The 57,671-nt window shown below is 67.7% G+C and carries 42 protein-coding genes and 1 pseudogene (1 of these 43 running past the window's edge); 19 read left to right on the plus strand and 24 right to left on the minus strand.

Features of this window, described 5'->3' with window-relative positions:
* Positions 1–184, minus strand: the start of a protein-coding gene (locus tag RTW82_RS08630; protein ID WP_271661290.1) for a glutamine synthetase family protein. 1,058 nt of this gene lie to the left of the window's left edge; only the first 184 of its 1,242 coding nucleotides appear in the window; it begins with the start codon at positions 182–184; its stop codon lies off the left edge, out of view.
* Between the two features lie 331 nt (positions 185–515).
* Entirely contained in the window at positions 516–1,595 is a 1,080-nt protein-coding gene (locus tag RTW82_RS08635; RefSeq protein WP_316924833.1) for a sigma-54 dependent transcriptional regulator, read from the minus strand.
* A 306-nt stretch (positions 1,596–1,901) separates the two neighbouring features.
* Between RTW82_RS08635 and RTW82_RS08640 the strand changes: the two genes are divergently transcribed.
* Positions 1,902–2,975, plus strand: a complete 1,074-nt coding sequence (locus RTW82_RS08640; protein WP_316924834.1) for a PhnD/SsuA/transferrin family substrate-binding protein — start codon at positions 1,902–1,904, stop codon at positions 2,973–2,975.
* Between the two features lie 17 nt (positions 2,976–2,992).
* A complete protein-coding gene (locus RTW82_RS08645; RefSeq protein WP_043245553.1) occupies positions 2,993–4,204 on the plus strand; it encodes an LLM class flavin-dependent oxidoreductase in 1,212 nt (403 codons plus the stop codon).
* A 202-nt stretch (positions 4,205–4,406) separates the two neighbouring features.
* Here RTW82_RS08645 and RTW82_RS08650 read toward each other — a convergent pair whose 3' ends face one another.
* Both RTW82_RS08650 and RTW82_RS08655 read right to left on the minus strand, forming a co-directional pair.
* A complete protein-coding gene (locus RTW82_RS08650; protein WP_316924835.1) occupies positions 4,407–5,594 on the minus strand; it encodes an LLM class flavin-dependent oxidoreductase in 1,188 nt (395 codons plus the stop codon).
* A 65-nt stretch (positions 5,595–5,659) separates the two neighbouring features.
* Positions 5,660–6,721: an ABC transporter substrate-binding protein gene (locus RTW82_RS08655; protein ID WP_316924836.1), complete on the minus strand. Its 1,062-nt coding sequence runs from the start codon at positions 6,719–6,721 to the stop codon at positions 5,660–5,662.
* A gap of 371 nt (positions 6,722–7,092) precedes the next feature.
* Here RTW82_RS08655 and RTW82_RS08660 point away from each other — a divergent pair, with 371 nt between their 5' ends.
* Positions 7,093–8,388 carry an acyl-CoA dehydrogenase family protein gene (locus tag RTW82_RS08660; RefSeq protein WP_316924837.1) on the plus strand — a complete coding sequence of 432 codons (1,296 nt, stop codon included), beginning with the start codon at positions 7,093–7,095 and terminating at the stop codon, positions 8,386–8,388.
* A 1,201-nt stretch (positions 8,389–9,589) separates the two neighbouring features.
* Positions 9,590–9,970 (plus strand): FxLYD domain-containing protein, encoded by a 381-nt coding sequence (locus RTW82_RS08665; protein WP_316924838.1) that lies wholly within the window; start codon positions 9,590–9,592, stop codon positions 9,968–9,970.
* A gap of 20 nt (positions 9,971–9,990) precedes the next feature.
* Here the strand turns inward: RTW82_RS08665 and RTW82_RS08670 are convergent, their stop codons facing one another.
* A complete protein-coding gene (locus RTW82_RS08670; RefSeq protein WP_316924839.1) occupies positions 9,991–10,734 on the minus strand; it encodes a class II aldolase/adducin family protein in 744 nt (247 codons plus the stop codon).
* Between the two features lie 371 nt (positions 10,735–11,105).
* On the opposite strand from RTW82_RS08670, the gene RTW82_RS08675 reads away from it, so the two are divergent.
* From RTW82_RS08675 to RTW82_RS08710, 8 genes are all read left to right on the plus strand, one after another.
* Positions 11,106–12,266 (plus strand): LLM class flavin-dependent oxidoreductase, encoded by a 1,161-nt coding sequence (locus RTW82_RS08675; protein WP_316924840.1) that lies wholly within the window; start codon positions 11,106–11,108, stop codon positions 12,264–12,266.
* Between the two features lie 13 nt (positions 12,267–12,279).
* Positions 12,280–13,326 (plus strand): ABC transporter substrate-binding protein, encoded by a 1,047-nt coding sequence (locus RTW82_RS08680; protein WP_316924841.1) that lies wholly within the window; start codon positions 12,280–12,282, stop codon positions 13,324–13,326.
* A gap of 35 nt (positions 13,327–13,361) precedes the next feature.
* Positions 13,362–14,420 carry an ABC transporter substrate-binding protein gene (locus tag RTW82_RS08685; protein WP_271660641.1) on the plus strand — a complete coding sequence of 353 codons (1,059 nt, stop codon included), beginning with the start codon at positions 13,362–13,364 and terminating at the stop codon, positions 14,418–14,420.
* A 327-nt stretch (positions 14,421–14,747) separates the two neighbouring features.
* Positions 14,748–16,994 (plus strand): TonB-dependent receptor, encoded by a 2,247-nt coding sequence (locus RTW82_RS08690; RefSeq protein WP_316924842.1) that lies wholly within the window; start codon positions 14,748–14,750, stop codon positions 16,992–16,994.
* A 452-nt stretch (positions 16,995–17,446) separates the two neighbouring features.
* The gene (gene msuE / locus RTW82_RS08695) at positions 17,447–18,010 is read left to right on the plus strand and encodes an FMN reductase (RefSeq protein ID WP_263403538.1); all 564 of its coding nucleotides are present in this window, start codon (positions 17,447–17,449) and stop codon (positions 18,008–18,010) included.
* 11 nt (positions 18,011–18,021) lie between these two features.
* Complete coding sequence (gene ssuD / locus RTW82_RS08700) at positions 18,022–19,170, plus strand: FMNH2-dependent alkanesulfonate monooxygenase (protein WP_316924843.1); 1,149 nt, start codon at positions 18,022–18,024, stop codon at positions 19,168–19,170.
* Positions 19,171–19,235: 65 nt separating this feature from the next.
* On the plus strand, positions 19,236–20,420 hold the full coding sequence (locus RTW82_RS08705; protein ID WP_043245789.1) for an acyl-CoA dehydrogenase family protein: 1,185 nt from the start codon (positions 19,236–19,238) through the stop codon (positions 20,418–20,420).
* Positions 20,417–21,541 carry a sigma-54 dependent transcriptional regulator gene (locus RTW82_RS08710; RefSeq protein ID WP_316924844.1) on the plus strand — a complete coding sequence of 375 codons (1,125 nt, stop codon included), beginning with the start codon at positions 20,417–20,419 and terminating at the stop codon, positions 21,539–21,541. Before RTW82_RS08705 ends, RTW82_RS08710 begins: the two co-directional genes overlap by 4 nt.
* A 387-nt stretch (positions 21,542–21,928) precedes the next feature.
* On the opposite strand, the gene RTW82_RS08715 is transcribed toward RTW82_RS08710, so the two are convergent.
* The 3 genes from RTW82_RS08715 to RTW82_RS08725 form a co-directional block, all read right to left on the minus strand.
* Positions 21,929–22,642: an ABC transporter ATP-binding protein gene (locus RTW82_RS08715; RefSeq protein WP_316924845.1), complete on the minus strand. Its 714-nt coding sequence runs from the start codon at positions 22,640–22,642 to the stop codon at positions 21,929–21,931.
* Positions 22,643–22,644: 2 nt separating this feature from the next.
* Positions 22,645–23,481: an ABC transporter permease gene (locus RTW82_RS08720; protein WP_316924846.1), complete on the minus strand. Its 837-nt coding sequence runs from the start codon at positions 23,479–23,481 to the stop codon at positions 22,645–22,647.
* A 79-nt stretch (positions 23,482–23,560) separates the two neighbouring features.
* Positions 23,561–24,571 (minus strand): aliphatic sulfonate ABC transporter substrate-binding protein, encoded by a 1,011-nt coding sequence (locus tag RTW82_RS08725; RefSeq protein ID WP_316924847.1) that lies wholly within the window; start codon positions 24,569–24,571, stop codon positions 23,561–23,563.
* Between the two features lie 436 nt (positions 24,572–25,007).
* Between RTW82_RS08725 and RTW82_RS08730 the strand changes: the two genes are divergently transcribed.
* Positions 25,008–25,661, plus strand: coding sequence for a gamma-glutamylcyclotransferase (locus tag RTW82_RS08730; protein WP_316924848.1), 654 nt, complete (start codon positions 25,008–25,010; stop codon positions 25,659–25,661).
* Positions 25,662–25,872: 211 nt separating this feature from the next.
* Here RTW82_RS08730 and RTW82_RS08735 read toward each other — a convergent pair whose 3' ends face one another.
* Positions 25,873–26,817 (minus strand): transposase, encoded by a 945-nt coding sequence (locus tag RTW82_RS08735; protein ID WP_271658950.1) that lies wholly within the window; start codon positions 26,815–26,817, stop codon positions 25,873–25,875.
* A gap of 481 nt (positions 26,818–27,298) precedes the next feature.
* Here RTW82_RS08735 and RTW82_RS08740 point away from each other — a divergent pair, with 481 nt between their 5' ends.
* Together RTW82_RS08740 and RTW82_RS08745 are read left to right on the plus strand one after the other, a co-directional pair.
* Positions 27,299–29,284, plus strand: coding sequence for a TonB-dependent receptor (locus tag RTW82_RS08740; protein ID WP_316924849.1), 1,986 nt, complete (start codon positions 27,299–27,301; stop codon positions 29,282–29,284).
* 2 nt (positions 29,285–29,286) lie between these two features.
* Complete coding sequence (locus RTW82_RS08745) at positions 29,287–29,829, plus strand: molybdopterin-dependent oxidoreductase (protein ID WP_316924850.1); 543 nt, start codon at positions 29,287–29,289, stop codon at positions 29,827–29,829.
* Positions 29,830–30,181: 352 nt separating this feature from the next.
* On the opposite strand, the gene RTW82_RS08750 is transcribed toward RTW82_RS08745, so the two are convergent.
* Together RTW82_RS08750 and RTW82_RS08755 are read right to left on the minus strand one after the other, a co-directional pair.
* Positions 30,182–30,526: a cupin domain-containing protein gene (locus RTW82_RS08750; RefSeq protein WP_021222797.1), complete on the minus strand. Its 345-nt coding sequence runs from the start codon at positions 30,524–30,526 to the stop codon at positions 30,182–30,184.
* A gap of 205 nt (positions 30,527–30,731) precedes the next feature.
* Positions 30,732–31,490: an SDR family NAD(P)-dependent oxidoreductase gene (locus RTW82_RS08755; protein WP_021222798.1), complete on the minus strand. Its 759-nt coding sequence runs from the start codon at positions 31,488–31,490 to the stop codon at positions 30,732–30,734.
* A gap of 115 nt (positions 31,491–31,605) precedes the next feature.
* Between RTW82_RS08755 and RTW82_RS08760 the strand changes: the two genes are divergently transcribed.
* On the plus strand, positions 31,606–32,505 hold the full coding sequence (locus tag RTW82_RS08760) for a LysR family transcriptional regulator (protein WP_316924851.1): 900 nt from the start codon (positions 31,606–31,608) through the stop codon (positions 32,503–32,505).
* A 163-nt stretch (positions 32,506–32,668) separates the two neighbouring features.
* Positions 32,669–32,830 carry a PSPA7_2676 family Cys-rich small protein gene (locus tag RTW82_RS08765; RefSeq protein ID WP_316924852.1) on the plus strand — a complete coding sequence of 54 codons (162 nt, stop codon included), beginning with the start codon at positions 32,669–32,671 and terminating at the stop codon, positions 32,828–32,830.
* A 129-nt stretch (positions 32,831–32,959) separates the two neighbouring features.
* On the opposite strand, the gene RTW82_RS08770 is transcribed toward RTW82_RS08765, so the two are convergent.
* The 5 genes and pseudogenes from RTW82_RS08770 to RTW82_RS08785 all read right to left on the minus strand — a co-directional run bounded on the left by RTW82_RS08770 (position 32,960) and on the right by RTW82_RS08785 (position 38,509).
* Positions 32,960–33,610, minus strand: a complete 651-nt coding sequence (locus tag RTW82_RS08770) for a methionine ABC transporter permease (RefSeq protein ID WP_021222800.1) — start codon at positions 33,608–33,610, stop codon at positions 32,960–32,962.
* Positions 33,594–34,670, minus strand: coding sequence for a methionine ABC transporter ATP-binding protein (locus RTW82_RS08775; RefSeq protein ID WP_316924853.1), 1,077 nt, complete (start codon positions 34,668–34,670; stop codon positions 33,594–33,596). Before RTW82_RS08775 ends, RTW82_RS08770 begins: the two co-directional genes overlap by 17 nt.
* A gap of 680 nt (positions 34,671–35,350) precedes the next feature.
* Complete coding sequence (locus RTW82_RS31660) at positions 35,351–36,214, minus strand: methyl-accepting chemotaxis protein (RefSeq protein ID WP_374981941.1); 864 nt, start codon at positions 36,212–36,214, stop codon at positions 35,351–35,353.
* Positions 36,206–36,976, minus strand: a pseudogene (locus RTW82_RS31665) (MCP four helix bundle domain-containing protein); the annotation flags it as partial. The pseudogene RTW82_RS31665 and the gene RTW82_RS31660, both read right to left, overlap by 9 nt.
* 153 nt (positions 36,977–37,129) lie before the next feature.
* A complete protein-coding gene (locus RTW82_RS08785; protein ID WP_316924855.1) occupies positions 37,130–38,509 on the minus strand; it encodes a CSLREA domain-containing protein in 1,380 nt (459 codons plus the stop codon).
* 329 nt (positions 38,510–38,838) lie between these two features.
* On the opposite strand from RTW82_RS08785, the gene RTW82_RS08790 reads away from it, so the two are divergent.
* Positions 38,839–39,633 (plus strand): SDR family NAD(P)-dependent oxidoreductase, encoded by a 795-nt coding sequence (locus RTW82_RS08790; protein ID WP_021217190.1) that lies wholly within the window; start codon positions 38,839–38,841, stop codon positions 39,631–39,633.
* Positions 39,634–40,029: 396 nt separating this feature from the next.
* On the opposite strand, the gene recJ is transcribed toward RTW82_RS08790, so the two are convergent.
* Both recJ and RTW82_RS08800 read right to left on the minus strand, forming a co-directional pair.
* The gene (gene recJ / locus RTW82_RS08795; protein WP_021217191.1) at positions 40,030–41,745 is read right to left on the minus strand and encodes a single-stranded-DNA-specific exonuclease RecJ; all 1,716 of its coding nucleotides are present in this window, start codon (positions 41,743–41,745) and stop codon (positions 40,030–40,032) included.
* Between the two features lie 90 nt (positions 41,746–41,835).
* On the minus strand, positions 41,836–42,375 hold the full coding sequence (locus RTW82_RS08800) for a YaeQ family protein (protein ID WP_021217192.1): 540 nt from the start codon (positions 42,373–42,375) through the stop codon (positions 41,836–41,838).
* Positions 42,376–42,564: 189 nt separating this feature from the next.
* Here RTW82_RS08800 and RTW82_RS08805 point away from each other — a divergent pair, with 189 nt between their 5' ends.
* Positions 42,565–44,247, plus strand: a complete 1,683-nt coding sequence (locus RTW82_RS08805; RefSeq protein WP_316924856.1) for a hypothetical protein — start codon at positions 42,565–42,567, stop codon at positions 44,245–44,247.
* Between the two features lie 542 nt (positions 44,248–44,789).
* Here RTW82_RS08805 and RTW82_RS08810 read toward each other — a convergent pair.
* The 6 genes from RTW82_RS08810 to RTW82_RS08835 all read right to left on the minus strand — a co-directional run bounded on the left by RTW82_RS08810 (position 44,790) and on the right by RTW82_RS08835 (position 57,645).
* On the minus strand, positions 44,790–45,965 hold the full coding sequence (locus RTW82_RS08810; protein WP_316924857.1) for a GGDEF domain-containing protein: 1,176 nt from the start codon (positions 45,963–45,965) through the stop codon (positions 44,790–44,792).
* Between the two features lie 180 nt (positions 45,966–46,145).
* Positions 46,146–48,875, minus strand: coding sequence for an AAA domain-containing protein (locus RTW82_RS08815; RefSeq protein ID WP_316924858.1), 2,730 nt, complete (start codon positions 48,873–48,875; stop codon positions 46,146–46,148).
* A 309-nt stretch (positions 48,876–49,184) separates the two neighbouring features.
* Positions 49,185–49,874: a phospholipase D-like domain-containing protein gene (locus RTW82_RS08820; protein ID WP_021217059.1), complete on the minus strand. Its 690-nt coding sequence runs from the start codon at positions 49,872–49,874 to the stop codon at positions 49,185–49,187.
* A gap of 49 nt (positions 49,875–49,923) precedes the next feature.
* Positions 49,924–55,176 carry a DNA repair ATPase gene (locus RTW82_RS08825; protein WP_316924859.1) on the minus strand — a complete coding sequence of 1,751 codons (5,253 nt, stop codon included), beginning with the start codon at positions 55,174–55,176 and terminating at the stop codon, positions 49,924–49,926.
* A gap of 83 nt (positions 55,177–55,259) precedes the next feature.
* Positions 55,260–55,499, minus strand: coding sequence for a hypothetical protein (locus RTW82_RS08830; RefSeq protein ID WP_263400068.1), 240 nt, complete (start codon positions 55,497–55,499; stop codon positions 55,260–55,262).
* Positions 55,500–55,575: 76 nt separating this feature from the next.
* Complete coding sequence (locus RTW82_RS08835) at positions 55,576–57,645, minus strand: hypothetical protein (protein WP_410478774.1); 2,070 nt, start codon at positions 57,643–57,645, stop codon at positions 55,576–55,578.
* Positions 57,646–57,671 lie beyond the last annotated feature (26 nt).

The following is a 57,671-nucleotide window of genomic DNA, read 5'->3' on the forward strand; positions in this document are numbered from 1 at the left end:
CCAGTGCGCGGGGGTTGGAACTCCAGGGCAGGCGGTGCACCTGGCTCGGCTCGGCCACCAGGGCCAGGTCGCCGTCATCGCTGCCGTAATACTTCGCCGCCGGGTAGCCACCCATGATGCATTGCAGCAGCACGCCACGCGCCAGCTGCAAGCGGCGGCCGGAAAGGAAGCCCTCGCCGGTCATCACCTTGCCCCGCATCACCCCGTTCAGGTCGGGGGTGACGCACTCGATCTCGTCGATGCCTGCCAGTCGTTCTGCGAGGGAACCTGGGCCGTCGGTAGTCATGCTTATTATCCTTGTGGGTACTGCGGTCACGCCGAAATGGCGGCGTGCACAAAATACGCACCGACTGTTCGATATTTCAAGCACCGCCACCAAACCGCATTGGATCTCTGCAGGGGTTTCGCTGCGCGCTGCCCACGCCCCCATGAAAAAGGGGCACAACCTTCGTTGCGCCCCTCTCTCGTCCATCCGTCCGTAGCCCGGGCTTCAACCCGGGAATTCCTGCCGCCACTCAGGCGATACGCGCACTCCTCGGGCTCACTTCCAGCTCGCCGATCTTCTCCAGCCGTGCCCGCACGATATTGCGGCTGATGCCCAGCAGCCGCCCGGTCTGCAACTGGTTGCCGTGGCAGAAGCGGTAGGCGGTGCGGAACACCGTCTCCTCGATGTGCTCGTAAAGGTCCGGGCGATTCTGTTCGAACAGCGCCGTCAGCGCCGCCTCCAGGTCCACCGGCGCGGCCGGGCCGGCCAGTGCGCCATGGTGAGCGTCGTGGCGCACGCCGGCGGGGCGCATGTCCACCAGGTGCAGGTCACCCGGCTGCACCTGCTGGTTGCGGCACACCAGCAGCGCATGGTGGATGGCATTCTCCAGCTCGCGGATGTTGCCCGGCCAGCTGTGGGTCAGCAGCTTGCGCTCGGCCTCCACGCTCAGGGAGGCACGGTTGTAGCCCAGGCGCTGGCAATGCTCCTCGAGGAAGAACTCGGCCAGCGGCAGGATATCGCCCGGCCGCTCGCGCAGCGGGGGCAGGCGGATGGTCGCCACGTGCAGGCGGTAGAACAGGTCCTCGCGGAAATGCCCCGCCACCACCGCGTCGGCCAGGTTGACGTTGGTCGCCGCCACCAGGCGCACATTGATCGGGATCGGCGTACGCGATCCCAGACGCACCACTTCGCGCTCCTGCAGCACGCGCAGCAGCTTCACCTGCATGTTCAGCGGCAGGTCGCCGATCTCGTCGAGGAACAGCGTGCCGCCGTTGGCCGCCTCGAACCAGCCGGCCTTGCTATTGGTTGCACCGGTGAAGGCGCCCTTCTCATGGCCGAACAGCTCGCTCTCCACCAGGGATTCGGGGAAGGCGCCGCAGTTCACCGCCACGAAGGGCTCCTTGCCGCGTCGGCTGAGGTGATGGATATGGCGGGCCACCAGCTCCTTGCCGGTACCGGTCTCGCCGATGATCAGGGCATTGGCCTCACTCGGCGCCAGCCGCTCGATACGGTTGAGCAGCTCCTGCGAGCGCGGGTCCTTGAAGACCAGCACCGTGGCACGCACGGACTTGGTCAGCTCGCGAGCATTGGGGTGGGTGAGCAGCGACATGATGCATTCCTGGCAGAGATGGGCGCGCCGCCATAGTGCATCAATCCGAATAGACTAAAAAATTATTAATTAGCATTTATATATTCCATAAACGATATAAGACGGCGGATTGCTGCTGCAGCAGCAGCGCGTCAGCAGCCCCCTGCGTCGACACCAGCAATGCAGCGGCCGCCCCGCCACACCGCCTGCACGGCGAATCCCGCGCCACCACTGGCGCCAACGCCAATCGCCCGTTCCATGGCATGCATCCTGCTCCCGCCGCTCCATCAGCCGGGCTCACCGGCCCGCATTGCAAGGAGTGGAACCATGAACAGAATCTGGCGCAGCAGCCTGGTGGCCCTCGCCGTCCTGGCCTTCAGCCTCGGCGCGTTCGCCAGCGAGGTCCCCGCCTCGGTGAAGATCGCCATCGTCGCCTACACCCAGGGCGGCAAGCCGGTATTCGGCGGCATCCCCGGGCGCGTCATCGAAGACGGCTGGCTCGCCGCCGAGCTCGACAAGCGCGGCATCAAGCTCGATTGGATCGCCCTCCCCCACGCCGGCGCCGGCCCGCAGATCAACGAAGGCTTCTCCAACAACAGCATCGACTTCGCCGTGCGCGGCGACCTGCCCTCGGTCATCGGCGCCGCCGGTGGCGTGCCCGGCAAGCTGATCGTCCCCGGCGGCAACGGCAACAACGTCTACCTGGTGGTACCGGCCAACTCCGAAGCCAAGAGCATCGAAGACCTCAAGGGCAAGCGCATCGCCCTGCACCGTGGCCGCCCCTGGGAGTTCGCCTTCAGCAACTTCCTCGCCAGCAGGAACCTGGCCCTCACCGACTTCAAGATCGCCAACCTCAACCCCCAGGTCGGCGCCGCCGCCGTCTCTGCCGGCAAGGTCGACGCCGCCGTGCTGCTCAGCGAGTCCTACCTGCTGGAAGACAAGGGCGTAGGCCGCATCATCTGGTCCACCAAGCAGGGCTCCAACGACTGGCGCCTGGTTTCCGACCTCTGGGGTACCGACGACTTCATCCAGCGCTACCCCGAGGTCACCCAGCTGCTCGCCACCGCCTGGGTCAAGGCCGCCTGGTGGATCTCCCAGGAGCAGAACCAGGACGCCTACTACCTCATCTCCTCCCGCGCCGGCACCCCGGAAAGCGTCCTGCGCCGCGACGACCAGGGCGACCCCGTGGCCTGGAAGGACCGCTGGGCCCCCAAGAGCGACCAGCAGCTCAAGGCCCACTACCAGGCCCTCACCCGCTACGCCCTGGACAACCGCCTGATCCGCGAGGACGTCGATATCGGCCAGTCCCTCGCCACCCGCTTCACCAACCAGGCCCTGATCGACCTGCACCTCGAAGACTACTGGCCCAGCCTCAAGGGCCAGATCAGCGCCCGCGACTGAATCCAAGGAGGAACCCCATGAGCATCGAATTCTTCACCCGCCTGCCGCTGCACGGCGAAACCCAATACCTGCCGGGCGACCCGCGCAACCGTGGCGACTGGCACCGCGGCGGCCCCAGCACCGGGGCGGTCTCCGGCTTCGCCGTCGGCGACCACTTCACCTACATCGACTACCTCGGCCAGATCGCCCGCGCCGCCGAAATCAACGGCTTCGGCGGCGCGCTGATGGTCAACGCCCCCACCGGCGAAGAGCCCTGGACCGTCTGCTCGCTGCTGGCCCGCGAAACCCGCACGCTGAAGTTCGTCACCGCCTTCCAGCCCTACCACTACACGCCCTGGGTCGCCGTGCAGCAGGCCGCCACCTACCAGCGCGCCACCGGCAACCGCCTGGTGTGGAACATCATCAACGGCGGCTCCGACGCCATCCAGCGCCAGGTCGGCGACTACAGCGGCCACGACGACCGCTACGCCCGCGCCATCGAATTCATGGACGTGGTCAAGGGCTACTGGCACAACGAAAACTTCCACTACGACGGCGTCTACTACAAGGCCGACGGCGGTGGCCTGCGCGGCCCGCTGAAAAAGGCCGAGCTGCCGCTGATCTGCACCGCCGGCTCGTCCATCCCCGCCCGTGAATTCGCCGCCAAGCACGCCGACTACTACCTGATGCGCGCCGAGCACCCGGACGAGGTCCGCGCGCTGATCGCCGACGTGCGCGAACGCGCCCTCAAGTACGGCCGCAGCGACATCCGCTTCGGCCTGTCCATCGACGTCATCACCCGTGAGACCGAGGAACAAGCCCAGGCCGAAGCCAAGCGCTTCTTCGACGAAGGCGTCGCCCGTGGCGCGGTCAAGGCCGTCGCCGCCCACGCCGGCCTGCGCACCGCGCGCAAGCTCAGCTACGAGCACGGCTACGCCGAAAAGGACGCCGCCCCGCAGTACGACGACTTCTTCATCCACCCCAACGTCTGGGCCGGCTTCGGCTACATCGGCATCCCCCCGGGCTGCGCCCTGGTGGGCAGCTACGCCAACGTCGTGGCGCGCATACGCGAATACAACGAACTGGGCATCGGCCTGTTCTTCCTCGCCGGCTACCCGCACCTGGAAGAGGCCTATCGCCTGGGCGAACACGTGCTGCCGCACTTCCGTGGCGAACGCGCGGCCCTGGTGAAGAGCACCGACGCCCCCATCGAACTGCGCGCCGTCAACGGCGGCCCGGCCGGGGCTTGAACATCCGCCTGGCCGCCCTCGGGGGCCGCCAGGCGAGCAGACAGCCACGGCCTTGGCGCGAGGCTTTGCCTTCGTTGCTCACTATGGACGTGGGGTGGACTGCGCCCGCCGGAAGCACCGTGCGGCGCTGCGCACGGTTCCCCACGTTCAAATGAAGTCGCCTCCACAGATGGCCCGGACCTCAGCCCGGGACATCCCCTCCCTAGACCTGCTCCACCTCCGGCGCCCGCGCCGTCACGCCCAGTTGCGGCACCTCGAAGCCGTGGTCCAGCTCCAGCAGCGGGAACAGCAGGTCGGCCACGCGCTGGGCCTCATCGATCAGCGGGAAGCCCGAGAGGATGAAAGCCGAGGTGCCATGGCGTTCGTACTCGCGGATGCGCTCCGCCACCTGCTCGGCGCTGCCCACCAGGTAGGTGCCGGCGGCCGGGCCGAGGATGTTGAAGCCGAACAGGCTGGGGCCGACCCACACATTGGGGTAGATCTCCAGCTCGCGGGCGCTGGGCAGGCGCCCGGCGCGGACGCTCTCCAGGTTGCGCTGGATCTGCGGGTCATCGCTGACGAAGCTGTCCAGGGTCTCGCCGGGCGGCAGCTGGCGCAGGATGGCGTTGCGCGCGGTCTCGATGGAGGTGCGCTGCAGCAGCTTCTCGGCATGGGCCCAGGCCTCCTCCTCGGTCTCGCGGACGATCACCTGCAGGCGCGTGCCGAAGGTCAGCTCGCGGCCGATCTTCGCCACCTCGGCCGCCACCCGGGCGAACTTCTCGCCCAGCTTCGGCGGGGTGTCGGCGAAGCTCAGGTAGACATCCAGCAGCTGCACCGAATGGGCCACGCCCGGGCCGGAAGTACCGGCGCCCCAGAGCGGGATGCCGGGTTTCTGCTTCGGCGGGTGCCAGCCGCCCAGCGGGTGGCTGGCGGCCCCCGGCTGACGCGGTGCGAGCTTGACGTAGCGGCCGTCGTAGCCCCCGGTCTCGCCGGCGTAGATGCTCTGGAAGGCACGCCAGTACTCCAGGCTGAAGTCGTAGCGCTCGTCATGCCCGTAGTGGATGCCGTAGGTGGCCAGGCTGGCGTCGCTGCCATTGACCACGTTGAACAGCAGGCGGCCGCTGGAAAACTGGTCGAAGGTCAGCGCCCACTTCGCCAGCACCGCCGGCGACAGCTCGCCCGGGTGCTGGGCGACGAGGAAGCGCAAACGCTCGGTGGCGTCGATCAGCGCGGCGGAAACCGCCAGGCTCTCGTTGGGGCTGGAGCCCAGCAGGGAGCCGTAGTAACCGAGGCGATCGGCCGCCACGGCAATCTGCTTGAGGTGCTGGAAATCACTCTTCCAGCGGCCTTCGGCCTCCCAGGGATAGGGGCCATCGGGGGTGGTGAGGTACCAGAGAATCTTCACAGCCATGTTCGTGTCCTTGATTGCATTGAAGGGGGTGCACGCAGCGGCACGGGTCATGGCCCGGCGCGGTATCAGGCGCGGCGCCGGGCCAGCAGTTGCTGGGCGGCCTGCAGCGGACGGGCATCCACCCAATCGGCGATATCGAAATCGCGCTCGAGGAAGCCGTGCAGGTTGAGGAAGTTCTTCTGGATGCCGAGGAATTCCAGGCGCTGGGCGGAGAGGTCCGGTGCCAGGGTGGTGTGGAAATCACCGCGGTAGGCCTCGGCCACGCCTTCGCGGCCGGCGCGGGTCTCCACCTCGAGAATGGCGTGCAGGTCGTCGCGGTTGGCGGCGGCCCACTCGGCGGCTCGCAGGGTCTGGGCGAGGAAGCGCACCACCAGGTCGAAATGGTCGTCGAGCAGCTCCTGGTGCACGGTGATCGGCCGGGGCGTGCCGTTGTTGATGCGCTGGCGCGGGTCCACCAAGTCGAGGTCGACACCCACCACCAGGCCCAGGCGGCGGGCCGCATCGGCAGCGGCGGCGCCTTTGACGTAGACGGCGTCAAGCTCGCCACGGGCCAGGGGTTCGAGGCCCGACCAGAGGCGCTGCAGGCCCTCCTCCGGGGTGCGCGCGGCGGCCTGGTCCAGCAACGGCACCTCCACCAGCTGCACATCGTCGAAGCCCAGCCCGGCCAGGGCCAGGGCGCCCTTGTAGCCGTGCAGGCTCATGGCCCGGGCGATGCTGCCGGGGCGGCTGTCGCCCCAGGCTGGCAGCGCCAGGCGCTTGCCCTTGAGGTCGGCGGGGCTGCGGATGCCCGAGTCGGAGCGGACCAGGATGGTCTGCCATTCCTCGATCCAGGTCAGGCCGATCAGCCGGCTCGGCGCCCCGGCGGCGCGGGCGGCCAGGGCCGGCACGTTGCCCCCCTCGCGGAAAAGCCCGGGCAGCTCGTGGTCGTAGTGGTGGTGGCCGAGCTGGCGGGCCTCCTGCAGGGTGGCCACCGGCAGGCCGTCGGCGGCGAACTCCTCGGTCAGCCAGCCGAGTTTGTAGGCGATACCGGAGGCGGTGGGCACCGGGCAGCGGGTGAACCAGATCTGCTCCAGCGGCGCCTTCTCGGCGAAGGTCGGCTGCGCGGGTGCGGTGGCGGCTAGGGTCATGGTGGCTCCAGATAAGAGGGGCATGGCGGCCTTTCACGGCCATTCACCCCGCCATCGCAATGCCCGTGCCAGTGCCCACAAGCCCCATGTTCCGTGGCCTGCAGCGGATCGCCTGAAAACCCCGGCGGCCACCCTGCTGTCCAGCCAGCAGGGTTGCGCGGCCATTGCTGCCTGCCGAGCAACCGCCCCCGCACCGCTGCTGCCCCAGCAACAACGACCCACCGGGGCATGGCCCCCGTCATTCCGTGCAAGCCGCGCCGCGCAAGGCTTCGGCGGCCGTCGGAAAACCGCTGGCATAGAACCTGCTCAAGCCCCCCACAGCGCCCGGCACAGGCCTGGTATCGCGACGTTTGAATCCACAGAGGTGAACCATGAGTACGGCCGAACGCAATTTCGCCACGGAGCAGCCGCACGCGGCGGTGAACATCCTGCGCAGCGAGGCGGATGCCATCGCGGTGGCGAAGGAAGTGGCCAGGGAGATCGCCGAGATCGCTGCCGACAGCTCGCAGAACCGCGAGCTGCCCAGGCGCCAGGCGCAACTGCTGTCCAACAGCGGGCTCACCGCCATCGGCGTGCCCAAGGCCTTCGGCGGCCTGGGCGCCTCGGTGGAAACCATCGTCGAGACGGTGCGCCTCATCTCCGTCGCCGACGGTGGCGTCGGCCAGCTGCTGCAGATCCACAACGTGATGCTGCGCGGCATCTTCACCGGCTACCCGGACGCAGTGCGCGACCGCCTGGTGGCCGACGTGCTGGCCGGCAAGCGCTTCGGCAACGCCCTGGCCGAAGTCGGCGGCAAGAACAAGTTCGCCCTCAAGACCCGCGTCGAGCGCCGCGCCGACGGCAAGCTGATCCTCAACGGCAGCAAGTTCTACTCTACCGGCGCCTACCTGGCCGAGTGGATCTCCCTCACCGCCGGCTCCGACGACGGCGGCGTGGGCGTGCTGCTCAACCGCGACACCCCCGGCCTGACCCTGGTGGACGACTGGGACGCCTTCGGCCAGAACAACTCGGTCAGCGGCACGGTGATCTTCGACGGCATCGAACTGGACGAGCGCTTCGTCTCCCGCCGCCAGGGCCCGATGAAACGCACCGGCCTGACCTTCCCGCAGATCCTCCACGCCGCCATCGACACCGGCATCGCCGCCGGCGCCCTGCAGGCCGGCGTGCACTACCTCAACCACCACTCCCGGCCCTGGGTGGAAAGCGGCGTCGAGCGCGCCAACGAGGAGCCGCACATCATCCGCCAGATCGGTGAATACGCCGTGGCCCTGCGTGCCGCCGAATCCCTGCTGCGCGATGCCGCGCGGGTGTTCGACCGCCACGAGCAGGCCCCGGACGACAAGGAACTGCAGGACGAGCTGATCCTCTCGGTGGCCACCGCCCGTGCCCACTCCGACGGTGCCTCGCTGAAGATCTCCAGCGACATCTTCTCGCTGCTCGGCGCCAGCGCCTCGCTGACCAAGTGGAACCTCGACCGTTTCTGGCGCAACGCGCGGGTGCACACCACCCACGACCCGATCCGCTGGCGCCTGCACCACGTCGGCAACTACTACCTCAACGGCATCGACCCGGGCGAATACACCGCCATCCTCAACGCCAAGCAGAGCGAGGGCGCCACCACGGGGCAACACCTCTCCTCTTCGGCCCCTGCTGCACCACGCCCATAGCGAGCGCGAAGCCCAAGCGGGCTGTAGGGCGGGTGCAACCCACGAGTGGGCCTGGCTCATTGACGTCGGGTTTCACCCGACCAACAAGGCGTGCCATGCGCCCCCATCTCCCGGACCTGGCGGTGGCACGCTTGTAGGGTGGATGACGCTCTTCTCATCCACCAGCGGAGTGGCCGGCAAACACGAAAGGTGGACCGATAAAGCAGGGTCCCCCCCTACGCGGCAGGCACCTCGGTGAAGGCCTCACGAGCGGATTCGCCGGCCCCCAGAAGCGGGCGAATGAATTGGCTCTGTCTGCGTTAGCTGTTGTGGTTTTAATGCAGACGCTCAAGCACGGCCATTTTCGGGCGCCAAAGGGTTCGTACCACCTCCGCCGCATGGGTTTCGCTTCGCTCTACACCATCCTACGAAAGCCGCCAGCCGCGGCGTACACCCGCAGGTGATGCGCACATCAATGTGGGGATTCGAGCGAAGAACGTTGGAGCAGCCGCCAAACGCCCCTTTCAGGAGGCCGAGCGAATCGTCGTGGAAGGGGTTGAGCGACATGGATGTCGCGAGAGCCGCGATGGGCCAGGGATGGCCCTTCGCGGCGTGCCCCTGGAACGATGATGGAGCGAGGGAAGTCTGGCGAAGCCAGACCCGTATGCAGGGGCAAGCCCTTTTGGTTCCTTTTAAGGCGATTGTTAAAAGGGACTCGCCCGGGGGGGCGAAATCAGAAGCACCAACAAAACTCGGCAATCAGCTGAGCTCAAATCCTCTAGCAACACTTACCGCAGACAGAGCCAATGAATTCGCCCCTACGTAGCGACAGGACTCGCCAGCAGCAACGCGCGGAGGTGCGCACGGCACACCCAACGACACGCGTTCATCCTGCAGGGCTCTCAATTCAAATCGTCACAGGCAGAGCCGATGACTCATGACCACGCCCTAAGGACGTGGTTTCCCAAATGAATTTGCTCCCACAGCCCCCTCTCCAAGACCTCGCGGTGGCACGCCCGTAGGGTGGATGACGCTCTTTTCATCCACCAGCGGAGCAGCCGGCAAGCACGAAAGGTGGACCGGTAAAGCGGGGTCCACCCCACGCCGCAGGCACATCCGTGGGTCGCAGCCGTAAGCCTCGGATTACGTGGCGCCGAGCGGTAGTCGACAAGGATTTTGCGCCGATGTATCAACGGCAGGTTAAGGCCTCGAGTCGTTCGCCATGTTGCGTAAATCCTGCCTCGCCCTGCTGGCCCTCGTTCCGCTGTGCGCCCTCGCCGATGACGTCAAGGTGCGCAACCTCGCCCTTACCCGTTCCGGGCACGACAGCTACATCAACGGCACCGCCGCCAATACCTCGGAGAAGTCCTTCTCCACCGTCACGGTGGTGTTCGACATCTACCAGGGCGACAAGCTGGTGGACACCGAGACCTTCCGCGCCAAGGGCATCGAGGGTGGCCAGGCGTGGCGCTTCTCGGTGCCGGTGAAGGCGCGCAAATTCGACAGCTACAAGGTGCGCACGGTGCTCATCGACACCGAGTTCAGCGAGTCCATCGGTGCCGCCACCGTCGCGCCCGCGACGCCCACGGTGCCCGTGCAGTAACGGGCACCGCGCCGCCCGCGTCAGGCCACCTCGCCCAGCAGCTTCTGCCCCTCGGCCCAGAGGCCGGTCATCTTCCATTGCTGCTCCAGCACGCCGGGGCCGAACTCCTTGGAGCCGCCGAGGTTTTCCGCCAGCGCCTGGAAGTAGGCGCCCTCTTCCACCAGCAGGACCAACTTGGCCACCTGGAGGATGCCGGTGCCCCAGAAGGTCGCCCCGCCGTTGGCCTCCAGCAGCCCCGGCGTGTGCGGGTTGGCCTTGATGGCGTCGACGATGAAGGCCGGCTCCGGCTGGCGGCGGTCGATGTACACCGGCAGCTCGCGGGCCAGGGTCACCCGTTGCGAGGCGGCGTAGCGCAGCGGCAGCACGCGATGGGTGCCAGCCCAGCCACCCAGGTAGGGCGTGTGCACGTGGATCACCACATTCACCTCGGCGCGCTCGCGCAGCACCTGGGCGTAGCGCTTGCCGCTGCCGGCCTCGCGGCTTTCGCTCAGGGTCTGGGCGCGGCCCAGGGTCTCGTCGAGGTGGACCACGCCGTCATAGCTGACCACCGAGGCGCGGATGCCCGGCTCGTCGTCCCAGGGCGAGGGGGCGCGCAGGGCGATCACCAGGTCGGTGCCGGGGACCCGCAGGTAGGCCTGCAGGGTGTTGGTGGCGGTCAGGGTGCGGGTCTCCTGGAGCACGCGGAAGGCCTTGGCGAAATCGCGCTTGGCCTGCTCCACCTGTTCGAGGATGGCGTTGCCGAGGGTGGTGCTGGTCTGGGTCATGGGGTTGTCCGTCCTTCAAGGGGTCTTGCAACGAAGCTCCGTTGCCGCCGCGGTGTGCGGTTGCAGCGATGCAGAGCAGGACTTGTGCCGACTCCTTCAACCCCTTGAAACACAAGGCCTGGCGGCAGCGGCCAGGCCATCCGCCGGTCCACTGCGGGCGATTCTGTTGCGCCCCCAGCAGCCGGCTGCTGGCGGGGTGTTGCTGGAGACGCACCCCGGCGCCCCACGCCCTCGCCCGCCGCCCACGCAGCCCTTGCCACGCCTGGCGTACAGGCCCGCCGGCAGGCCGTGGCATGGCGGTTGCACTCGCTCCTTCCCAGCGTGGCTCGCCGGCCCCGGCGGGAACCACGGCCACCTCATCAGGAGCGAATATGAGCACTGAATTCTTCTGGCGCCTGCCGCTGGGCACCGACGGACCGCAGCTGTCCACCGACAAGCACAACCGTGGCAGCCACGCGCACCGCCCGGGCAACATCGCCCCCGGCCGCCTGCCCAACGGCGAGCCCGACGGTTTCGGCTACATCGACTACATCGCCCAGGTGGCCAAGGCCGCCGAGCTGGCCGGTTTCGAAGGCGCCCTGCTGCCCACCGGCCCCGAGCCGTGGGTGGTGGCCTCGGCCCTGGCGCGGGAGACCCGCCGCATCAAGTTCCTCATCGCCTTCCAGGCCACCTGGACCCTGCCCGCCTATGCCGCGCAGCAGGCGGCCATCCTGCAGAACCTCAGCCGCGGCCGCCTGGAGTGGAACATCATCACCGGCGGCAACCCGGCCAGCCAGCGCGCCAATGGCGACTTCCTCGAACACGACCTGCGCTACAAGCGCACCGGCGAGTTCCTCGACATCATCCAGGGCCTCTGGGAGAACGAACGCTTCTCCTACGACGGCGACATCTACCAGCTGGAGAACGGCGCGCTGCCGCCCGGCCTGCATGACGAGCGCAAGCCCGGCGTGTACTTCTCCGGCTTCTCCGACGCCGCCCTGGACGTGGCCGCGCGCCACGCCGACGTCTACCTCAACTGGGCCGAGCCGGTGGACAAGCTCAAGCCGCACATCGAGCGCGTGCGCGAGCTGGCCGACAAGCAGGGCCGCACGGTGCGCTTCGGCCTGCGCGTCGACCTCTTCGCCCGCGAGACCGAGGAAGCCGCCTGGCGCGACCTGCGTGCCCAGTTCGACCGCCTCGAAGGCAAGCCCAGCTCCCTGGTGAAGACCTTCACCAGCGGCTCCGACTCGGTGGGCGGCGCACGCCAGACCGCCTACCACCAGAACATCGACCGCTTCGACGACCTGATCCTCGGCCCCAACCTCTGGGCCGGTTTCGCCAAGGCCAAGCCCGGCCCGACCGTGGGCCTGGTGGGCAGCCACGAGAACATCGCCGAACGCCTGGTGGAATACCGCGACGCCGGCTTCTCCACCTTCATCCTCGCCGGCAACCCGCACCTGGAAGAAGCCCTGCGCATCGGCCAGGAAGTGCTGCCGCTGGTGCACCAGCGCAGCGCCGCCAGCCCCGCCGCCACCCTCAAGCAACGTGCCTGACCGGAGCCCCACCATGAGCCAACTGGACACCCTCTGGTACACCCGCTGCCCGGTCCCCACCGGGCTCGGCATCGCCGTGCAGAAAGGCTGGCTGGAGCAGACCCTGGCCAGCCAGGGCACGCGCATCCAGTCCCTGCGCGAATCCACCGAGCAGGCGGTGCGCGAGTCGCACTTCGACCACAGCCTGCAGAACTCGGTACGCCACGGCGGCAACATCCCGGCCATCTGGGCGCGCTCCCAGGGCCGCGACACCCGCGTCATCGGTCTGTCCTGGGCGGACGAGGTGCAGCTGATCCTCACCCGCCCGGACAGCGGCATCAAACGCGTCAAGGACCTCAAGGGCCGCCGCTTCGGCCTGCCCGACTGGCACGGCGCGCAGATCGACTTCACCCGCGCCCAGGCCCTGCGCGGCCTGGAAAACGCCCTGCGCCTGGAAGGCCTGGAAGTGGCCGACGTGGAGCGCGTCGACTACCGCTACGGCGGCACCTTCAGCGACGAGCCGGTACAGGCGGTGGCCGGCACCCCGGTGAGTTCGCGCCGCGCCGAAGGGCGCAACGCCGAACTGGTCGGCCTGCTGCGTGGCGAGGTGGATGCCATCTTCCTCAAGGGCGCCAGCGCCGCCCAGCTGGCCCATGACTTCGGCCTGCGCACGGTGATCGACACCGGCTCGCACCCCGAGCCGCTGGTGCGCTCGAACAACGGCACGCCGCGCACCCTCACGGTCGACGCCCACCTGCTGGAACAGCACCCGCAAGCCGCCGCCGGCATCCTCGACGCGGTACTGCGCGCCGAGGAATGGGCCCACGCCCACCCCGACGACACCCGCCGCTACCTCGCCCGCGAAACCAACAGCAGCGAGTACTGGGTGACCGTGGCCTATGGCGAGGATGCCCACCGCCGCCTGCGCACCGAGCTGGACGAACAGGCCATCGCCGCGCTGCAGGACTTCACCGCCTTCCTGCACCGCTGGGGCTTCATCCCGCAGCTGTTCGACGTGCGTGACTGGATCGATACCCGACCGCTGGATTCCCTGCGCGCAGCCACTGCGCTGGCAGGCTGATCGGCCGGGCTCTACTGACCTCAACCGAGCCACTTATGAGCAAGCCACTCGACACCCTCTGGTACACCCACAGCCCGGTTCCCACCGGGCTCGGCATCGCGGTGCAGTCCGGCCGCCTGGCCGAGGCCTTCCGCCCCTTCGGCACCAGCATCCAGTCGCTGCGCGAATCCAGCGAGCGCGAGGTGCGCGAAGCCCATTACGACCACCACCTGCCCAACTCGGTACGCCACGGCGGCAACATCCCGGCCATCTGGGCCTACGCCAGCGGCGTGCAGACCCGCGTCGTCGGGCTGTCCTGGAGCGACGAGGTGCAGCTGATCCTGACCACGCCGGAATCCGGGGTGAACAGCATCCGCGACCTGAAGAACCGCCGCTTCGGCCTGCCCAAGTGGGCCAACGTGCAGATCGACTTCACCCGCGCCCAGGCCCTGCGCGGCCTGGAGAACGCCCTGCGTCTGGAAGGCCTCTCCGTGCAGGACGTCGAGCTGGTGGACTATCCCTACGGCGGCACCTACAGCGACGAGCAGAAGCACCACCTGCATGGCGCCGAAGTCAGCCTCGGGGTGGACCGCGTCAAACGCCGCAACAACGAGCTGATCGGCCTGCTGCGCGGCGACATCGACGCCATCTTCCTCAAGGGCGCCCACGCCGCCCACCTGGCCAACGAGTTCGGCCTGCAGGTGGTGGTGGACACCGGCTCGCACCCCGACCCGCTGATCCGCTCCAACAACGGCACGCCGCGTACCCTGACCGTCGACACCCACCTGCTGCACGAGCACTTCGATGCCTCGGTGCGCATCGTCGACACCGTGCTGCGCACCGAGCAATGGGCCTGGGCCAACCCGGACGAGACCCGGCGCTTCCTCGCCCGCGAACTCAACACCAGCGAGTACTGGGTCGCCGCCGCCTACGGCGAGGATGCCCACCGGCGCCTGCGCACCACCCTCGACGAACGCTCGATCGCCGCGCTGCAGGACTTCACCGATTTCCTCCACCGCTGGGACTTCATCCCGCGCCGTTTCGACGTGCGCGACTGGATCGATTTCAGCGTGCTGGAACAGGTCATCGGCTCCACCTCGCGGGTCGCCGTATAAGGCTGCTGCCCGGGCAGCAAGGCCCGGGCGACTGCTTCTCCAGCAGCAACTTCCCAGCAACTTCCTGCTGCCGACAACGCACACTTTCCAGCCCCTCTCCCGGCCCTCGATTCGGCCAACTCCCATACGCCCTTAGTTGTTACAAATCCGCGCCATAACAAACATTAAAATCCTTTAAAAACAGCCAGTTGCGAATTTAACGAAATAACCGTTACGCCCAACAAAAGACTGGCACGACTCCTGCTCTCACCCTCTTGGCTTATTCATGGAACGCCTTGCGACCGCCCATTTGGCGACCCGTGCCTTATATATAAAAGGGGAGAGAACATGCACACACCCAATCCGATTACCCGAGGCATCTGGCTGGCCGTGTTGCTGGCCGCCAGCGGCTCGTTGGTCGCCGCCGAACAGAACGATGCGAAAAAGGCAAAGGCCCAGCCGACCACCGCGCTGAAGACGGTCACCGTCACCGCCCAGCACCGTGAGGAAACCCTGCAGGAGACGCCCACCACCGTCTCCGCCATCAATGGCACCCATATCACCACCGACGGCGTGCGCGCCATCGGCGACCTCACCACCTTCGTGCCCAACGCCGCGGCCAAGAACCCCGACGGCGACGGCCGCCCGCGCTGGTACATCCGTGGTCTGGGCACCGGCGACACTGGCGCCGCCACCGTGTACCCGGTGGGCATCTACGCCGACGACGTCTACCTCAACGCCCCCATCGCCGGCGGCGGCCCGCTCTACGACCTGGAGCGCATCGAAATCCTCCGTGGCCCCCAGGGCACCCTGTACGGCAAGAACACCACCGCCGGTGCGGTGAACATCATTTCCAAAAAGCCCGATTTCGACACCGACGGCTACGGCACCCTCGGCTTCGGCAGCAAGAACGAACGCATCCTCAACGGCGCCATCGGCGGCGCCCTGGTGGACGAACGCCTGGCCGCGCGGGTGGCGGTCTACTCCGAGGAGCGCGACGGCTTCACCAAGAGCCTCAGCAACGACCACACCTACGGTGACGTCAACAAGAAGGCCGTGCGCCTGCAGTTCCTCGCCCAGCTGACCCCGAACCTGGAAGCCCTGTGGAAGCTCCACAGCCGCGAGCACAAGGGCGACGGCAGCAACGGCTCGCTGCCGGTGGGCCGCTACTACAACGTCGGCTACGTACGCCCCCACGGCAGCAAGATCCAGCTCAACGTCGACGAGGACTACAAGCTCGACCACGACGGCACCTCCCTGACCCTCAACTGGGACCTGAGCGGCTACAAATTCACCTCCATCAGCGCCTACGACAGCATCCGCAACCAGGCCCTGACCGACGCCGACTACACGCCCTACGAGGTCAACGGCGTCAGCGACGTCGACAACGACTACGACCAGTACAGCCAGGAATTCCGCCTCGCCTCCCCCCAGAAAAATGCCCTGCGCTGGCTGGCCGGCACCCACTACTTCCACGAGAAGCTCGACAGCGACGCCCTGCGCTACGTGCGCCCCGGTACCACGCCCAACGGCACCGGCAGCAACCAGACCGGCACCGTCTACCGGGACCTCGCCTACACCCACAAGACCGACAGCATCGCCCTGTTCGGCAACCTCACCTATGACTTTACCGAAAAATTCAGCGTGACCGGCGGCCTGCGCTGGACCCAGGAGAAGAAGGACATCGACCTGGTCCTGACCCAGCTCGGCCCGACCGGCGCGCCCATCGCCGGCGCCGACAACAACGGCACCAGCGAGAAGGACAAGACCTGGGACGCCTGGACCTACGACCTGACCCCGGAATACCGCATCAACGACAACCTGCGGGTGTTCTTCCGCTACGCCCACGGCTTCCGCTCCGGCGGCTTCAACACCGGCCTTTCCGGCGGCCTCTCCGGCCTCACCACCGTGGACCCGGAAGAACTGGACGCCTACGAACTGGGGCTGAAGTCGGAGTGGCTGGACGGCCGCCTCACCGCCAACGCCAACGTTTTCTACTACGACTACTCCGACATCCAGGTGAACCTGCTCACCGTCAACAACGGCGTGCTCACCACCGCCCTCACCAACGGCGCCGCCGGCGAGGTCAAGGGCGCGGAACTGGAGATCGAGGCCCAGGCCACCGAGTTCCTCCACCTGCGTGCCGCCCTCTCCCACCTGGACACCGAATACACCGACTTCAAGAACATCAACCCCAACACCGGCGCGGTCACCGCCGACTACAGCGGCAACCGCTTCGTGCGCTCGCCCGAGCAGGTCATCTCCCTGGGCGCCGACTACACCATCCCGCTGGAGGTCGGCGGCAAGCTGGTGGCCGGCGGCGACGTCAGCTACCGCGGCAAGGAATACTTCCTCTCCGACCGCCAGAGCAGCGCCGAAAGCACCCTCAGCCAGCCCCACTACACCCTGGCCAACGCCCGCCTGACCTGGTTCAACCACGACGAGAAGATCAGCGTCACCGGCTTCGTCAACAACCTCACCGACCGCCGCTACCAGGTCCACGGCCGCCCCAACGGCGCCGTCGGCAGCGGCCAGTACGTCATCACCTATGGCGACCCGCGCACCGTCGGCGTCAGCCTCACCACCCGCTTCTGATCCCCACCGCCACCCCCACGCGGGAGCCCGAGCGATCGGCCTCCCGCGTTTTCACTCCTGCCCTCCGTCCTTCGTAGGATGGGTAGAGCACCGCGAAACCCATGCGGCCGATGTCGCCCCGAACTCCGCACGGTGGAGGTAAAAAGCGACCTCCACCCAGCAGCCCCCAACCCCGCAGCCCCCATGCTCCATCCCTGTAGGAGCGAGTTCATTCGCGATGGACACGTGCAAGGGCGTCGGTTTTCACCCGACCTACGCCGCCATTCATTCGCGATGCCCGCAACCCTGCAAAGTGTTTCCCCAGCAACACCCGATCAGCAGAAGTGTTGCCCACCTGGCAGGTTTTCCTGCGGCCAACCCGCCCAACTGCCCTGTTTCCGCACACTTCGGCTCTTGGTACGGCCCTTGCTCTGTCCCTCTGTACATAGCGCAACATCACAAGGGACAACCCCATGAGCAACGCCATCAACGTGGTCGCCGTCTCCGGCGGCACCTTCCGCCCCTCGCGCACCCTGGTGCTGACCCAGGCCCTGGTGGCCGAGTTGGGCAAGCACCTGCCGGTCAACGTGCGCATCATCGAACTCGGCGATATCGCTCGCCCCGTCGGCGGCGCGCTGTCGCGCAAGGAGCTGCCGGAAACCGTCGAGCACGAGCTGCGCGCCATCGAGACCGCCGACCTGCTGGTGGTGGCGGCGCCTGTCTACCGCGGCTCCTATCCGGGCCAGTTCAAGCACCTGTTCGACCTGATCGACATGAACGCCCTGATCGACACCCCGGTGCTGCTCGCCGCCACCGGTGGCAGCGAGCGCCACGCGCTGGTCATCGACCACCAGCTGCGCCCGCTGTTCAGCTTCTTCCAGGCCCTCACCCTGCCCATCGGCGTCTACGCCTCCGAGGCCGACTTCGTCGATTATCAGGTCACCAGCGAACCGCTGAAGGCCCGTATCACCCTGGCCGCCGACCGTGCCGCCAGCCTCTTCGGCAGCCGCGCCGACGCCCTCAAGAAGATCGCCTGAAGGACAGCCCCATGAACGTGTTCTGGTTCCTCCCCACCCACGGCGACGGCCACTTCCTCGGCACCAGCCAGGGCGCACGCCCGGTGTCGCTGCCCTACCTCAAGCAGGTGGCCCAGGCCGCCGACAGCCTCGGCTACTACGGCGTGCTGATCCCTACCGGCCGTTCCTGCGAGGACTCCTGGGTGGTCGCCTCGGCCCTGGCGCCGCTGACAGAGCGCCTGCGCTACCTGGTGGCGATCCGCCCCGGGATCATCTCGCCCACCGTCTCCGCGCGCATGGCCGCCACCCTCGACCGCCTCTCCGGCGGCCGCCTGCTGATCAACGTGGTGACCGGCGGCGACCCGGACGAAAACCGTGGCGACGGCATCCACCTCAGCCACGCCGAGCGCTATGAGGTGACCGACGAGTTCCTGCGCATCTGGCGTCGCGTGCTGCAGGGCGAGTCGGTGGACTTCGAGGGCAAGCACCTGCAGGTGCAGAACGCCAAGGCGCTCTACCCGCCGATCCAGAAGCCCTACCCGCCGCTGTACTTCGGCGGCTCCTCCGACGCCGCCCACGACCTCGCCGGCGAGCAGGTGGACGTCTACCTGACCTGGGGCGAACCGCCGGCCGCCGTGGCCGAGAAGATCGCCGACGTGCGCGAGCGCGCCGCCCGCCATGGCCGCAGCGTGAAGTTCGGCATCCGCCTGCACGTGATCGTCCGCGAGACCGCCGACGAAGCCTGGCAGGCCGCGAGCAAGCTGATCGAACACATCAGCGACGAAACCATCGAGGCGGCGCAGAAATCCTTCTCGCGCTTCGACTCCGAAGGCCAGCGGCGCATGGCCGCGCTGCACAACGGCCGCCGCGACAACCTGGAGATCGCCCCCAACCTCTGGGCCGGCGTCGGCCTGGTGCGCGGCGGTGCCGGCACCGCGCTGGTGGGCGACCCGCAGCAGGTGGCCGAGCGCATCAAGGAGTACGCGGACCTCGGCATCGAGAGCTTCATCTTCTCCGGCTACCCGCACCTGGAAGAGGCCTACCGCTTCGCCGAGCTGGTGTTCCCGCTGCTGCCCGAGCCCTACGCCAGCCTCGCCGGCCGCGGCGTCACCAACCTCACCGGGCCCTTCGGCGAAATGATCGCCAACGACGTGCTGCCGACCCAGGTCGCCGCCCACTGACCCGCCCGCCCCTCCCCGTGCGGAGGGGCGCACCCGACAAGCCCCCATCAGAAGAGGACCCGAGCGTGAATGCCCCTCAGCATCTCGCCACCCCCACGCCGCTGCAGATCGCCCGCGAGCTGGCCGCCGGCTTCGCCGTCAGCGCCGCCGAACGCGACGCCCAGGGCGGCACCCCCAAGGCCGAGCGCGACGCCATCCGCCAGAGCGGCCTGCTGTCGCTGGTGATCCCCGGTGAATACGGCGGCCTCGGCGCCGACTGGCAGACCACCCTCGCCGTGGTCCGCGAGTTCGCCCGCGTCGACAGCTCCATCGCCCACGTCTTCGCCTTCCAGCACCTGATGCTGGCCACCGTGCGCCTGTTCTCCCGCCCCGAGCAGTGGCAGCCCTGGTTCGAACTCACCGCGCGCAACCGCTGGTTCTGGGGCAACGCCCTCAACCCGCTGGACACCCGCACCACGGTGCGCCGCTTCAACGGCTACCGCGAGTTCTCCGGCAAGAAGAGCTTCTGCTCCGGCGCCCTGGATTCGCAGATGCTGATCGCCTCCGGCCTCGACGAAGAAAGCGGCAAGCTGCTGATCGCCGCCATCCCCACCGCCCGCAGCGGCATCAGCCTGGCTGAGGACTGGGACAACATGGGCCAGCGCCAGACCGACAGCGGCAGCGCCACCTTCGAACGGGTGCGGGTGGAGGAGAACGAACTGCTGCTGGAGCCCGGCCCGCTGAGCACGCCCTTCGCCTGCCTGCGCCCGCTGATCGCCCAGCTGATCTTCAGCAACATCTTCCTCGGCATCGCCGAGGGCGCCTTCGAGGAAGCCCGCGCCTACACCCTGCGCGAAGCCCGCCCCTGGTTCCGCTCCGGTGTCGAGAACGCCAGCGAAGACCCCTACGTGCTGGCCCGCTACGGCGACTTCTGGGTGGGCCTGGAAAGCGCCCGCGCGCTGATCCAGCGCGCCAACCAGTTGCTGGACGCCGCCTGGAACCAGGGCACCGCACTGGGCGAGGCGCAGCGCGGCGAACTGGCCCTGGCCATCGCCACCGCCAAGGTCGCCACCACCCGCAACGGCCTGGAACTGTGCAACCGCATGTTCGAGGTCACCGGCGCCCGCTCCACCCACGCCGCCCTGCGCCTGGACCGCTACTGGCGCAACCTGCGCACCCAGACCCTGCACGACCCGGTGGACTACAAGGTCCGCGAGCTGGGCGACTGGGCGCTGAACCAGAACCTGCCACAGCCGACCTTCTACTCATGAAAGCACCCCGTCCCAGCGGCTCCGGCCTACTCACCCTGCCCCCTTCCCCGGCCCTGGCCACCTCGGTGCGCGCCACCGCCCAGGTGTTCGAGGACCCGAAATCCCAGGCCCTGCTCGAACACCTGCAGCAGGTGGCGCCGAGCGAAGCCAGCGTGCTGGTGATCGGCGAGACCGGCACCGGCAAGGAACTGGTGGCCCGCCACATCCACAACCTCAGCGCGCGCCGCGACGGCCCCTTCGTGGCGGTCAACTGCGGGGCCTTTTCCGAGTCGCTGGTGGAGGCCGAGCTGTTCGGCCACGAGAAAGGCGCCTTCACCGGCGCCCTGGCGGCCAAGGCCGGCTGGTTCGAAGCGGCCAACGGCGGAACATTGTTCCTCGACGAGATCGGCGACCTGCCCATGCCCATCCAAGTGAAACTGCTGCGGGTGCTGCAGGAGCGCGAAGTGGTGCGCCTGGGCTCGCGCAGCAGCATCCCCATCGATGTGCGCGTGCTCGCCGCCACCAACGTGCAACTGGAAAAGGCGATCAATGCCGGGCACTTCCGCGAGGACCTCTACTACCGCCTCAACGTCGTCAGCCTGGAGCTCTCGCCGCTGCGCGAGCGCCCCGGCGACATCCTGCCGCTGACCCGGCACTTCATCGGAGAATACAGCCGCCGCCTGGGCTACGGCCAGAGCGAGCTCAGCTCCGAGGCCGCACAGAAGCTGCGCACCTACTCCTGGCCCGGCAACATCCGCGAGCTGGAGAACGTCATCCACCACACCCTGCTGATCTGCCGCGACGGCGTGATCCAGGCCGACGACCTGCACCTCTCCAACCTGCGCATCGAACGCCCGGAAGAACCCCGCGGCCACGACGGCTCGGCCGAGGCGCAGATGCTCCACGCCTTCCAGCGCCTGTTCGAGGAACAGGGCGGCGACCTGCACCAGAAGGTCGAGGATGCCCTGCTGCGCGCCGCCTACCGTCATTGCCACTGCAACCAGGTGCACACCGCCAACCTCCTCGGCCTCAGCCGCAACGTCACCCGCAGCCGCCTGATCGCCATCGGCGAACTGGTGGTCAACCGCCGCGCCGTCGACGCCCGCATCGATGGCGAGCGGGTGGTGCAGTTGACGGTTTGACGGCAAGTGGGCATGACCGCTGTGGGTGGATGACGCTTCACCCATCCACCATTACGGAGCCCGTTTCCACACAGTGATCGCCCGCCTGCTCTCGACCTAAGGCCGGTGAAACCCGCGATGGAAATCCCATGCCCGCCGGTGAGCCCGTCTGATGGATGGAAAGAGCGTCATCCACCCGCCCTCAGATCACATGTGCCAGCGTATGGACGTGACCGCTGCGTAGGGTGGATGACGCTTCACCCATCCACCATTACGGAGCCCGTTTCCACACAGTGGTCGCCCGCCTGCTCTCGACCTAAGGCCGGTGAAACCCGCGATGGAAATCCCATGCCCGCCGGTGAGCCCGTTTGGTGGATGAAAAGAGCGTCATCCACCCTACATCTGCCCTCAGATCACATGCGCCAGGTGCAATTCGGTCAACGCCTCGGCCTTGAGCTGCGCCAACTGCGGGTCGCGTCGGTCGCGCGGGCGTGGCAGGTGCACATCCAGCTCCAGCCGCACAGTGCCCGGGCGGGCGCCCATCACCAGCACACGGTCGCCCAGGTACAGGGCTTCGTCGATGTCATGGGTGACCAGCAGCAGCGCGATGGCATGGTGTTCGGCCAGTTGCAGCAGCAGGTCCTGCAGCTTCATGCGGGTGAAGGCGTCCACCGCGCTGAAGGGCTCGTCCAGCAGCAGCACGCGGGGCCGCGAATAGAGGCCACGGGCGATGGCCACGCGTTGCGCCATGCCGCCGGAAAGCTGCTTGGGCAAGGCGTCGGCGAAGCCCTCCAGGCCGACTTCGCGGATCAGCCGCGCCACGCGCTCGTGGTCATAGCCGTTGTCGTCGGCGAAGCCGATGTTCTGCGCCACGGTGAGCCAGGGCATCAGCCTCGGCTCCTGGAAGACGAAGGCCACCTCGCCCTCGCCGCGCCGGGTGCGGCCGACGTAGTCGCGCTCCAGCCCGGCGACGATGCGCAACAGGGTGCTCTTGCCGCAGCCACTGGGGCCGAGCAGGCTCACCACCTCGCGCTCGCGCAGCGTCAGGTGCACGTTCTGCAGCACGGTATGGCCGGCGAACTGCTTGCGCTCGACCTGGATGTCCAGCAATGCGTCATTCATGTTCACCCCTCCCCGCCCTGGCCGGCGAAGGCGTCGCGCCAGGCCAGCAGCCGTGTTTCCAGCGCCGCCAGCAGGCCGTCGCTGAGCTTGCCCAGCAGCGCCAGGACGATGATCGAGGCCAGCACCAGGTCGGGCCGCGAGGTTTCGCGGCCGTCGGTGAGCAGGTAGCCCAGGCCCTTGGTGGCGGCGATCAGTTCGGCGGCGACGAGGAACATCCAGGCCAGGCTGAGACCGCTGCGCAGGCCGGTGAACAGCCCCGGCAGCGCCGCCGGCAGGAGGATGCGTCGCGCCAGGCGCGCCGGGCCGAAGCCGTACATCTGCCCCACCTCCACCAGCTTGCGATCGATGTTGCGGATGGCCGCCACGCCGTTGAGGTAGACCGGGAAGAAGGCGCCGATGGCGATCAGCACCACCTTGGAGCTCTCGTCGATGCCCAGCCAGAGCAGCAGCAAGGGCACCCAGGCCAGGCTGGGAATGGCGCGCAGGGCCGCGAAGGTGGGTTCGAGGTAGGCCTCGGCCTCGCGGCTCAGGCCGACCCAGGCGGCGACGCCCAGGGCCAACGCGGCGCCGATGGCGAAGCCCGCCGCCACCCGCGCCAGGCTGACGCCGATATGGGTCCAGAGGGCGCCGCCGGCGAGGTCGCGCAGGGTGAGGAAGATCTCGCTGGGCGCGGGCATCTGGTAGGACGGCACCCAGCCGATACGCACCAGCACTTCCAGCAGGGCGAGGGCCAGCAGCGGGATCGCCAGGCCCTTGAGGCGGCGCCGCAGCGCAACGCCGGAGAAGGTCGGTTTCCAGGTGCCGACGGGGTTCGCCGGCAGGGTCTTGCTCTTGCTCATGTTTCTGCTCCCGGCGCCGGGGTGGTCCCGCAGGCGCCCATGCCGGGGCCGCGCGAACGCGCCCCGGCGGACGTGCGGATCACTGCCTGGCGATGGCCTGTGCGCTGAAGGCCGGGTCGATCAGCTGGTCCACCACCTGCTCGACCTGCACGCCACGGCGCACCAGCTCCTCGGTCACCAGGATCGGCGCGGCGGCCTTGAGCGCGGCGATGTGCTCCGGGCCCGGCTGGGCATTGGAGAAATCGGTGCGCGACAGCTGCAGGCGCGCCACCTCCAGCGGCAGGCCGGATTCCCTGGCCAGCAGCTGGGCCAGTTCCTCGGGGTTCTCCCGGGCCCATTTGCGCGCCTTCTCGTAGGCACCGAGTACGGTGGCGATGGCCTGCGGGTGCTCCTTGGCGAAGCGCTCGGTGACGTTGAGCACGCCGTAGCTGTTGAACGCGACGTTGCGGTAGAGGATGCGCGAGCCGGCCTGGACCTGGCTGGCGGCCAGGTGCGGGTCGAGGCCTGCCCAGGCGTCGACGTCGCCCTTCTCCAGGGCCACGCGGCCGTCCGGGTGCTGCAGGTGCACCAGCTCGACGTCGTTCTTGCTCAGCCCGGCCTGTTCCAGGCTGCGCAGGGTGAACAGGTAGGGGTCGGTGCCTTTGGTGGCGGCGATCTTCTTGCCCTTGAGGTCGGCGACGCTCTGGATGGGCGAGTCCTTGCGCACGGCGAGCGCGGTCCATTCCGGGCGGCTGGCGATGTACACCGTCTTGATCGGGCTGCCGTTGGCGCGGCTCAGCACGGCGGCGAGGCCAGCGGTGGAGGCGAAGTCGATGCTGCCGCCGTTGAGGTATTCCAGCGAGCGGTTGCTGCCCTGGCTGAGCACCCAGCTGACCTGGGTGCCAGCGCCCACTTCCTGCTCCAGCCAGCCGAAGTGCTTGAGCACCAGGCTGGTGGGCGAGTAGTAGGCGTAGTCGAGGCGCAGCTCCTTGGGCAGGGCTTCGGCCTGGGCGGCAGAGGGGCCGAAGGCGAGGGCCGCCGAGGCGCCGAGCAGGCCGAACAAGCGGGCCAGTTTGCCGGGCTTGCGGGCCCGCAGGGTGAAGGTGTGCATGGTGTCGCTCCTTGCCGCTGGATGGGTGGGCTCGGCGCGCCGTGCTTATTCTTTCGAGTAAGGTCCGGCTGCGCTTTCGCTTTCTGCAAGGAATATTGCAGCACTCGTGCCAGCAGGCCCGGTGCCCGTCCCACGGGGCTTAGCGACGTGCCCTGGAGCGCCCCACTGTCGCTGCAGCGACAGCCTGCTGATCAAGTGTTCGTCCAGCAACAGTTGCCCATTTCGCTTATGCACCCTGGTTATCAGGGCATCGCTATTCATTCCTTTGTAGCGGGGATAAGCGCGTGTTTAGCTGACCCGGCAGCAACAGCGGCCCTTGCCGACGAAAAAATCACGCCCAGGCGACGATTGCCCGTTCCTCCGCAGGCCCCGCAACTGGTACAACGAAGGCGCGGCCCCAGCAGCGTCGCGCACCACCGAGAGATACGCGTCATCCATGTCAGTCCAGCACGATGTTCACCCGCCCTACCCGCCCCAGCTGGATCAGCCGGTGCGGTTGACCCCCGGTGAATTGCTGGCCTCCCTCGAAGCGACGATGAAGGCCCACCGTGGCGGGCCGGTCTGGCTGTTCGCCTACGGCTCGCTGATCTGGCGCCCCGAGTGCCCCACGGTGGAAACCCGCCGCGCGCGCATCCACGGTTACCACCGCGGGCTTTACCTCTGGTCGCAGATCCACCGCGGCACCCCGGAATCCCCCGGCCTGGTGCTGGGCCTCGATCGCGGCGGCTCCTGCGCCGGCTTCGCCTACCGCCTGCCCGACGAGCAGTTGCACGAACACCTCTTCGCCCTCTGGCAACGGGAAATGCCCGATGCCGGCTACGAGCCGCGCTGGCTCAACTGCCACCTGGCGGACGGCCAGCGCGTGCAGGCCCTGGGCTTCGTCCTGCGGCGCAACCTCCCCTGCTACGCCGGCGCCCTGCCGGACCACGTGCTCACCCAGGTCTTCGCCGGGGCCTGCGGGCACTACGGCACCACCCGGGATTACGTGGAAAAGACCGTCAACAGCCTGCGCGCCCATGCGATGCCGGATCGCAAGCTGGAGGCGGCGTTGATGAGGTGCTGCAAGCAGGGGAATTTGAGTCTGGGGTGATCACCGTAGGATGGGTCGGGCAGCGTTCCGCGAGCTCCGCGAAACCCATCAATGCGAGGCCCCGGCATAAACCTGTGCCGATCCCGACTCCGCCTGGTGGATGAAAAAAGCGCCATCCACCCTACACAACGGTCATCTCCGTGCCGGGCCTTCGCAGGGGCGAGCTCAGTCGCCAAGCGGCGCGCAGCGCCGCCCTGTGGGAGATTCTATGTCAACCAGCCGTAGCGTCCCGGTGTCGGTACGGCTGTTGGCTGGTCATCAGGGCAAAGGCGATTCTGGCCAGTTTCCGGGCGAGGATCGTTAGGGCCTCGGTCTTCTTCAAACCCCGCTGCAAATAAGCTTGATAGCGTTCCTTCCAGGCGGCTGTGCGACTGGCGGCCATGGCGGCGTTATGCAGTAGCCGTCGTATCTCCGGATCCCCCTGCTTGGTCAGCTTGCGCCGGCCGATGTAGCGCCCCGACTCCCTGACCCGGACATCCAGCCCGAGGAAGGCGATGAATGCATCGCTACTGCGGAAGGTACCCCGCAGGAAGGCCAGGTTCAGCGCAGCAGCGGTGATCGGGCCAACCCCTTCGATCTCCTGGCAACGTTGTGCCTGCGCGCTCAAACCGGCCTCTTTCAGCGTGGATTGCAGCGCCCTGTTGAGTGTCCGCTCCAGGTCTTTCATCTGCTGCAGGACGGGCTTCAATGCCTCCGCCAGTTGGCGATCCTGGGCGAAGCTCAGGCGCAGAGCCGTCGTTACTCGCACCAGGGTGGCGCGACGGTGCAACAGGGCCTGCAGCTTGCGGTACAGGCGGCTCGGCGGCGCCCAGGGGTGCAACTGCTTCTGCTCATGGGCCAGGTAGCGGGCCAGCAGGCGGGCATCGCTCAGGTCGTTCTTGACCCGGCCACCGATGCCTTTGCGGTAGTTGCTCAGGCGGTAACCATCGATCACGTAGACCCTGTGGCCACGTTTGTGCGCCAGCGTGGCGACGGCAACGTGGTAGGTGTTGGTGGCTTCGATGGCCAGGCTGCAACCTGCAGGCAGGCTCTTGAGCCAGGTGGCGATAGCGTGCGGCTCATTGATGAGCTCTCTGGCCTGCTCCAGATCTGCTCGATACAGACTCAGACTGTCTTTGGCGACATCGATACCGATTACGGTGCTCTGCATTGTCATGACGAACTCCCAGGGCCAAGATGGAATGACCTGTCGGGGGCTCACGATGGCGCAGGCTTGCAGATATGGTCGGTCTCGGGGGCGGACCTGAGCCGATGGATTCCTTATCGGCGCTTGCAGTGAGGTGAGGGGCGGGAGAAATCTCCCACGGTCTGGCTTGCAGAAGCGATTTCGCTCCCTCCGCCCCCCGACAGGTTCCACCCTAGGACATACAAGCGAATTCATTCGCGATCGGACGCCCAGGCGAGCCCCCAGAAGGCCCGGTTTTCGCGGGCCGTTCTCCCCCAAAACCGCTATACATAAAAATATATAGCGCTACGCAAACGGCTCGATTACTCTGTGGCTCGCCGGGCCTTCCCTCCCGGCGCAAGGCCGGTCAGCCAACGCCGGTCGCATTCCCCGAGCTCAAGCGTTTGCCGGTCGTACCGACCCTGTAGAAGTCACGGCAATCGCTATATACAAAAATACATAGCGAGCATCCATGAACGACAAGATCCTCTCCCGCTGCCTGGCACTGGGACTGCTCACACCGAGCGTCTTCGCCCCACCGCTGCTGGCCGCCGGCCAGACCGAAAGCCAGGTATTCAGCCTCGGCGAGCTGCTGATCCGCGCGCCGTCCAACCGCAGCGACGGCTTCGGCGACCAGGTCTCCTCCTCGGTCAGCGCCCGCGACATGCAGCGCTTCGAGCGCCACAACGTCACCGAGGCGCTGGGCCTGCTCAGCGGCGTCAGCACCTCCACCAACGCACGCAACGAGGGGACCATCAGCCTGCGCGGCTTCGACTCGCGCCAGGCGCCGATCTTCATCGACGGCATCCCCGTGTACGTGCCCTATGACGGCTACGTCGACCTCGACCGCTTCACCACCGGCGACCTCGCGGCGATCCAGGTGGCCAAGGGCATGAGCTCCACCATGTACGGCCCCAACACCCTGGGCGGCGCCATCAACCTGGTGACGCGCAAGCCGGTGAGCGAGTTCGAGGGCGATGTCAGCCTCGGCGCCGGCAGCGGCGGCCTGCTGCGCCGTGGCGTCAACCTGGGCAGCAACCAGGGCAGCTGGTACGTGCAGGCCTCCGCCTCCCAGGACGAAGCCGACTACTACCGCCTCTCCGACGACTTCGAGCCGACCGTCCGCGAGAACGGCAACAAGCGCGAGAACTCCGACTTCAAGGACCGCAAGCAGTCGCTGAAGATCGGCCTCACCCCCAACGAGACCGACGAGTACGCCTTCGGCTACGTGCGCCAGGACGGCCAGAAGGGCCAGCCGCCGAGCACCGACCCGGCCGCCACCCAGCGCTACTGGCGCTGGCCGTACTGGGACAAGGAGAGCTACTACTTCATCGGCAACCACGCCCTGACCGACTACGAAACCCTGCGCGTGCGCGCCTTCGCCGACCACTACGCCAACGGCCTGGACGGTTACACCAACGCCACCTACACGCGCCTGGCCACCAGCGGCAACAACCCGCAGTCGCTGTCCAGCACCGGCAGCAGCAACTACGACGACCACAGCCGCGGCGGCTCCATCCAGCTGCAGAGCGACCGCCTCGACGGCCACCAGATCAAGGTGCAGTACTACCTCAAGCAGGACCGCCACGAGGAAGACGACGGCGTGCGCACCACCAAGCGCCTGGAAGACCGCCTCACCTCCATCGCCCTGGAGGACACCATCCGCCTCGCCGACCGCTGGCACCTGTCCCTCGGCGCCAGCCGCGACAGCCTCAAGCCGCTGGACGCCGACGTCTACGCCAAGCCCGACGAGCAGCACGCCAACAACTGGCAGGGCGCGCTCTACTTCGACCCGGCGCCGGACCACCGCCTCTACGCCAGCATCGCCCGCAAGAGCCGCCTGCCCACGCTCAAGGACCGCTACTCCCTGCGCTTCGGCACCTTCATCGAAAACCCCGGCCTCGCCCCCGAGCACGCCACCCACTACGAGCTGGGCTACCAGGGCCAGCCCTGGGCCGGCGGCCAGCTGGAAGCGGCGCTGTTCCGCAGCGAGATCGAGGACCTGATCCAGCGCGTGCGCAACGTGCAGCCCGGCCGCGACCAGATGCAGAACATCAACAAGGCGCGCCATGAAGGCGTCGAGTTGAGCCTGCGCCAGGCGCTGGGCGAACGGCTGGAAACCGGCTTCGCCTACACCTACCTGGAGCGGCGCAACCTCAGCTCGTCCACCCGCCTCACCGACACCCCGCGCAACAAGCTCAACCTCTGGGCCGACTTCGCGCCCATCGAGCGCCTGCACCTGATCGCCATGCTCGAGCACGCCGACCAGCGCTGGTCCTCGGACACCGCCAAGGTCTCCAGCTTCACCCGCGTCGACCTCAAGGCCAGCCTGTCGCTGACCCGCGAGCTGAGCGTCGAGGCCGGGGTCAGCAACCTGGGCGACGAGGACTACGAGCTGTCCGACGGCTACGCCGAAGCCGGCCGCCAGTACTTCACCAACCTGCGCTACGAGTTCTGACCATGGACCTGAGACTTAACCTGCGCATCGCCCTGCTGGCCCTGCTGAGCCCGGCGCTGCACGCCGCCGAGTTCGTCCCCGACGACCCCAGCACCTACGTGACCGAAACCCTGGAAATGACCGGCGAGGTGCAGAACCCGCTGCGCTTCACGGTCGACGACCTCAAGCGCCTGCCCTCCTACGACTACAAGGCCGTGGCCGCCGCCTGCGGTGGCGACGTGGCCAACGCCGAGTACAAGGACTACCGCGGCGTGCTGCTGCGCGAACTGGTGCAGAAGGCCGCGCTGGCCGGCGGCGACCCCAAGGGCTGGAAGCGCGCCTACGTCATCGCCCATGCCAGCGACGCCTATATCGCGCTGTTCAGCTGGAACGAACTGCTCAACACCCAGATCGGCGACGGCGTGTTGGTGGTCTACGCCCAGCACGGCGAGGCGCTGCCACCGGAATCCGGACGCATCGCCCTGGTCTCCGGCTGCGACCGCCACGCCGGCCCGCGCCACGTGAAATGGCTGAAAAGCATCGAATTGAAAACCGTACCGCAGTAATTCAACCCCAGGGCTCGGTGGAGGCCCGACCCCGCAGCAAGGCCTCCATCCCTTTCAGACCGTCGACTTCGACGGTCTTTTTTTGCACGCAGGAAAGCGGCGGGAAGCTGGAAGCTGGAAGCTGGAAGCTGGAAGCTGGAAGCTGGAAAGGATGGTGCCATGGATCGGCGTAGGTTGGCGCCGAGCGCAGCGAGGCCCAACGCAACGATGCAGGCCCGTGCGCGCCAATCACCGCAATGATGGGTTTCGCGGAGCTCGCGGAACGCCGCCCGTCCCATCCTACGAATGATGAGAAGAGCGCCCCCACACACCGGGAAGCTGGGTGCCATGCATGGCACCCATCGTTTCGCGATCAGGCGAAGACGAAGTACTTGCGCACCGTCTCCACCACTTCCCAGGTGCCTTTCATGCCGGGTTCGATGACGAAGACGTCGCCGCCGCGCAGGTGCACCGGCGCTTCGCCTTCCGGGGTGATGATGCAGTAGCCCTCGAGGAAGTGGCAGAACTCCCACTTCTCGTAGTTCACCTCGAATTTGCCGGGGGTGCAGATCCAGGTGCCCATGATCTTGCTGCCGTCGGCCGAGAGGTAGGCGTTGAGGTTGACCGTGTGCGGGTCGCCGCCGATGCGTTTCCACTTGGTGGCGTCGACCACGGGGACGGGGCAGGTTTCGCGCAGGACGGTAATGAAATCGGACATGTGAGCTCCATGCTTGGCGGAATCGAGCGGCCACCATAGGCAGGATGCCCGGCGCGGACTTGCCTGTGACCGCCGCCCGGGTGTCCAGAAACGCAGCCGCTGGTCTTCGATCGCGAATGAATTCGCTCCCACCGGGCCTGTAGGTCGGGTGCAACCCGACGCCGCCGTGCATCGGCTACGCGGGTTTCACCCGCCCTGCGGGCGATCAGAGGAACATGCCGCCCGAGGCTTCGATGCGCTGGCCGGTGACCCAGCGGCCGCCGTCGGAGAGGAGCATGGCGATGGCGCCGCCGATGTCGTCCGGCAGGCCGACGCGGCCCAGGGCGGTGTTGCCGGCGATGAAGTCGTTGACCTGGCTGTTGTCGCGCACCACGCCGCCGCCGAAGTCGGTCTCGATGGCGCCGGGGGCCAGCACGTTGACGGTGATGCCGCGCGGGCCCAGCTCCTTGGCCAGGTAGCGGGTCCACACCTCGATGCCGCCCTTCATCGCCGCGTAGGCGCCATAGCCCGGCAGGGAGAAGCGCGCCAGCCCGGTGGAGATGTTGATGATGCGGCCGCCGTCGGCCAGCACCGGCAGCAGTTTCTGGGTGAGGAAGAACGGCCCCTTGAGCTGGATGTTCACCAGGGTGTCGAACTGCTCCTCGGTGGTTTCGGCGCAGCTGGCGTGGATGCCGATGCCGGCGTTGTTCACCAGGAAGTCGAAGGTCTCGCGGCCGAACGCCTGCTGCAGGGTCTCGCCCACTTGGGCGGCGAAGGTGCCGAAGCCCGTGCTGTCGCTCACGTCCAGGCGCAGCATCCGGGCGCGGCCACCGAGGCGCTCCACTTCGCGGGCCACGGCCTGGGCTTCGTCGGCCTTGCTGTGGTAGGTGCCGATGATGTCGACGCCCTGGGCCGCCAGGTGCAGGGCAGCGTTCTTGCCGAGGCCACGGCTGGCGCCGGTGATGAGTGCGATCTTGCGGGTCATGGTGGAGCTCCTCAGGGGGTTGGAAGTGGAGCCAGCTTATTGTCCGGCCGAATACTGATAAACGCCGCAAAATCGGAAATACTGATCGCCTCAACCGAACAAACGGGAACGGGCCATGAACAAGCTCGAGCTGTTGCGTACCTTCGCCCGGGTCACCGAGCTTTCCAGCTTCACCCAGGCCGGGGAAAGCCTCGGCCTGCCCCGCTCCAGCGTCTCCGAGCAGGTGCAGGCGCTGGAGCAGTTGCTGGGCGCACGCCTGCTGCAACGCACCACGCGCAAGGTGCAGGCGACCCAGGATGGCCTGGCGCTGTATGAACGCTGCAAGGCGCTGCTGGCGCAGATGGACGAGCTGGAAGGCATGTTCCGCCAGGACGGTGAAGTGCTCGCCGGGCGCCTGCGGGTGGACATGCCCAGCCGCATCGCCCGGCAACTGGTGATGCCGCACCTGGGGGAATTCCTCGACGCCCACCCGGGCCTGGAGCTGGAGCTGAGCGGCACCGACCGCCGCGTCGACCTGGTGCGCGAGGGCTTCGACTGCGTGCTGCGCGCCGGCAACCTGGTGGACGAGACCCTGGTGGCGCGCTCCCTCGGCGCCATGCCCATGGTCAACTGCGCGAGCCCCGAGTACCTGGCACGCCACGGCACGCCGCACAGCCTAGACGACCTCGCCCGGCACCGCCTGGTGCACTACCTGCCGGTGCTCGGCGCGCGGCCCGACGGTTTCGAGTACCTGATGGGCGGCAAGGTCCACCAGGTGCCCATGGCTGGCAACCTCACGGTGAACAACGCCGATGCCTACGAGGGCGCCTGCCTGGGCGGCCTGGGGCTGATCCAGGCACCGCGCATGGGCCTGCGCGAGCACCTGGCCAGCGGCGCCCTGGTGGAGCTGCTGCCCGGCTACCCGGCGCCGCCCCTGGCGCTCAACCTGCTCTACGCCCACCGCCACCTGCCCCGCCGCGTGCGGGCCTTCATCGACTGGCTGGAAGGCCTGCTGGACCGCGAGAGGAAGCGCTGATGCGCAACACCCTGAAATGGCGGGTCGCCCGCCGCCGGCAATTTAGGTTGTCCGTTCTAGACCGCTGCGCGGATGCTCCCCTGGCCGACACGCACAACAACAAGGCGCATGCACTGCACCCCAACCCCTGCCTGGTTGAACGGGGCGAGCCCCGGGAGGTTACATGCGACTCCATTGCTTTCTGTTCGGATGCAGCTGGACCGAAGGACACGAAACCGACGTGGGCGCCGAGCCCATGCTCTGTCAACGCTGCACACGCTGCGGCGCCCATCGCTACGTGAAGCGCGACGTGCCCGACACGCCCGAGGAGCCTTCGCCCACTTAACAAGGCATTGAAAAACGTAGACGAGGCAGCCGATGCAAGGCGAAAACGGCCGAAAAAGCGCAGTTTACGCAGGTAAATGAGCATTTTGAGGCCGTTTTCAACGCCGCAGCGGCAACGCAGTTAGTTTTTCTAGCGCTTGTTGAGCAGCCGCGCCAGGCGATCACCGCCAAACTGGATCAGGGTCACCAGCACCACCAGCAGGATGATCACCGTGAGCATGATCTGCGTGTCGAAGCGCTGGTAGCCGTAGCGATACGCCAGGTCGCCCAGCCCGCCCGCGCCAATGGCGCCGGCCATGGCCGAGGAGTTGATCATGGTCACCAGGGTGATGGTGAAGCCACCGACGATGCCCGGGCGCGCCTCGGGCAGCAGCACGTTCCAGATGATGTGGCGGCGCTGGCAGCCCATCGCCTGGGCCGCTTCCACCAGGCCGAAATCCACCTCGCGCAGGCTCACCTCGGCGATGCGCGCGAAGAAGGGCGTGGCGGCGATGGTCAGCGGCACCACCGCGGCCCAGACGCCGTAGCTGGTGCCGACGATCAGCCGGGTGAAGGGGATCAGCGCCACCATCAGGATCAGGAAGGGGATCGAGCGCAGCACGTTGACCACGCTGCCCAGCGAACGGTTGAGCGCACGCGCCTCGAAGATCCCGCCCGGGCCCGTGGTGACCAGCACCAGCGCCAGGGGGATGCCCACCAGGAACACGATCAGCGACGAGGCGCCGATCATCAGCAGCGTGTCGAGAATGCCCTGCAGCAGGCGATCAAGCATGGGCGACATAGCCGAGCACCTCCGCCTTGTCCGCCAGGCCGTGGGCCTGCTCCAGCACCCAGGCACCGCCCTGCCCCACATCGCTGATGCGCACCAGCAGGTGCCCCTGGGCGCGGCCCTGGATGCGGTCGATGCCGCCATGCAACAGGCTCACCCGCGTGCCCAGGGCCTGGGTGATGGCCAGCAGGTCCGGCTCGCGGCCGCTGGCGCCGGTGAAGTGCAGGTCCAGCAGCAGGTCGCCGCCGGGCACCGGCTCGCTGGCCAGGCGGCCTTGCAGGTCGTCCGGCAGCTCGTGGCGCAGGGTGCCCAGCAGGGTGCGGGTGACCTCATGTTGCGGGTCACCGAACACCCGCCACACCTCGCCCTGCTCCACCACCCGGCCACGTTCCAGCACCACCACGCGGTCGCAGATTTCGCGGATCACGCCCATCTCGTGGGTGATCAGCACGATGGTCAGGCCCAGGCGTTTGTTGATGTCGCGCAGCAGCGCCAGGATCGACTGGGTGCTCTCCGGGTCCAGCGCCGAGGTGGCCTCGTCGCATAGCAGGATCTCCGGCTGGTGCACCAGCGCCCGGGCGATGCCGACACGCTGCTTCTGCCCGCCGGACAGCTGTGCCGGGTAGGCGTCGCGCTTCTCCGCCAGGCCCACCAGGGCCAGCAGTTCGCCGACCTTGCGCTCGATATCGGCCTTGGCCACGCCCGCCACCTTCAGCGGCAGCGCGACGTTCTGCCAGACGGTCTTGGCCGACATCAGGTTGAAGTGCTGGAAGATCATGCCGACGCGCCGGCGCAGCAGCACCAGCTGCTTCTCGTCGAAGACGCCGATGTCCTCCTCGTCTATCACCACCTGGCCCACCGAGGGCTTCTCCAGGCGGTTGAGGGTGCGGATCAGCGACGACTTGCCGGCGCCGCTGCGGCCGATGATGCCGAACACCTCGCCCCGGCGGATCTCCAGGTCGATGCCCTGCAACGCCTGCACCGGCCCCTGGTTGCCCTGGTAGGCCTTGCCCAGCCCCTGCAGGCGGATGTGCGGCAGGTCCAGGCTGATAGTGCGGTTGAAACTGACCATAAGGGCCTCTCGAAAATATGTTTAAAGCCCGAAAACAGGAGCCCGCTGTAGGGGCGAATTCATTCGCCAGGCAGGCCGAAGGGCTGCTCCTCGGACCCGCCGGGGCAGCGTTGCTGCCCTTGGGCGAATGAATTGGCTCTGTCTGCGTTAAGTGTTGCTAAAGGATTTGAGCTCAGCTGATTGTCGAGTTCTGGTGATGTTTCTGGTTTCGCCCACCCGGGCGAGTCCCTTTTAACAATCGCCTTAAAAGGAACCAAAAGGGCTTGCCCCATCATCCGGCCCCGGCTTCGCCGTGGTTCCCTCACTCCATCGTCGCTATCGGGGGCCGGCGCGATGGGCCATCCATGGCCTGGCGCGCCTCTCGCGGCATCCATGCCGCTCGTCCCCCGGCGCAACGACTGCGTTCGGCCTCCTGGAGGGGCGTTGGCGGCTGCTCCAACTTTCTTCGCTCAAATCCACATATTGATGTGTAACGGCGGCTTTCGTAGGATGGCGTAGAGCGAAGCGAAACCCATGCTGTGGCGGTGGCAGAAATCCTTTGGTGCCCGGAAAGCACCGTGCTTGAGCACTTGCATTAAAACCACAACAGCTAACGCCGACAGAGCCAATGAATTCGTTCCCACCGGGAGAGGCGGCGCGGGGCGAATGAATTCGCCCCTACGGTCGCCCCGGAGGTCGCCTTACACGCTGAAGCGTGCCACCAGCCCTTTCAGGTCCACCGCCAGGCGCGCCACTTCGCTGCTGGCGACCGTGGTCTGGTGGGCGCCGGCGGCGCTCTGGATCGACAGGTCGCGGATGCTCATCAGGTTGCGGTCCACTTCGCGGGCGACGTGGGCCTGCTGCTCCGAGGCGGTGGCGATCTGCAGGTTGCGCTCGTCGATGGTGCCCACCGCTTCGGTGATTTCCTGCAAGGCGCGCCCGGCTTCATCGGCGGACAGGCGCGTGGCCTGGGCCTGGCTGTTGCTCGCCTGCATGGCCTGCACCGCCGAGCCGGTGCCGTTCTGGATGGAGGCGATCATCTTCTCGATCTCCAGGGTCGAGGTCTGGGTGCGATGCGCCAGGGCACGCACCTCGTCGGCCACCACGGCGAAACCACGGCCCTGCTCGCCGGCCCGCGCCGCCTCGATGGCGGCGTTGAGCGCCAGCAGGTTGGTCTGCTCGGCGATGGCGCGGATGACGTTGAGCACCTGGCTGATGTCCACCGCCTGCTGGGCCAGGCCCTGCACCTGGGCTTCGGTTTCCTGCACCTGCACCGAGAGGCTGCGGATTGCCTCCAGGGTTTCGGCCACGCGCTGGTTGCCCAGGTTCGCCGCTTCGCTGGACTGGCGCGCCGAGGTGGAGGCCGAGGCAGCGTTGCGGGCCACCTCCTCCACGGCGGCGGTCATCTGGTTGACCGCTGCGGCGGCCTGCTCGATCTCGGAGTTCTGCTGCTGCAGGGTGAGGCTGCCCTGCTCGGTGACGGTGGTCATCTCCTCCGCCGCCGAGGCGAGCTGGATGGAGGAATCGGAAATCTGCCGGATGGTCTGCCGCAGGTTCTCCTGCATGCGCTGCAGGGCTTCGCTGAGGCGCGTGGCCTCGTCCTGGCCGCTGACTTCGACGGTGCGGGTCAGGTCACCCTTGGCGATGGATTCGGCGAAGCGCAGCGAGTCGCCCAGGGGCCGCACGATGCTGCGGGTGAGGGTCATGGCCAGGGCCACGGTCATCGCCAGGGCCAGCAGCACCGAACCGATGACGATGTTGATGCTGGTGTCGTAGGCGTTGCCGGCGGCGATGCCGGAGCGCTTGACCCCGGCTGAGTTAAGGTCGCGCAGGTCGGTGAGGCGCTGCTGGTAGGCGGTCGCCAGGTCACGCTGGCCGCTGTTGGCCCAGGCCAGCGCCTGGGCCGGGTCGCTGCCGTGCAGGTCGATCATCTTCTGCAGGCCGCCCATGTAGGCCTGCAGGGCCTGGGCCGAGGCGTCGAATACGCGCTGCTCCTCGGGGCTGGTGATCAGGTTGCGGCTGTAGAAGTCGCTCTTCTCGGTCAACGTCCGCCGTGCGGTCTGCAGCTGGTCGAGGGCGCTCTGCTGTTCGCTCGGCGAGGTGCTGGCCAATACCCGCAGGCTTTCCAGGCGCACCCGCAGCAGGGTGGCCTGGATGTCGTCGGCGGTCTGGATGGCGGGTAGCCAATTGTTCTCGATGTCCTGCTCGGTGCCGCGCAGCACATGCATCTGCTGCCAGGAGAAGGCGCCCAGGCCGATCACCAGCAGGGTGATCAGGGCGAAACACAGGGAAGCGCGTGAGGCGATGGTGATGGACCGTATGGACATGGCAGTACCTGCAAGATGGGTGCTCGCCAGCGTCCCTGCCGATTCGGATGACAGCTCCAGTGTTATCAGCCGAACCGGGCCAATGCTGAAATTGCTTTTACTAATCGAACGACCGCCGCTGACACATTTTGAAAAAGAGAGCGGCGGCCGGGCTCAGGGTTTGGGGCGCTCGTAGGCGCCCAGGTCGCACAGCGCCATGCCGTCGCCGTCGCCATCCCGGGGGCGCATGGAGCCACGCTGGTCGTGCCGGGTGCAGGAGCCGATGCCGGCGTCCACCGCCGGGCTGCGCGGGCGCAGGGCGTGGGTTGGCAGGCTGGAACCGTTGGCCGCCAGGGGGTAGAGCACGCGGGTGAAGGCGTCGGCGTCGTTGACATGGACGTCGGCCGTGCAGTTGCCGGTGTCGGTGCCCAGCAGCAGGCCGCTGGCCTGGTAACTGGCCGTATCGCCGCCGTTGAGGCAGTTGGCGGCGCCGATGGATTCGTTGCCGTTGCCGACGATCAGGCTGTTGCGCACCGACAGACGGCCATGGTTCAGCAGGCCGAGGGTGAGGTTGTCGGCGATGGTGACGTTGACCAGCTGCAGGCTCGGCGTACCGGCGAACATCGGGTAGTCGGAGCCGTTGGCGACCACCGCGTCGTAGTCACCTTCGCCGTTGGCGTTCTTGCCGGAGACGGTGACGTTGGTCAGTTTGAGCACGCCATTGCCGTCGTTGCGGATGGCGATGCCGGGGCCGTCGGCACGGTGGTGGAGGAAGGCGCTGCGGGCCACGTCGGCGGTGCCGGTGTTGAACAACGCGCCGCCCAGGGCGACCACGTCGTCGCCATTGGTGACGTTCTCGCTGAACAGGCTGTCGCGCACGGTGAGCAGGCCGCCGTTGAAGATGGCCCCGCCCAGGGCGCGGCCGGAATCGCCGAAGTCGGCGCGGTTGCGCTCGAACACCGAGCTATGGACCTCCAGGGTGCCGCGGTTGGAGATCGCCCCGCCGTCACCGTCGTAGTAGCCGTAGCTGGCGCGGTTGTCCTGGAAGGCCACGCGGCGCACCACCAGGTAGCCGAAGTTCTCGATGGCACCGCCGTTGCTGGTGGTGTGGCCGTTGCGCAGGGTCAGGTCCTGCAGCAGCACGGTGACGCCGAGGTCGATCTCCAGCAGGCGGTCCAGGCCCGAACCGTCGATGACGCTGGCACCCACACCGGCGCCGACCAGGGTCAGGTTGCCGGCCCGCACATCGAGGTCGCCGTTGAGATTCTGGTCCTCGTCGAGGATCTCGCCCTCCTCCCCCATGGCCGGCGGCAGGGTCAGGGCGTAGACGCCGGCGGGCAGGACGATGCGGTTCTTGCCACCCAGGCGGTTGGCGGCTTCCACCGCGTCGCGCAGCGTGCAGTCGGCATCGCAGAGGCCATCGAAGCCGTCATCGGTGCGGGTGACCTGGAAGTCCCGCGCCATGGCCAGGGTCGGCAGCGCGAGCAGGGAGGCGAGCATCAGCGAGGTGGCCAGGCGCGGCCGGGTGCGGGAGTGGGTGCGGGACTGGGTCATGGCGAGTTCCTTTCGGCGAGTGCCGGTCATTGGCTACGCAGCGGCGGCCACTCGGCTGCCGCGTCGACGTGGCCCGCATCCGCGTCCTGCCATCCTGGCGACCACGGGGCAATTGACCGGCCACTGCGGCTGCGGTTCACGGCCGTTCATCAGCCCGGAGCCCGCCGGCCGTGCCACCCGTCAGCTTGCGGCCAGCGGCCTGGAATCCTTTCGTCGCTCCGCTTGAATGACTCTGATCCTGTGCTTGACAGTTAAAATTATAGTCATAATATAAATCGTGAATTACGCACATCATATAAACATCCCCCCCTCTTCCCGGAGACACCGCAATGAGCTCGCACAACCTCAAGGGCACCGCACTGATCACTGGCGCATCCTCCGGGATCGGCGCCACCTACGCCGAACGCCTGGCCCGCCGTGGCCTCGACCTGCTGCTGGTGGCCCGCGACCAGAAACGCCTCGACGAACTGGCCAAACGCCTCGGCGGCGAATACGGCGTGAAGGTGGAAACCCTCAAGGCCGACCTGACCCAGCGCGCCGACCTGCGTGCGGTGGAACAGCGCCTGGCCAGCGATGCCGCCATCAAGGTGCTGGTGAACAACGCCGGGGTGGCGCAGAACGGCCAGTTGGCCGATGCCGACCTGGACCAGATCGACTCCATGATCGAGCTCAACGTCACCGCCCTCACCCACCTCTCGGTGGTCGCCGCCAAGCGCTTCGGCGAGGCCGGCGAAGGCGCGATCATCAACCTCGCCTCGGTGGTCGCGCTGATCCCCGAGATGTTCAACGCCACCTACAGCGCCACCAAGGCCTATGTACTGAGCCTGACCCAGACGCTGAACCACGAGATCGCGCCCAAGGGCGTGCAGGTACAGGCCGTGCTGCCGGGCATCACCCGCACCGAGATCTGGGAGCGCTCCGGCATCGACGCCGCGCACCTGGACCCGAACATGATCATGGAAGCCGGCGAGATGGTGGACGCCGCGCTGGCCGGCTTCGACCAGGGCGAACTGGTCACCATCCCCTCGCTGCCCGACGCCGGCGACTGGGCCGCCGTGGTCAGCGCCCGCACCAAGCTCGGCCCGAACATGTCCCGCAGCAGCGCGGCGGCGCGGTACAAGTGAACACTGCTGGCAAGGCCCGGAAACGGCGGCGCTGCGCGCCGCTTGGCGACTGAAGTCGCCCCTACAGCACTGCCGGGCTGACGCGCGGAGATGACCGCTGCGTAGGGTGGAGGTCGCTTTTTACCTCCACCGTGCGGCGTCGAACGTGGCACGCGGCTGTGCCTGGGACACGGGAGTTCAGCAGGACTTCGAAATGGCTGGGGGTCGGAGAAACGGTGGGCTGAAGCGCCACCCTACGCCCCCTTGCCCATCCTGTACCCGCCGGCGCGATCAGCGTCGAACGTGGCACGGGGAACATCGCCCACTCCATGCGCAACCAGCCGGTCGAAACCCCGCACGGTGGGTGGATGAAGCGTCATCCACCCTTAGCCGTCATCACCGTGCCAGGGGTGACGATCAGCGTGGTGCGATGTGCGCCACCATCAGCTGCACGCTTTCCTGCCCGCGGTATTCGTTGACGTCCAGCTTGTAGGCCACTTCCGCCCAGCGCACGGTGGGGTTGGGCCATTGGTCGCGGTCGATGTTGAAGGCGATGCCGTCCAGCTGCACCGAGCCGCATTCGGTCTTCAGCACCAGCTTGAGGTGGCGCTCGCCCACCAGGCGCTGCTGCACCACCTGGAAGATGCCGTGGAATACCGGCTCGGGGAAATGCTGGCCCCAGGGGCCGGCCTGGCGCAGGGCGCGGGCCAGTTCCAGGTGGAACTCCTGGATGCTCAGCTGGCCGTCGGAAAGCAGGCGGCCGGTGAGGTCCTCCTCATCCAGCTGGCGGCGCACCTCGGCGTCGAAGGCCGCAGCGAAGGCGCCGAAGTTTTCCACAGGCAGGGACAGCCCGGCGGCCATGGCGTGGCCGCCGAACTTGCTGATCAGTCCCGGGTGGCGCGCGGCCACGGCGTCCAGGGCGTCACGGATATGGAACCCCTGCACCGAGCGCGCCGAGCCCTTGAGCAGGCCCTCGCCGGCGTCGGCGAAGGCGATGGTCGGGCGGTGGTAACGCTCCTTCATGCGTGAGGCGAGGATGCCGATCACGCCCTGGTGCCAGTCCGCCTCGAACAGGCAGAGGCCGAAGGGCAGGTCTTCCAGGGGCAGGTCCTTGAGCTGCGCCAGGGCTTCGCGCTGCATGCCCTGCTCGATGGCCTTGCGGTCCTGGTTGAGCTGGTCGAGCTGCACCGCCATGTCGCGGGCCAGGGCCTCGTCCTCGCAGAGCAGGCATTCGATGCCCAGGCTCATGTCATCCAGGCGGCCGGCGGCGTTGAGGCGCGGGCCGAGGATGAAGCCGAGGTCGGTGGAGGTGATCCGCGCCGCCGGGCGGCCGGCGACTTCCAGCACCGCCTTGAGGCCGGCGCGGGCACGGCCGGCGCGGATGCGTGCCAGGCCCTGGTGCACCAGGATGCGGTTGTTGGCATCCAGCGGCACCACGTCGGCGACGCTGCCCAGGGCCACCAGGTCGAGCAGCTCGGCGAGGTTGGCGTCCGGGCGGCCGGTGCGGGTGAACCAGTCCAGCTGGCGCAGGCGCGCGCGCAGGGCCAGCAGCACGTAGAAGATCACGCCGACGCCGGCCATGGCCTTGCTGGGGAACTCGCAGCCCGGCTGGTTGGGGTTGACGATGGCGTCCGCCGCCGGCAGTTCCGGGCCCGGCAGGTGGTGGTCGGTGACCAGCACCTTGAGCCCGGCCGCCTTGGCCGCGGCCACGCCATCGACGCTGGAGATGCCGTTGTCCACGGTCACCAGCAGGTCGGGGCGACGCTCCAGGGCCACGGCGACGATCTCCGGGGTCAGGCCGTAGCCGTATTCGAAGCGGTTGGGCACCAGGTAGTCGACATGGGCCGCGCCGAGCATGCGCAGACCGAGCACGCCGACGGTGCTGGCGGTGGCGCCGTCGGCGTCGAAGTCGCCGACATAGAGGATGCGCTGGCGCTGTTCCAGGGCCTGCACCAGCAGTTCCACCGCCGCGTCGATGCCCTTGAGCTGCTGGTAGGGGATCAACCGCGCCAGGCCCTTGTCCAGCTCGGCGGCGGACTGCACGCCACGGGCGGCGTAGAGGCGGGTCAGCAGGGGCGGCAGGTCGCCGAGGTCAGGCAGGGTGGCGGGCAACGGGCGGGGATCGATACGCATGCGGCTCAGTCTTCAGGCTTGCAGGGCGGGAGGCCCGCCGTGGAACAGGGGGGGCCGCGCGACGGAGCCGGCGGCCGCGTGGGACAGCGGTCAGCGTTCGCCGGCCAGCCACTCCAGGGGGATCTCGTGCTGGCCACGCTCGTCGGTGATGAACAGCTCGCCGTCACTGATCATCACGCTCCAGTTGATGGCGCGCGGCATGTCCTTGGCGAGGTTCTCCAGGGCTTCCTGGTCGACCCCCACCACATTGATGTTCTTCAGGCTGCGCACACCGTCGAGCACCTTGGTCTGCCATACGCGCAGGTTGCCGTAGGCCACCAGGCTGAAGCGTTCGGTGCGACGCGAGCACCAGGTGATGCGTTCGGCATCCGGCTGGCCGACTTCGATCCAGTGCAGGACGCGGTCGTCGAGGCTCTTCTCCCACAGCGCCGGCTCGTCGACGTCCGACAGGCCGCGGCCGAACGCCAGCTGCTCGTGGTACCAGAGCGCGTAGGCGATCAGGCGCACGGCCAGGCGTTCCTCGGTTTCCGAGGGGTGCTTGGCGACGGTGAAACGCAGGTTCTCGTAGACGCTGCGATCGAGGTCGGTGAGATTGAGGTCGACTTTGTAGGGCGTCGCTTGCAGGGCCATGTGCGGGCTTCTTGGTTAGGCGAAAAGGCGGCAAGTCTAACCCGAAACCCGGCACCGCGCCCGGGCGCCGTCCGGCCGTTCGGCACCCGGAAATGCGCTCGGGTTCCCAGCCCGCGCGACTCGGGGTTGCCAGCCCGGGCCGGGCCCCTTTATAAGCCGCCCCGGTCCGCACTTCAGGAAAGGAAGCCAATGGAAGCGTTCATCATCGTGGCTGGCATCGTGGCACTCCTGGCCATCGCCCTGTGGCGCTCGGCCCGACGCACCCACGCCCCCCGCGTCAGCGCCGAGGGCGCCGCACAGATCAACCGGGTAGCCTTGCTCACCCTGCTCGAACCGCACCTGGGCCACCAGTTGGCGCAGCGCCTGGACGGCGAGGCACGCCAGTTGGCCATGCACCAGGTGGCCCCGGCGCTATTGCTCGCCGGCGACCGCGACCTGGCGCTGGGCGCCCTGGCCGAACTCACGGCCGGCTATCGCCAGTCGGCCCTGGAAGCGATGCTGGAGAACCAGCTGGAACAGACGGGTGCCCTCGCCGCCCTCGACCTGCTGGAAGCCAGCGCCAGTCCCCTGCCCGAAGCCCCCCTGCTGAGCATCCCGCTGATGGCCGCCGCCGGCCGCCGGGACCAGGCGCAGCAGTTGCTCGACAGCGTCACCGCCGGCCAGGAAGGCCAGGTGGGCCAGGCCCTGTCCGTCCGCCAGAACCTGCTGCTGGCCGGCCTGCAGCGCCAGCTGGAGCGCCCCGAAGCCGCCGACCGCAGCCTGGAGCGCGCCCGCGCCATGCTCAGCGTGCCGGTGCAGGACGCGCCCGCCGATTTCCAGGCCCTGCTGCGGGAATGCCTGGCCCAGGAGCGCCTCGACCTGTTCACCGAGCTGGCCGTCGCCCCCGACGCGCTGCTGGCCAACGACGCCATCACCCTGCTGCTGGCAAGCAACCGCGAAGCCCAGGCCCTGGAACTGCTGGCGCGCCCGGACATGCCGCTGCACGCCCTCGACTGGCACGAACTGCTGCGCCTGGCCCTGGACAGCGAACGCCCGCAACTGGCCGAGCGCCTGCTAGCCCAGGCCCCCGGAGAGATGCACCTGGAGCTGCTGGCCGACCTCATGGCCTGGCACGCCGGCCACGCCGATACCGTGCGCGCCGATGCACTGCTGCGCGCCAGCGGCCTCGACGGCAGCGACGCCACCTGGCTGCGCCTGGAGCTGGCCGGCCGCTGCACCGAGGTGCAGCCGGCCTGGAGCGCAGCACTGCTGCACCAGGGGCTGGAGGCCATGGAGGCGGTGGATAACGAGACCGATTGGATACGCCTGCGCCTGCTGGCACTGCGCAGCCGGCTGCAGGGCGAGGAAGCCCGCGACCCGGCACGGATGACCGCCGACCTGGAGGAGTTCGACGCCCTGCGCCAGCAACTGGACTGGGATGAACAGCTGGACCAGGCCTGCCACCTGGCCCGCCTGCAGCACCGGCTGGGGTTGCAAGATGCCGCCCTGGAGACCCTGGAAAAGGCCGTGGCGCTCTGGGAAGCGCAGGAAATCGACGACCCGGACGAACGCACCTGGTACCTGGAAACCCTGGCCGAAGCCGCCATCGCCCTCGACCAGATCGAGCGCGCCACCACCCTGCGCGATCGCCTGCTGGAACTGGACGGTGACAGCCGTGGCCTCGACGCCACGCTGCTGCGCCAGCACATCGACCAGGGGCGCTACCCGCAAGCCATCGCCCTGCTCGACCTGCGCAACCTCATGGCCCCCGAGAACCCCCTCGCCCGCCTGCGCCAGGCCATCGAACGCCTGCGCCCGGAGGCCCCGCAACGGGCCGACGAGCTGCAAAGGGAATTGCTCGATGCCCTCGCCAACGGCGCCCTGGGCACTTGAAAAAACTAGCTGCGTTGCCATCGCAGCGTTGAAGCCAGGCCAAAAAATGCTCATTTACAGCACGTAAACTGCGCTTTTCTGGCCTGTCTTCGCCTTGCGCTGACTGCCTCGCTGACGTTTTTACCCCCTATGCCAGGCGCTGCGCGCCGCTTGGCGACTGAAGTCGCCCCTACACAAAGCGCTCGTGCCACCGCAGGGACGTGACCGCTGTGTAGGGTGGAGGTCGCTCTTTACCTCCACCAGGCGGAGTCGAGCCCGGCACTGCGGCAATGCCTGGACCCCGCATTGATGGGTTTCGCGGAGCTCTACCCATCCTACGAGTCTGAAGTCGCCCAGGGACRTGACCGCCGTGTAGGGTGGAGGTCGCTTTTTACCTCCACCAGGCGGAGTCGAACTTGGCACGCGGTAATGCCTGGGACTGCGCATTGATGGGTTTCGCTCCGCTCTACCCATCCTACGAATTGGCCCTGTAGGTCGGGTGCAACCCGACGCACGCATCTTGAGCCTGTCTTCAACACCGCGATGGCCAGGCAGCCGGTTTTTCAACTGCCCCGGGCGGGGCGGGTGGGAATGGCGGCGTGATAGTGCTCCACGCGATTGCGTCCCTGGTTCTTCGCCTCGTAGAGCGCCTTGTCCGCCAGGGACAGCAGCCGATACAGCTCGTGCCCGGCCTGGGACGAGGTGGCGATGCCGATGCTCACGCTGAGCCGGCCAGGGCCGAGGAGGTCGCTTTCGGCGAATTCGCGACGGATGCGCTCGGCCACCAGCGTGGCGGTGGCCGCATCGGCGTCGCTCAGCAGGCAGGCGAACTCCTCGCCGCCGATGCGCCCGAACACATCGTGCTTGCGCATGCGTGCCGAGGTCACCGCGCAGAAGGCCATCAGCACCTCGTCGCCGGCCGAATGGCCGAAGGTGTCGTTGAGGCGCTTGAAGTTATCCAGGTCGCAGAGCAGCAGCGCCACCGACTCCTTGCGCGCCGCGCAGGCCTTGAGCAGCGCCTCGCCGGAGGTCATGAAGGCACGCCGATTGCCGATGCCGGTGAGCGGGTCGCTGAAGGCGGCGTGCTTGTACTGCAGCTCGGTGCGCTCCTTGACCATCGCCAGGGTGACGAAGGCCATGCCGATGGCGTAGAGCAGCGTCTCGAACACCATCACCGCGAAGAAACCGGTGCTCTGCCCGTCCACCGCGGCCTGGAACGGCACGCCCCGGTCCACCACCAGGCGCACGCCATAGGTGACGAAGTGGATCAGGTGCAGCGCCAGCGCCGGCTTGATGGACACCTGCAGCTCGTGCCGCGCGCGCCACAGCTCCAGGCCGGCGAGCAGGGTGTAGCCCAGGGTCAGCGCCGTGCTGACGAAGACCCGCGCCGGCAGCGATTCATAGAAGGCCGGCACGGTGCAGAGCACGGCCCAGAGCAGCGGCCCGGCGAGGATGCCCGGCAGGTGCGCGCGGCGCCCGGCGAACACGCGCATGGCCGTCCAGTTCATGGCGCAGCTGAACTGCAGCACGATATTGCCGAGGAGGATGGGCACCAGGTCGATGTTCATCCCGCGCAGGCTGCCGAGCACCGTGGCCAGCGCGCCGAGCAGCAGCATCAGGCTCAGGTAGCCGAGGGTGGGCTCGGGGCTGCCCCGGCGCCACGCGCGGCCCGCCAGCAGGCCGAGGAGCATGAGGATGTAGACGTCGACCAGCACCAGCGTGGGGATGTTCAGCGCCATGACGCCACTCCATGGCGAACGATCGCCGCCCCGGAAAGGGCCGGCGGGCTGGAGTGACGAGCGAGGGCGTGCATGGTGGTACCGGAAAAGGCAGCGAATGAAAATGTGACTTGCGTCGCACTTTACGCGTAACCGTGTGCGCCCGCCACGGCCTGCCGTCGGCCAATGGCCACCGGCCATTCACAGCCGCAGCAGCAACGCCTCCAGGGCCACCTGGGGCTGCAGCTTCCATACCGCGTAGCTGAGCGGGATCATTTCCAGCCCTGCGCGGGCCAGCACCTGGTAGCGCTCCAGGTCGAAGACGTCTTCGCTGGCGCCGGGGTAGCCGATCAGGTCGATGGCCAGCACCCGCTCGCCGCGCTGGCAGAACAGGTCCAGGCAATGCCCGGCCACCGGGTAGCCGGACCAGACGCGCACGCCCTGCCCTTGCAGCGCCTCCGCCACCTGCTGCTGGAAGGCATCCACCGCCTGGCCGCCGTGGTCATGGCCCTGGCCCTGTTCCAGGCGTTCCAGGTAGCGCCGCAGCAGGTGACCGGGGGCGAGCTGCCGTTCATCGCCGCTGAACAGCAACATCTGGTGCTCGCGGGCGCGGGTGATGGCGACGTTGAACATGTCTTCGCGGTTGAGGTAGTGGGCGGCCTGGGCGCCGGCAGCGTCGATGGCGAAGCTGAGGATCATCAGGTCGCGCTCCTCGCCCTGAAAACCGTAGGGCGTGGCCACGCGCACGCGGAACTGCGCCAGCAACTCGCCCGGCAGGCGCTCGGCGAGCAGGCGGCGCAGGTGTTCCACCTGGTCGCGGAAGGGCGAGAGCAGGCCGACACTGGGCTTGATCTGGCTGTCGCGGTATCGGCCGACATGCTCTTCGAGCAGCGCCAAGGCGCGCTCCGCCTCCACCGGGTTGTGCCCGGCCGGCACGCGCTGGCCTTCCAGGCGGTGCAGGCTGAGGCTTTCGGCGGCGACCTGCTCGGGGCGCTCCTTCATCACCCGGATGCGGCCGTTGTAGAAGACCTCGTTGCTGAAGCGGATCAGCGCCGGGCGGCCACGGAAGTGTTCGTCGAGGAAGGTCAGCGCACGCTGGCTGGCCAGGCGCTCGCCCACCAGGTCGAGCAGGCTGTTGTCGCGGTAGCTCCAGGCCTGCTGGTCGCTCTCCGGCAGCTCGGCGCGCTGCAGCAGCTGGCGCTCCTGGGCGCGGGAGAGGAAGGACACATGGCGCAACTGGCGGCTGTCGCCGGCCACCACCGCGCGCTTGCAACGCTGCAGGGCCGGCAGTGCGCTGGCGATGTCGCACTGGGTGGCCTCGTCTATCACCAGCACGTCGAACAGCCCCTCGCGCAGCGGCAGCACCTTGTGCAGGTCGTCCAGGCTCACCACCCAGATGGGGAAGGCGGCGAGCAGGCGCGCCGGGTCGAGTTCGTCGAACAGCGATTGCTGGCGCTGCGAGCTGCGCGCGCGGATGGCCTGGTTGTAGCGCACGAAGGTCTGCCGGTCGCTGTCCAGCAGGCGTTGCAGGCGCTCCACCCGCAGGCTGTCGATGTACTGGCGGCTGTGGGCCTCGCGGCGGCGCTGGCAATCGCGCAGGTCGTCGAGTATCTGCCAGTGACGCACGCTGCCACGCACCCGCCGCTCGACCCAGGGCACCTGCAACCAGCGCTGCCAGAAGGCCAGGGTGCCACGCTCGGCGCGCACCAGCAGGCTGCTCCAGCGCAAGGCCTGGCGGCTGCGTTTGTCGAAGGCCCGGGACAGCGCGGCCTCCTCGTCCAGCAGGTCTTTCAGTGCCCGCTGCTGGCGGGCCACGGCGCCCTCCTCCAGCGGCGGCAGTTCGCCCTGCAGCAGTTGGTCGAGGCGCGCACGCAGGGTGCGCAGCAGGGATTGCTCCTCCACCTGCAACACGCCGTCGCGCAGGCCGAGGTCATCACGCAGCTTGTCGGCGATCACCGTGACCGCCTGCTGGCTGCGGCTGACCAGCAGTACGCTCTCGCCCTGCAGGTGGCGGTCGAGGGCCAGGGCAGCCAGGGTGTAGCTCTTGCCGGTGCCGGGCGGCCCGGCGACGAAGCTCAGGGGGTAGCGGGTGGCGTTGGCCAGGGCCTGGCGCTGGGCCAGGCTGAGGGAGGCCGGCAGGGCTTCCGGGCGGCTGGGGGTGCCGAGCGGCACGTTCTCTTCACCGCCCGCCTCAGCCCCCGCGTCTTCACCCAGCAACTGCCGCAGGGCCGGCGAATGACGCTCCGCCCCCTGTAGCAGTTGCAGTTCATGGAGGATGCCGCGGCTGCCGGCACCGCGCTCGGCCAGGGCCACCAGTGCCGCCGAACGCAGCGACAGGCGCTGGGCGGCCATGGCCTTCTTCAGGGGCGCGGCGTCTTCCAGGGCGGGGAAGGCGGTGGCCGGGAGCACCTCGCCGACCACGGTGAAGCGCTGCAGCCAGGTCATCAGGTCTGCCAGGTAGTGATCGTCCAGCGCGCCGCTGGGCAGCGGCAGGCTTTCCAGCCCCTGCTCGGCATCGGCCTTGAGCAGCTGGCGCAGCAGGCGGCGGTTGAGTTGGGGCTGGGCCAGGTCGATGGCCAGGCTCGGTGGCGCGCCCTCGCCGAGGCTTTCCAGGCGCGCTTCGAAATACACCAGCGGCGCGCAGTGGCGCACCGCCTTGCCCTCGGCATCGCTGCGCCGCCCGCACACCGGCAGCACGCCGTAGATCAGCTGCAGCTCGCGCTGGTAGAGGTTCTGCTGCTGCAACAGGTGCTCGCCCAGCTCGGCGGAGAGCGCGGCGAAGGGCATGGCACCGCTGGCCAGTTCCTCGCGCCCGTCCAGCCAGCCCCAGCGCTCGGCCTTGAAGGTGCTGACATCGTCCAGTTGCAGTTCGCGGCTATCGGCCTGGTAGCAGGCGCGGTAGAAGGACAGGCGTTTCGCGATCGACGGCATGGGGCGTCCCGAGGCGGTTTCCAGCGGCGCATTGTGCCGGAATCAGGGGGTTGGGCTGAATCGGTTGGTGCGTGTTTTGGCGATGGGGTCGAGATTGGGGCATTCGGGAGCGTCGAGGGGGGCATCGAGGGGGCTGGGGGGAAGCGGTGGGCTGAAGCGGAGCGCCGCCCGGCCCACCCTACGCGCTGCCCCCTAGGTCGCCCCGGCACAAGCAGGCGGTTTCGAGCCTGGTACATCCGCGATGCCTGGGAATCCGTATTGATGGGTTTCGTACCTCTACCCATCCTACGAGAGCGGTGCCGCGCCCAATCAGCGCGGGGCGTAGCGTTTCCACAGTTGTTCGAATTCGGCCTGGTAGCTGCCTACCAGGTGCGCGTTGTCGATCACCAGCAGGTTTTCCTCGTTGCTGGTGCTGGCGCTGCGGGTCCAGTTGAAGCTGCCGTTGAGCAACAGGCGGCCATCGAACAGGGCGAACTTGTGGTGCATGTGGAAGGGGCTGTCGTCGATGCGCAGGGGCACGCCGGCGGCCTGCAGCTGGCGGATGTCGCTGCCTTCGTCGAAGAGTTTCTCGTTGTCGCTGATCACCCGCACGGCGATGCCGCGCTGGTGGCAGGCGAGGATTTCGCTGCTGAGCTGGTCGTCGGAGATGGTGTAGACGCAGATGTCCACACCCTGCCGTGCCTGGCGCAGCAGCTCGCGGATCTTGCGCCGGCATTCCTCGCCTGGGCTGAAGTGGGCGCTGGCGATATTGCGCACCGGCGCGGCGCTGACGTCCAGGGTCTTGATCACCTGCTCCAGCCACTTCAGCGCCGGCAGGGTGTTGGCGGCGTCGGCCAGGGCCAGCTCGCGCACCAGGTCGAAGGCGCGGTTGCGCAGGTAGCGCACCTGGTCCGGGCCCAGCTCAGTGCCCAGTTGGCGCAGTTCGTCGCGCTCCTCGTTGCTCAGCTTCAGGTCCAGCAGGCTGTCACGCAGCTGCTGGTCGAGTCCGTCGAAATCCATGGAGCCTCCCTCTCTTCGGGTTGTTCGCCGGGCTGGCCAGCCCAGCGGGTCAGGACGATTCGCCACCCGGTGCCTTGCCGGCGCCCATCATCTCGCCCAACTGGTTGAGGCGGTTGGAGATGTCGTTGATGCGGTGGTGGGTGCGCAGGTCGATGTCGATCTTCTTGTCCATCACCTTGATCAGCGGCAGGAAGCTGTTCTCCAGGCTCTCGGCCAGGCTGACCAGCACCTCGCGCACGCCCTGCTGGGCCGGGGCGACCACCTCGACTTCTAGATTGGCCGGTTTCTGCACCAGCTTCTCCAGCCCGGCAAGCAGTTCCTGCCAGGGCACCTGGGCATCCGCCGGGGCCTCTTCCACGTCGGGCTGGCGGGCCAGGCCGCGCACGCTTTCCACCAGGTCGTTGAGCTGGGCCACCACGCGGCCGCCAACGTCGGTGTCGCTGCCGCCCATGGCTTTGTTGCGCTGGAAGTCGCGCTTGATCTGCGCCCAGCGCTCGACTTGCTCCGGGCTCTGGTTGCCGCGCAGTTCGGCGAGCTTGAGCAGGTTTTCCTCGGCGCCGGTGGTGAGCAGCTGCGACTCGCCCTGGTAGTGGTCGGCCAGCAGTTGCAGCAGCTCGGCGTCGTTCATCACGGCGGAGATCTTCTCCGCCATCTTGTTCATGTTGCGGTAGGAACCCTGCAGCTTGAACGGCGGCTCGGTGCGGTACTGGTCGGCCTGGGCGGCACTGGCGATGTACTGCTGGTTGACCTTGAGCACCACGTCGCGCACCTGCATCAGGCGTTGCAGGGTGGTGGTGATCTCGTTGATCTCGGCGCCGCTGTAGCTGTGGCTCAGCTCGTTGCTGGAGAAGGGCTTGCCCTCGGCCTTGGCGACGAAGCGATAGACATCGGCCATGTCGCGGGTGGCCAGGGGCGCCAGCACCGGGTTGGAGGTCAGGCCGTTCTCGATGTAGCTGAGGGAGAAGGCTTCCTGCATGCCGCCCAGGGTGTCGCCGAGGTTATAGATATCGGCACGGTTGGCGAGCATGTCGGGGATCTTGAACACGTCGCCGGACTCGGTGTACGGGTTGCCCGACATCACCACGCAGAACTTCTTGCCGCGCATGTCGTAGGTCTTGGTGCGGCCCTTCCACACGCCCTCGATGCGCCGGGTGCCGTCGCACAGCGAGATGAATTTCTGCAGGAATTCCGGGTGTGTGTGCTGGATGTCGTCGACATAGAGCATCACGTTGTTGCCCATCTCCAGGGCCAGGTTGAGCTTCTCCAGCTCCTGGCGCGAGGTGGCGTCCGGCGCCTGGGCCGGGTCCAGGGAGCGCACTTCGTGGCCCAGAGCCGGGCCGTTGATCTTCATGAAGATCAGCCCGAGGCGGTGCGCCACGTATTCCATCAGGGTGGTCTTGCCGTAGCCGGGGGGCGAGATGAGCATCAGCAGGCCCATCAGGTCGGTGCGCTTGTTCTCGCCCACGGTGCCCATCTGCTTGGCCAGGTTGTCGCCGATCACGCCCAGGTAGACGTCGTTGATCAGCTTGTTGCGCACGAAGGAGCTGAGCGGGCGCGGCTTGAATTCGGCCAGGCGCAGGGCATCGCGCTCGCGGCCGATGATGACCTGGCGCAGCGCCTGGTAGCGCTGCAGCCCGGGCAGGAAATCCTCGCGGTGGCCACGCAGGCGGGCGAAGAAGTCATCCACCGCCAGTTGCAGGCTGCGCTCGGCGATGCGCGGGTGCTCGCCCATGAGGTTGCCGACGGTGAAGCGCAGGTCGACCTCGGTGATGCGCCGCGGGAAGTCCTCGGCCAGCAGCGACAGGGCCACCGCCTCGGGGATGTAGTCGGCCAGGGCGGCATGCTCGCCCTCCGAGCACAGCCCCTGCAGCCAGTTGCTCGCCAGCGCCCACTGCGCCGCCGGGCGCTCGGCCAGGCGCGACAGGGCCTGCTGGTAGTCGTCCCACATGCGCGCGCCCTGCAGGCGCAGCTTGAGCGTCTCCTGCAACTGGCGGGCGTATTTGCTGAAGGTGAATTCGATGCGCTCGGCGGCCAGTTCCTGCACCAGGTACTCGGCGGCTTCCGCCGTGGCGGTGGCGCCCAGCGCCAGGGGCTGCTCGACGAGGAAGGCCTGCATCGCGGCGAGGATTTCCGCCTGCAACTGCAGCAGGCCCTCGCGGCGGCCGAACAGCTGCTGGATATGCCGGCTGGTACGGGCCCGCTCCGGCCATTGGGCGGCGGCTTCGTCGCTGCGGCGGAGGTCCCAGAACAGGCTGGCGAAGGCCCGCGCCGGGGCGGTATGGCGCAGCAGGCCGGCGCTTTCGCGCAGCGGCAGCAGCTGGGCCAGGATGGCGGCGGCGTCGTGGTCGTGGATGCCCTTCTCGTAGCCTTCCTTGTAGCGCGGCGCGGCGAAGTCGCGGATCACCCGCGCCAGCTCGTCGGGCTGCCCCAGCAGTTGCTTGAGGCCGTCCAGGCTGAGGTTTTCCTGCCCCGCATCGGCGGCGTCGAGCACCTGCCCGGCGAGGTATTCGGCGCGGTACAGCTGCGCGGATTCGGACTCCAGCGCCACCTGCCAGAAGGCCTTGAGGGCATCCAGCTCGGGGTCGCGCAGGGGTTCGAGGAAGTCGGTGCCGGTGAGGTGCAGGTGCAGCTCGTCGCCCCGGGGCATCAGGGTCAGGTCCAGCTCCTGGGTGTTGACGCTGAAGCGGTGGCGCGGGCCGAGCTTGATGACGTTGCCGCCCTCTTCGAACAGCTCGGTCTTGTCGCGCAGGGCACGCACGGCCTGGTCGCGGGCGCCCTTGAGGCGGGCCTCGACGTCATCGGCCTTGACGCTGTCCTTGAGCTCGCGCAGGCGCTCGGCCAGTTCGCGCAGCTTGAGGATCAGCGGGTCGGCGGCGAAGAAGGCGTTGAGCTCTTCGGCCTGGGTGAATTTCGCCGTGCGCCGGCCGAGGCTTTCGAGGATGCGCCGGGCCGCGTCGAGCAGGCCCTGGGCCTTGCGCTGGCGCTCGTCGAGCAGGGATTGCTTGTGCGCCTCGAAGGTTTCCAGCAGCTCTTCGCGCTTGGCGAGGATGTCGCCGAGGAACTGCTCGTGGTCGCCGAAGCGGCTCTCCAGTTCCTCCAGCTGCACCAGCAGGCGCGACAGCTGTTCGTCGCAGCGCTCCGGGTCCTGGGCCTGGCCCAGGGCGTTGGTGATGCCCTGGCTGAAGAGTTTGAACTGGGCACCGAACTGGGCCACGGTCTCGGTGGACCCCAGCCCCTTGCGCCGCTGCTCGGCACGGGCCTTGGCCTGGTTGAGGCGGGCGTAGATCTCGGAGATGGATTCGATGATGCGGGTGCGCTGGGTGGCGTCGTCGATCTGCAGCGAGGCCATCAGGCTGGAGAGCATGTCGAGGTCGGCGGCCATGGCCTGCAACGCGGCCAGGGGCTCGGCCAGCTGGGCCACGGTTTCGGCCTTCTGCGCCTCGGCGTCGAGGGCCTCCAGGCGGGCGACGAAGGGCTGCAGCGCCTGCTCGCTGGCGAGGAAGCCGGCGGTGGCGGCGGCAGTGCGTTCCTGGGCCTTGAGCAGCTCGGCTTCCATGGCGTCGATGCGCGCCACGTCTATGTAGCGGTAGTCGCGGATGGTCAGCAGCAGGCCGCGCTGGGCGGTGATGCCGTTGAGGGCGTCGACGAAGCTCTGCACCTGGTCCCAGCTGTCCGGCAGCAGGCCGTCGAGCAGGGCTTTCTGTTTATCTTCGGCGCCGACCATGGCCTGGTCGGACTGGCGGCGGATGCTCTCGACCTTCTCGTATTCGTCCAGCACCAGCTCGGCGGTGGCGGCCACTTCGCGCAGCAGCGGCGCCAGGCCTTCCAGCTGGTCGCTGCCGAGCCAGTGGTAGACGTCGAACAGGCGGCGGGTGTTCTGGCACAGCTGGGAGTAGCGCTGCACCGAGACCGCGGGGGTTTCGATCTCGCGGCTGAGGTCGTAGAGGTCGGAGACGCCACGCACCAGTTCGGCGTTGCCGATGCGCCCGAGGAAGCCACTGCGGGCCGGCTGGCGGGCGGCGTATTCCTCGGTGAAGAAGGGGGTCTGCCAGACCTGCATCGGGTGGATACGGGTGGGCTCGTCGCCCTCGGCGGCGAAGATCACCATGCGCCCGTCTTCCAGGCGCGCGTAGCCGTGGCCGAACAGCGGGTTCTGCAGCTGGCGGTTGATCATGTTGTAGGTGAGCAGCACCGCCCGCCCCTGTTCGGGGTGGTAGAAGATGTACTGCACGTCCTCGCCGTTGGGCGAGCGCACGGCACGCTTGAAGCGCATGCCGTCCATGGATTGCTCGAAGGTCTTGTACTCGCCGTTCTGCAGGTAGTAACCGCCGGGGAAGATGATGCCGTGGTCTTCCGGCAGCTGGACGCAGGCCAGGCCGATGGCGTCGATGCGCTCGACCTTGCGGGTGAGGCTGTTGAACACCAGGTAGCGCCACTGCTCCTCACGATAGGGCAGCACCTTGAGCAGGATCAGGCTGCCGAGGCGGGCGAACTCCACCTGGGCATCGTCGAGGGACTGGGTCTTGTCGAGCACCTCCTCGCGGTAGATGCCGAGACCGTCCTCGGTGTTGTTCTCGACCTTGATGGTGAGGTCACCGCCGATGGTTTCGACGAACACCGTGTCGAGGATGTTCAGGTGCGGGAAGCGCCCCTGTACCACCATGTCGCGGGTGGCCTTCTTCCATTCGAAGTCGAAGGGCGCCGGCAGGGCGATGTCGCGCTCGCCACGGTTGTCGATGTAGCGCACATCGCGGCCGTCGGCGGAAATGGACCAGCGGAACACGCGGATGTCGGTGATGCGCTCGCCGATCTGGAAGCTCGCCAGCAACTTGCCGTCGCGGATGGCCAGCTGCAGCAGGCGGGTGTTCTTGTAATAGGTGTAGAGCTCGTTGAAGTCGTTGACGAAGCCCTGGGCCGCGAGGAACGAACCCTCCAGCGGCACCGGCTCGGCTTCGTAGCCCTCGCCCTCCTCCACCAGGCGGTAGAGGGAGAACACGTCGGCGACGTGGGTCTCCTTCTTCAGGCCGATGAAGACGTTGTAGCCGAACAGCAGGCAGTCGCCGACCTGGACGATGTCACGGGCGATGCAGTTGTTCTCGGTACGGATGCGCACCCGGCCGATGACGTCCATGCGGCTGTTGCCGAACTCTTCCAGGCGCTTCTGGTTGAGGGACTCGGTGGTCCGCCGCAGGCGTTGCCCCTGGTCCAGCAGGCGCTTGTGCAGCACCTCGTAGGCGCCGCCTTCGGCGACGGCCTTGTCCAGTACATCCTGAGCGGGAGTTGCGGCTTGGGCATCCGACATCGTGGTCTTCCTGAATCTGCGCTGTCTGCAAGCGAGGCGCCCCCACGCGGCGGTGGGGACTGGGGGTGTGGGGCGTGGAGCGGTTAGGCGCCGATCTTCCGGGCGACTTCGGCGACCTTGTCGCGCATCGCCGAGTCGAGTTCCTCGGGCTTGATGTGCGCGATGATCTTCTTCAGCACGCGGATTTCGTTCTCATCGATCACGCCGTCGCGCTCGGCGATGGCCAGCAGCGAGCCCAGCTCGTGCACATCCAGCCGGCCGTCGTTGGCGAAGCAGTGGATCGAGCGGAAGGACAGTTCCAGATAATCCCTGGGTTCGGACATGACATGTTCCCTGTTCATTCGTGGGGTTCAGGCACCCGGGTGCACCGGGTGCCTGGCGGTTTGAAGCGGGCTTCCGTCAGGCGCCGGCGACCGGGTCCTGGGGCTCGGCCTTGGCCGGGGCGGCGACGGCAGCGGCAGGCGCCGACTTGCCGTTGAGCAGGCGGGCGAGCACGTCCTGCACCACCGGGCTCTTGCCCACCACGCCTTCGATGGCCTTGCCCACGGAGAGCGACTTGGCGAAGGAGTTGAAGAAGTCGCCTTCGCCGCCGACGATCTCGATCTTCGCCTTGCCCAGCGCGGTGGCGAGCACCTCGGCCTGGTCCTTGGCGATGTCCTTGTTGGCGGCGATGGCAGCCATGGCTTCCTCGAAGCTCTTCTCCAGCTGCATGCGGAATTCCTCGTGCTGGCGAGCGCTGTCGCTGAGGGCATCCAGGGCACCGAACTTCTTGCCCAGGCCTTCGGCTTCGGCGTTGAGGCGCTGCAGCAGGATTTCCGCTTCCGCCGAACCCAGGTCCTTGGTGGCCTTGGCCTTGGCGGCGCCGAGCTGTTCCTCGCCGCGTGCCTGGGCACCCAGCTTCTCTTCCAGGACCTTGGCTTCGGCCAGGCCGTCCTTCTCCTTGGCAGCGGCGGCGGCTTCCAGCACGCGGGCATCGGCCAGGCCTTTCTCCTGCTCGCCACGGGCTTCGGCAATCAGCTGCTCGGCGCGTACGCGGGCTTCGGCGAGGCCTTCCTTCTCCTTGGCGGCGGCGGTGACTTCCAGCACCCGTGCATCGGCCAGGCCGGGGGCGGCGCGCTCGGCCTCGATGCCTTCGGCCAGGCGTTTCTTGGCTTCGGCCTGCTTGGCAGCGGCTTCCAGTTCGGCCTGGGCCAGGTTGTTGATTTCCACGGCCTTGTGCTTGGAGCGGGTTTCGTCGGCTTCGGCCTGCTTGACCTGGCGCACCAGCTCCTGCTCGGCTTCGGCCTGCGCCTGGAGCACGATGACCTGCTTGGCGCGCTCGGCCTCGGAGATCTCACGCACTTCCTTGATGCGCTCTTCTTCCTGGGCCACGGTCTTCTCCACGGCGACGCGGTCGCGGATCACGTTGGCGATGTTCTTGCGCTGTTCTTCCAGCGCCTTTTCCTTCTCGATGCGCTGCAGCTCGACCTCGCGCTCGCGGGCGACCACTTCCAGGTCCTTGGCCCGGGTGACCTTCTCCACCTCGATGACCACGGCGCGCTGGCGGTTCTGCTGGGCCACTTCCACTTCGCGCTGATGGTTCTCGACGCGCACGTCGATCTCCTGCTGCGCCTGGATGCGCGCCTGCTCGGCCTTGAGGCGTTCCTCTTCCTTGACCTTGGCGGTCTCGGCTTCCTCGCGGGCGCGGATGGTTTCGATCTCGCGCTTCTGCCGGGCCTCGGCGTCGGCCTGCTGGCGTTCCAGGGCCAGGGCGGCTTCGCGGGTCTCGACGTTCTTCTTCTGGATCGCCAGCTCTTCGTTGCGCTCCAGTTCGTTGGTGATGACGTTCTGCGCGGCGGTCAGCTCGGTGATCTTGCGGATGCCTTCGGCGTCGAGGATGTTGCTCGGGTCGAGGGAGTTCTTCGCGGTCTGCTCCAGGTAGTCGATGGCGACGTCCTCGAGCACATAGCCGTTCAGGTCGTTGCCGATCACTTCGATGATGCGGTCGCGGAAGTCCTGGCGGTTCTCGAACAGCTGGACGAAGTCGAACTGCTTGCCGACGGTCTTCAGCGCCTCGGAGAACTTGGCGTTGAACAGCTCGTTCACCGCGGCGCGGTCGGAAGCACGCTCGACGCCGATGGCCTTGGCCACCTTGAGCACGTCTTCCTGGGTTTCATTGACGCGCAGGTAGAAGGCCACGGTGATGTCGGCGCGCATGTTGTCGCGGCAGATCAGCCCGTCCTTGGCGCGGCGGTCCACTTCCAGGGTGATCAGCGAGATGCGCATGAACTCCTTGAGGTGGATGACCGGGTACACCAGGGCGCCGGTGAAGTGCACCTTGGGCGTGGAGGACATGTCGTTGACGATCAGCGCGGTGCCCTGGGGAACCTTGATGTAGAAGGCCTTGAACAGGGCCAGGATGCCGACCACGAACAGGACGACGAGTCCGAGCACGGTCAGGAAGGGCATCACCCACTCGATGTTGTTCATTTGCAATCACTCTCCTTTGATGCTGA

It is taken from the genome of Pseudomonas sp. zfem005, from assembly GCF_032621735.1.
Classification (GTDB): Bacteria; Pseudomonadota; Gammaproteobacteria; order Pseudomonadales; family Pseudomonadaceae; genus Metapseudomonas; species Metapseudomonas solani.

What these genes read in the sequence shown, in the direction of transcription:
- RTW82_RS08710 (WP_316924844.1), top strand. Translation starts at nt 20,417, where the DNA reads ATGAAAGCACCCCGTCCCAGCGGCTCCGGCCTACTCACCCTGCCCCCT.
- RTW82_RS08815 (WP_316924858.1), bottom strand. Translation starts at nt 48,875, where the DNA reads ATGCCGTCGATCGCGAAACGCCTGTCCTTCTACCGCGCCTGCTACCAG.
- RTW82_RS08765 (WP_316924852.1), top strand. Translation starts at nt 32,669, where the DNA reads ATGCGACTCCATTGCTTTCTGTTCGGATGCAGCTGGACCGAAGGACAC.
- RTW82_RS08745 (WP_316924850.1), top strand. Translation starts at nt 29,287, where the DNA reads ATGGACCTGAGACTTAACCTGCGCATCGCCCTGCTGGCCCTGCTGAGC.
- RTW82_RS08760 (WP_316924851.1), top strand. Translation starts at nt 31,606, where the DNA reads ATGAACAAGCTCGAGCTGTTGCGTACCTTCGCCCGGGTCACCGAGCTT.
- RTW82_RS08775 (WP_316924853.1), bottom strand. Translation starts at nt 34,670, where the DNA reads ATGGTCAGTTTCAACCGCACTATCAGCCTGGACCTGCCGCACATCCGC.
- RTW82_RS08820 (WP_021217059.1), bottom strand. Translation starts at nt 49,874, where the DNA reads ATGGATTTCGACGGACTCGACCAGCAGCTGCGTGACAGCCTGCTGGAC.
- RTW82_RS08810 (WP_316924857.1), bottom strand. Translation starts at nt 45,965, where the DNA reads ATGGCGCTGAACATCCCCACGCTGGTGCTGGTCGACGTCTACATCCTC.
- RTW82_RS08830 (WP_263400068.1), bottom strand. Translation starts at nt 55,499, where the DNA reads ATGTCCGAACCCAGGGATTATCTGGAACTGTCCTTCCGCTCGATCCAC.
- RTW82_RS08660 (WP_316924837.1), top strand. Translation starts at nt 7,093, where the DNA reads ATGAGTACGGCCGAACGCAATTTCGCCACGGAGCAGCCGCACGCGGCG.
- RTW82_RS08690 (WP_316924842.1), top strand. Translation starts at nt 14,748, where the DNA reads ATGCACACACCCAATCCGATTACCCGAGGCATCTGGCTGGCCGTGTTG.
- RTW82_RS08650 (WP_316924835.1), bottom strand. Translation starts at nt 5,594, where the DNA reads ATGGCTGTGAAGATTCTCTGGTACCTCACCACCCCCGATGGCCCCTAT.
- RTW82_RS08730 (WP_316924848.1), top strand. Translation starts at nt 25,008, where the DNA reads ATGTCAGTCCAGCACGATGTTCACCCGCCCTACCCGCCCCAGCTGGAT.
- RTW82_RS08640 (WP_316924834.1), top strand. Translation starts at nt 1,902, where the DNA reads ATGAACAGAATCTGGCGCAGCAGCCTGGTGGCCCTCGCCGTCCTGGCC.
- RTW82_RS08670 (WP_316924839.1), bottom strand. Translation starts at nt 10,734, where the DNA reads ATGACCCAGACCAGCACCACCCTCGGCAACGCCATCCTCGAACAGGTG.
- RTW82_RS08750 (WP_021222797.1), bottom strand. Translation starts at nt 30,526, where the DNA reads ATGTCCGATTTCATTACCGTCCTGCGCGAAACCTGCCCCGTCCCCGTG.
- RTW82_RS31660 (WP_374981941.1), bottom strand. Translation starts at nt 36,214, where the DNA reads ATGCAGGAGAACCTGCGGCAGACCATCCGGCAGATTTCCGATTCCTCC.
- RTW82_RS08805 (WP_316924856.1), top strand. Translation starts at nt 42,565, where the DNA reads ATGGAAGCGTTCATCATCGTGGCTGGCATCGTGGCACTCCTGGCCATC.
- RTW82_RS08655 (WP_316924836.1), bottom strand. Translation starts at nt 6,721, where the DNA reads ATGACCCTAGCCGCCACCGCACCCGCGCAGCCGACCTTCGCCGAGAAG.
- RTW82_RS08720 (WP_316924846.1), bottom strand. Translation starts at nt 23,481, where the DNA reads ATGAGCAAGAGCAAGACCCTGCCGGCGAACCCCGTCGGCACCTGGAAA.
- RTW82_RS08675 (WP_316924840.1), top strand. Translation starts at nt 11,106, where the DNA reads ATGAGCACTGAATTCTTCTGGCGCCTGCCGCTGGGCACCGACGGACCG.
- RTW82_RS08755 (WP_021222798.1), bottom strand. Translation starts at nt 31,490, where the DNA reads ATGACCCGCAAGATCGCACTCATCACCGGCGCCAGCCGTGGCCTCGGC.
- RTW82_RS08785 (WP_316924855.1), bottom strand. Translation starts at nt 38,509, where the DNA reads ATGACCCAGTCCCGCACCCACTCCCGCACCCGGCCGCGCCTGGCCACC.
- RTW82_RS08835 (WP_410478774.1), bottom strand. Translation starts at nt 57,645, where the DNA reads ATGAACAACATCGAGTGGGTGATGCCCTTCCTGACCGTGCTCGGACTC.
- RTW82_RS08715 (WP_316924845.1), bottom strand. Translation starts at nt 22,642, where the DNA reads ATGAATGACGCATTGCTGGACATCCAGGTCGAGCGCAAGCAGTTCGCC.
- RTW82_RS08825 (WP_316924859.1), bottom strand. Translation starts at nt 55,176, where the DNA reads ATGTCGGATGCCCAAGCCGCAACTCCCGCTCAGGATGTACTGGACAAG.
- ssuD (WP_316924843.1), top strand. Translation starts at nt 18,022, where the DNA reads ATGAACGTGTTCTGGTTCCTCCCCACCCACGGCGACGGCCACTTCCTC.
- RTW82_RS08665 (WP_316924838.1), top strand. Translation starts at nt 9,590, where the DNA reads ATGTTGCGTAAATCCTGCCTCGCCCTGCTGGCCCTCGTTCCGCTGTGC.
- RTW82_RS08685 (WP_271660641.1), top strand. Translation starts at nt 13,362, where the DNA reads ATGAGCAAGCCACTCGACACCCTCTGGTACACCCACAGCCCGGTTCCC.
- RTW82_RS08725 (WP_316924847.1), bottom strand. Translation starts at nt 24,571, where the DNA reads ATGCACACCTTCACCCTGCGGGCCCGCAAGCCCGGCAAACTGGCCCGC.
- RTW82_RS08790 (WP_021217190.1), top strand. Translation starts at nt 38,839, where the DNA reads ATGAGCTCGCACAACCTCAAGGGCACCGCACTGATCACTGGCGCATCC.
- RTW82_RS08645 (WP_043245553.1), top strand. Translation starts at nt 2,993, where the DNA reads ATGAGCATCGAATTCTTCACCCGCCTGCCGCTGCACGGCGAAACCCAA.
- RTW82_RS08740 (WP_316924849.1), top strand. Translation starts at nt 27,299, where the DNA reads ATGAACGACAAGATCCTCTCCCGCTGCCTGGCACTGGGACTGCTCACA.
- RTW82_RS08770 (WP_021222800.1), bottom strand. Translation starts at nt 33,610, where the DNA reads ATGTCGCCCATGCTTGATCGCCTGCTGCAGGGCATTCTCGACACGCTG.
- RTW82_RS08635 (WP_316924833.1), bottom strand. Translation starts at nt 1,595, where the DNA reads ATGTCGCTGCTCACCCACCCCAATGCTCGCGAGCTGACCAAGTCCGTG.
- RTW82_RS08680 (WP_316924841.1), top strand. Translation starts at nt 12,280, where the DNA reads ATGAGCCAACTGGACACCCTCTGGTACACCCGCTGCCCGGTCCCCACC.
- RTW82_RS08800 (WP_021217192.1), bottom strand. Translation starts at nt 42,375, where the DNA reads ATGGCCCTGCAAGCGACGCCCTACAAAGTCGACCTCAATCTCACCGAC.
- recJ (WP_021217191.1), bottom strand. Translation starts at nt 41,745, where the DNA reads ATGCGTATCGATCCCCGCCCGTTGCCCGCCACCCTGCCTGACCTCGGC.
- msuE (WP_263403538.1), top strand. Translation starts at nt 17,447, where the DNA reads ATGAGCAACGCCATCAACGTGGTCGCCGTCTCCGGCGGCACCTTCCGC.
- RTW82_RS08735 (WP_271658950.1), bottom strand. Translation starts at nt 26,817, where the DNA reads ATGACAATGCAGAGCACCGTAATCGGTATCGATGTCGCCAAAGACAGT.